This window comes from Exiguobacterium sp. s168 (assembly GCF_018619035.1).
In the GTDB taxonomy this organism is placed as follows: Bacteria; Bacillota; Bacilli; order Exiguobacteriales; family Exiguobacteriaceae; genus Exiguobacterium_A; species Exiguobacterium_A acetylicum.
In genome coordinates this window covers 57,672-113,359 of sequence record NZ_JACSNE010000007.1, presented here as the reverse complement: position 1 = coordinate 113,359, position 55,688 = coordinate 57,672, and the positions used below count along the sequence as shown (strand labels likewise).

The window sequence follows — 55,688 nt, the reverse complement described above, 5'->3', positions numbered from 1 at the left end:
ATCCCCTTGTTGATTTTGACGATTCCAGCCCTTTTTCTCAGCTCCGATTTTCGCTACCAACTAAAAAAACGAAAAATTTTAGACGGCTACATCTCAAAAGCACAGGTCCGTCGGCAATTTTTACTCCGTGTCGGTAGTCACGTCCTACTGTACGTTGTCTTAACGATCGTCATCATCCAGACGATCGAGGGACCGTTCTGGCAGATGCTTGTGGCGATCTTTGCGATTTTAACACCGCTCTATTTCATCAGCGAATGGATCATCCGACGCGATGGGGCGCGTGACCCGGACTATATCAGTGACGGAGAAGTAGCCCGCTTCGTCAGACAGAAAGGAACATCGAAATGGAACACCTATTCGAGCGACAAGCACGTCTAAATTTAATGAAACGTCCAGTGCATGTCATCGCTTATTTCTTTTTGATCCCTGTATTGATTTTTGCGGTATTTGCTTGGTTTGTTTCGGCAATTACATCCGCCTTTCTTCCAATCATGCTCTTTTGTCTTTGCGCGACGGCAGTCGCTCGAGAAATCGTCCGGTTACGGCTCATGAAGTCGTATTTAACACCGACTATCTATCAACAAACTGTCCAAAAAGTAGCTCGTCTGACAATCATCGGTTATGTTGTGGCGGGGCTGATTTACTTTGTCATGCAGTCGATTCCAAGTGCCTCTGGTTATTTATTTGGCATCTTCCTCTTTTGGGTTGGTGGAGTCAGTCTTGGTGTCACTCGACTGAACCGGTTAGTCAAACAAATCGATCCGGCGTACGTGACGATGGGTGAAATCGAACGTGCGTGGTGGAAACGTTAAAGCAAAAAGTCCGGATTAATCAGCGAAAGAAACTGTTTGATGCGGATTTTTGATTATTTTTTTAACAAGAGATAGATGAAGTATGGTGCTCCAATCAAGGCGACGACAATCCCAGCCGGTACACCGTCTGGTCCAGCGACGTTGCGTCCAATCGTATCAGCGAACGCGAGCAACCAGCCGCCGAGTAAGAGGGTAATCGGTAGGAAGAATTGATGCCGTGGTCCAACGAGCGCGCGGGCGATATGCGGCGCCATCAGACCGATGAAGGAAATCCCACCGGTGACGGAGACGGCAGCAGCGGCGAGCGCAACGGCTGTCAACAAGAGTTGGATCCGTTCCTTTTCAATCGCGACGCCGACACCGATTGCGACTGGTTCATTCAAGGCAAGCAGATTGAGCTTATTCGCTTTATAGAACGTCAGCGGAATCAAGACGAGTAACCACGGCAAGAGCGAGTAGACAAAGATCCAGTCCGTCCCCCAGATGTTACCGGCGAGCCACTTGGCGATGAAGTCGACCTTTTCACGACGCGTCGATGAAATCAGGATGACCATGATTCCGGATAACGCCATCGAGAAGCCGACACCCGTCAAAATCAAGCGAATCGGTTGGAGTCCTTGTACACGGTCGTACGAGAACAGGTAGATCGCTGTCGCGGTGACGAGTGCACCGAAGAAGGCAGCGATCGGTAACAAGTAAATGAACGATCCGACATCGGTCGGGAAGTACAGGAAGAACAAGGCGACGGCGACGCCAGCTCCTGTGTTGATACCGATGATACCAGGGTCAGCGAGTTCATTGCGTGTGATCCCTTGTAAGATGGCGCCGGATAGGGCGAGCGCCATTCCTGCCATGACGGTGATGAGCAGTCGGGGCAAGCGGAGCGAATAGAGGACGAATTCCTCTTTGAACGATCCGTTTCCAAGTAACGTCGGCAGTAAACGATCATACGAGAGGGACGCAGGTCCAAGACCGATGCTGACGACGAGTGTTGCGATCAATAGTGCCAGCAACGTCCAAAACGTCAGTTGCTGGCGACGGCGTAAACGAGATTCCATCATGAGAAAGCACGCCCTCCTTTCCGAACGATCAAGAGGAAGAACGGTAGCCCGAGCATCGAGACGATTGCGATGACTGGCGTCTCATACGGTGCGTATAGTGTCCGTCCAATTGTGTCAGCAAGCAACATGAATGTCGCACCAAAAATCGCGGTCATCGGCAGGATGAACCGATAGTCCGTCCCGACGATCGCACGGACGATATGCGGAATCATCAGCCCGATGAATGCCATGTTGCCGACGAGGGCAACAGCAGCACCGGCAAGCAGGATGACGACGACGTAAAGCACCGCCTTGATTCGCTGGATGTTCTGTCCGAGTCCGAGCGCGACTTCTTCCGATAGACTGAGAATCGTCAATTGTCGTGAGAAGATGAACGCGATCACGATTCCAATTGCGATGACCGGAGCAATGATTTGCAGTTGTCCCCATGTCGATCCGACGAGTCCACCAGACGTCCATTGTGAGACATCTTGGGCAATCTTGAAGTAGATCCCGATTCCTTCTGCAATCGCGTATAGAAAAGCTGAGATCGCGGAACCGGCAAGGACGATCCGGAGCGGTGAGAAGCCGCCTTTTTTCGAAGCCCCGATTCCAAAGACAAGTGCTGCCCCGAGTGCTGCTCCGACGAAACACGCGATCATGATTCCGAAGTAGTCAATTTTCGGGAACAGGACGATGACGAGCGCCAGTGCTGCATTCGCACCCGCCGTCAAACCGAGCAGACCGGGATCGGCGAGAGGATTGCGTGTCATTGCTTGCATGATGGCACCTGAGACACCGAGTGCTGCTCCGACGAGGATCGCTGCCAGTTCCCGTGGCAAGCGGATTTCCTGGACGATTTTTGCTTTTTCATTCAACGGTCCGAACGTCAAAGCGTTCCAGACTTCGCGCGTCGTCGTATCGGCGGCACCGAACGTCATTGCGATCCAGAACATCCCGAAAAAGAGGACGAGACCGAGTGTGATTTTAATGCCGAACGGAATTCGACCAGCTGACATGAATGTCGCCTCCATTTCTGATTCAGTGAGTGAGACACAAAAAAAGGGGAGGAATCCCGCAGGTTCCCTCCCTTATTCATTATGCGCCAAGGAAACTTTTCTTGAAGAACTCGAGTTGACGTTCGAGTGTGAGCGGATCGTTGAAGTAGAATTCCTTCGAATCGACTTCGAAGACACGATCGTTTTTGACGGCTGGAATGTTCTTGAACGTATCCGTTTTCGTGAATGAGTTGTCCGCTTCCGCACTCTTACTGAAGACGAGGTAGTCGCCTGCGTATTCAGGAAGGACTTCTGGTGACAATGCATAGTATCCGTCTTTTAATGCCATCTTCGTGACTTTATCCGGCATTTTCAATTTCATTTCCTGGTAGAGAATCTCTGTTCCACGACCCCAGTTATCGCCGAAGACGTAGAGTTGTTTATCGAAGCTTTCGATGACAGAAACAGTAGCATCTTCACCGATTTTTGCTTTGATGTCTTTACCGGCAGCAGCAGCGCGTGTTTTGAAGTCTTTGACCCAGTCGCGTGCTTCTTGCTCTTTGTTGAGCAATTTACCGATTTCGATATGTTGCGTCAAGTAGTCGACTTTTCCGTATGTGTACGTGACCGTCGGAGCAATCTTTTTAATTTTATCGAGGTTTTTCGTTGTTGAGTAGCCGATGATCAAATCGGGTTCGAGTTCGATGATTTTTTCAACGTTCTCTTCCGATACTTCCGTGACATCTTTGAGTTTGTCGAACTTCGGATTCGCTTTTGACCACGAATCGACACCAACGACAGGAACGTCGAGTGCCATGACGTTACCAGCGAACCCAGCGAGGACGACGACACGTTTTGGATTAGCCGGAACTTTGACGTCGCCATTCTCCGATTTATACGTGATCGTCTCGTTTTTCGACCCAGATGCTGCATCGTCCTTCTTCTCTGTATTGCCACACGCTGCGATGACGAGCGTGAGAATGAGTAAAACCGGTAAAAGTAGTTTCTTCATGATTTAATCTCCCTTAATTAAGTTGTAGGTGATACACATCGGCTTGTTCGTACGCGGATCGCGTCCGATTTCAGCATCGATATGGAATACTTCTTGTAAGACGTTTTTTGCGATGACTTCCTCACACGTCCCGGCTTTGACGACTTCGCCGTTTTTCATGGCGATGATATAGTCGGCGAACCGTGCCGCTTGATTCAAATCATGCAGGACCATGACGATCGTCCGTCCTTCGGTCCGGTTGAGATGCTCGAGCAGTTCGAGCACCTCGAGTTGGTGGGCGAGATCAAGATAAGTCGTCGGTTCATCGAGGAAGATGATATCCGTCTCTTGGGCGAGTGCCATTGCAATCCAGACCCGTTGACGTTGACCACCCGACAGCGCATCGACCGGACGGTGTTTGAATGCCATCGTATCCGTTGCTTCGAGTGCCCAATCGATGATCTCGTAATCGTGTTTCGTCAAGCGTCCGAATCCTTTTTGGTACGGGAAACGACCGTATGAGACGAGCTCTGCGACCGTCAGACCACTTGCGCTCTCTGGAGTTTGTGGCAGAATAGCCATTTTCCGGGCAAGTAGCTTCGTGCTTTCCTTGGCGATATCGAGACCATCGAGCAATGCACGTCCTGATTGATGAGGAATGATCCGTGTCATCGCTTTCAATAAAGTCGATTTGCCACATCCGTTCGCCCCAATGATTGTCGTGATTTGTCGATCGGGAATTTGGACGGACAAGTCTTTGACGATGGGACGATCACCGTAGCCGATATTGATTTCTTCTGTTGCTAGACGTACCATACGCGACGACTCCTTCGTTGTTCTCTCCGTTTTCAATGATAATGATTATCACTATCGTCTCATTAACCATACCAGTCCTATAAAAACGCTGTCAACATTTTTTCTTGTGTTCAAGAGATGTTCACGTTATCATGAGGGAGTGAGAATGATAATCAATCGTAATCAAAGATGAGGAGTGAGTGAGATGAGGGAACAGGAGTTGTTCGACGTAACGATCATCGGCGGAGGACCTGCAGGGTTATATTCGACGTTCTATAGTGGTCTTCGGGGCATGAAGACGAAATTGATTGAGTATCAAGCAGAACTCGGAGGAAAATTGCACGTTTATCCGGAAAAGATGATCTGGGACGTCGGCGGACAGCCACCGATCACTGGTGAAAAACTCATGGCTCAACTCGTCGAACAAGGACTGACGTTCCAACCGACTGTTCAATTGAATGAAAAGATCATCTCGATCGCAAAAGACGTCTTCGGCAACTTCGTCTTAGAAGCAGAATCGGGTCGGATCCATTATTCGAAGACAGTCATCGTCGCGGTAGGCGGCGGCATCCTCAATCCACAAAAATTAAAAGTCGAAGGTGCGGAACGCTTTGAAGTGTCGAACTTGAACTATACGGTCAAATCGATTGAACGCTTTAAAGGAAAGACCGTCATCGTCTCAGGTGGTGGAAACTCTGCGATCGACTGGGCGAACGAGCTCGAACCGGTCGCAAAAAAAGTCTACGTCACGTATCGCCGGGATTGTTTCTCGGGGCACGAGGCGCAAGTCGACCAGCTCGTCAAAAGTTCTGCTGTCTGTCTCCTTAATACGACGATTCACAAGCTGATCGCAAGTCCTGATCATCAACGGATCGCATCGGTCGAATTGATCGACTGTCAAACAGAGGAAATCGTTGAGATTCCAATTGATGAAGTCATCATCAATCACGGCTACGAGCAGGACGCGGCACTGCTTGACGCCTGTGATCTCGATATCGCACGGGTCGATGACTTCTATATCGCGGGGAACGCGGCGAGCGAGTCGAGTGTACCGGGACTATATGCTGCCGGAGATATTCTTTCACACGACGGGAAGGTCCATTTGATCTCAGGTGCCTTTCAAGATGCGGCGAATGCCGTCAACCGGGCAAAACGCTTCATTGAGCCGGAAGCGCCAAAAGTGGCGATGGTCTCGTCACATAACGAAGTCTTTAAAAAACGCAATCGTGCGTTGATTGAGGAACGCGTCAATCAACAATCTTGAATAATGTTTAAACGTCCAAAATGCTTGGAAACAAGCGGATTTTGGACGTTTTTTTGTATGAATTTCATTTTTGTACTATAACAGAACGATTTGACAACGTACTGTATTTAGGACAAAATTCTACTTATGTTCCACTACATGTAGGATACAAGTAAGACGGATGTAATAAGGAGGAAGGGTATGACAACTACGAAACGTAAGCCAATTGGCCTTGCCTGGCAAATTTTAATCGGCTTGATTCTCGGGATCACAGTCGGTGGTGTATTTTATGGGAATCCCCATGTCGCGGAGTGGCTTAAGCCAATCGGTGACATCTTTATCCGGATGATGAAAATGATCGTCGTTCCGATCGTCTTTACGACGATCGTTCTCGGTGTCTCATCAGTCGGTAGTCCGAAAAGTCTCGGACGTCTCGGCGTCAAGACACTCGGTTACTTCACGATCGTAACGATGATCGCGATTTTCACGGGGCTGTTCGCAGCCAATCTCGTTGAACCGGGTGCTGGTATTAACATGTCGACACTTGATAAAACGGACATCTCGACGTATGTCGAAACGGAAGAGACGACACAAGATGCAGGACTCGTCGACAAAATCGTCAACATCGTCCCGACGAACATCTTGGACGCGATGGTCCGCGGTGATATGCTTGCCATCATTTTCTTCTCGGTCTTATTCGGACTCGGTGTCGGTTTTGCAGGAGAGAAGGGCCAACCGGTCGTTCGTTTCTTTGAAGGCGTCGCAGCAGCGATGTTCAATCTCGTTAACATCGTCATGAAATTCGCGCCGATCGGTGTCTTCGCCTTGATCGGTGTCACGGTCTCGACGTTCGGAATTGAATCGCTCGGTTCATTGTTTAAACTGATTGCGACATTATACGTCACAGCGCTTCTTTTCATGGTGATCGTCTTCGGTGCCATCATGAAGTGGGTCGGCATTCGTGTTTCTGATTTCACGCGTATCTTCAAGGACGAGTTATTGCTGACGTATTCGACGGCATCGTCTGAGACGGTACTGCCACGGGTCATGGAAAAACTCGAGAAGATGGGTGTTCCGAAATCAATCGTTAGCTTTGTCGTACCGACGGGTTATTCGTTTAACCTTGATGGATCTGCGCTTTATCAAGCGCTCGCAGCCTTGTTCATCGCACAGATGTACGGGATTGATCTCTCGATCGGAACACAGCTGACGCTTGTCTTCGTCTTAATGCTGACATCAAAAGGGATGGCTGCCGTTCCTGGCGTCTCCTTCGTCGTTTTACTCGCAACACTCGGTACGGTCGGTATCCCGGCAGAAGGACTTGCCTTCATCGCGGGGATTGACCGAATCATGGATATGATGCGCTCGGTCGTCAACGTCACAGGAAACACGCTCGCTTCACTCGTCATCGCGAAGTGGGAAGGTGTTCTGGACGAAGACCAACTCGAGACATTCATGTCGACAGAAGGTAAAAAAGACGACGTCCGCAGTGCGTGATTGTCGTAAATACAAGGAAGGACTGAATCGTCAGTCCTTCTTTTTTCGTTCCTGAAAATAGATTAAAGTCGATTATTTTTAAAGAAAATCGCTTATTTTTGATTATAGTTAAAATAATGTTGAATATTATTTATTTTAAAGTTAATATTATTGATATAATCATAAGGGAGAGGCGATAGGATGCAAATGGTAGGAATCGTCATTGGTATTGTCACAGTCTGTATCGTACAATTTTACTTAGCAAGACGCGGAAGAGTCTGGAGCCTCATCATTCCAGCGATCATCATTAGTCTTGGAATTTACTGGTATTTCGGAACAGGATCACACTCAGCGGATCGAAAATCGGTGATTCGGATGGGAACGTTTGCCGGTATATGTTTAATGATCTCAATGGCTGAGATGGGTATCGACTCGCGCCGTAAGCAACTGAAGCGTGAAAAAGAACGAATGGAGATTCAAGATTTGTAAGAGAAGTGAGGGAACACGATGGAACGACAAGACGTGCCCGCTTGGGTACTGGCACTCGAACAGGAGCATCTCGAGTTCATCCGGAAGTTCGTCTTGAGCTCTGGTTCGTTGAAGGATATGGCAACGGCTTATCAAGTATCCTATCCGACCGTCCGGGCGAAGTTGAACCAGTTGATTGAGCGGATTGATTCGGTGCAGCAGGAGGATGTCGAGTTCGTCAATATGATCAAGAACTTGGTCTTAGATGAGCGGTTGAGTCTCGATGTGGCGAAGACGATCATCGATTCCTACCGCAAAGGTCAAGCGAAAGAATAAACCAAAAAACGAGATTCCCGTCTGACGGAAATCTCGTTTTTTTATTGTTTGTCGTTCTTTTTGTCCTGTTCCTTCTTGATCATCTTCTTTGCTGCTGCGCGGAAGCGGAAGATCAAGTAGAGACGGTAGAAGTCGATCGCGGCGAACAATGTCAACAGGATCGTCCAGAAGTTGAAGACCGTTCCTGCCTCGACTGAATTGTTGTAAGCAAGGAACATGAAGAGAATACCGAATATGGCATAGAACACTGCCATGAAGTTCGAGCTTTGACGCATGAAAACACGACCTTTCGTAAATTAAGACATCGCGTAGATGGCGAGTACGACGATTCCGTTGTTAAAGACATGGATGGCGATCGGAGCAATGATCCGGCGCGTCTTGACGAAGACGAGCGAGAAGACAAAACTCATCGCGACATAGATTAAAAATTTGTTGTCTTGGTGAATCAGTCCGAACAAGGCACCCGTCAAGATGAAGCTGAAGAAGAAACCGAGCTTCGAGGAGAGATTGCCGAACAGGATATGCCGGAACAAGAACTCTTCCATGATCGGTCCAAGCAAGACGACCATGACTTGCAGGAGTGGGATGACTTGGATCGCTTGGATGATCTGATCCGTATTTTGCGATTTCGCGACATTTTCGATCCCGCCTGCCATCCAGGCATCAATCAAATTGACGCTGATCAAGAGCGCATACAAGAGCACGATCCCGATTCCGATCCATTTCAACGTATCCATCGGATCGGTTTGACGTCCCTCTGCCTTCCACTTCTGCCAATCGGGGCGCAAGCAGTAGTAGGAGACGATGACAGCGACCGTAAAGCCGATCGCAAGCCACCAACCGGCGACGTCAGCAATGACATTCTTCGGAAGGAAATACTGGAACGAACCCGGAACCAATTGGACGATCAGATAGATGATGATCGGGATGACATGACGCTTTTGCCACTTCTCCGCCATCAGGAAAGGCAGACTGATTGGATTTTTCATCGTACAGGACACAACTCCTTTGTAATGAAGGTACTGTCCCGATTGTAACAAACAAACGGTCTTGGCGCACGATTGACGATGATTCAAAGGTGTCGATTTCGGGAAAACGGATAAAGGTTCAGGCTTGAATTCAGGAGAGAAAGCGTATAAGATAAAAATATGTTAGCACTCAACTAAAGTGAGTGCTAAAAAAACAGTCATTTTCAAGGAGGATGTTTCGCATGTTAAAACCACTTGGTGATCGCATCGTGATCGAAGTCGTTAAAAAAGAAGAAACAACACTCGGAGGAATCGTTCTTCCTGGGTCAGCGAAAGAAAAACCACAAGAGGGTAAAGTCGTCGCTGTCGGTACAGGCCGTGTGACAGAGCAAGGCGTACGTGTACCACTTGAAGTGAGTGTCGGAGATCACGTCATTTATGCACAATATGCCGGTTCGGAAGTCAAAGTCGACGGCAATGAATACTTAATTTTACGCGAAAGCGATATTTTGGCAGTAGCCGAGTAATCTGTTCAATCATTTACAAGGGGGATTTCAGTCATGGCAAAAGACATTTTATTCAGTGAAGAAGCACGTCGGGCAATGCTCCGCGGGGTCGACGCATTAGCGGATGCAGTCAAAGTCACGATCGGACCAAAAGGACGCAACGTCGTTCTTGAGCGGAAGTTCGGTTCACCACTCATCACGAATGATGGTGTAACGATCGCAAAAGAAATCGAACTCGAAGATCACTTCGAGAACATGGGTGCAAAACTCGTTGCAGAAGTTGCCTCGAAAACGAATGAGATCGCAGGGGATGGTACGACAACAGCGACAGTCCTCGCACAAGCGATGATTCGCGAAGGTCTCAAAAACGTCACAGCGGGCGCAAACCCGATGGTCATCCGTAAAGGAATCGAAAAAGCGGTCCGTCGTGCCGTCGAAGAATTGCACACGATCGCTAAACCGATTGAGGGTAAAGAAGCAATCGCCCAAGTCGCAGCGATCTCAGCAGCAGACGAAGAAGTCGGTCAATTGATCGCGGAAGCGATGGAACGTGTTGGTCAAGATGGTGTCATCACGATCGAAGAATCACGTGGCTTCACGACAGAACTCGACGTCGTCGAAGGAATGCAGTTCGACCGTGGTTACGCGTCACCATACATGATCACGGATTCAGACAAGATGGAAGCGGTCCTTGAGAACCCATACATCCTCGTCACGGACAAAAAGATCTCGAACATCCAAGAGATTCTTCCGGTTCTTGAGCAAGTCGTTCAACAAAACAAACCCCTCCTCATCATTGCGGAAGACGTCGAAGGCGAAGCACTTGCGACACTCGTCGTCAACAAACTCCGTGGTACGTTCAACGCGGTAGCAGTTAAAGCACCAGGCTTTGGTGACCGCCGGAAAGCGATGCTTGAGGACATCTCGATCGTCACAGGCGCAGAATTGATCACAGAAGACCTCGGTCTTGATCTCAAGGAAACACAAATCACGCAACTCGGTCGTGCGTCGAAAGTCGTCGTCTCAAAAGACAACACGACGATCGTCGAAGGTCACGGACACGGCGATTCAATCGAAGCACGCGTCGGGACGATCCGTGCGCAAATCGAAGAAACGACAAGTGACTTCGATCGCGAGAAATTACAAGAGCGTTTGGCGAAACTCGCAGGCGGCGTAGCCGTCGTTAAAGTCGGGGCAGCAACGGAGACAGAACTGAAAGAACGTAAGCTCCGAATTGAAGATGCACTCAACGCGACACGCGCAGCAGTCGAAGAAGGCATCGTAGCAGGTGGGGGAACAGCTCTCATTCACGTCACGAAAGCCGTCGAATCGATTCTGTCAGTCTCAACAGGCGACGAAGCAACAGGCGTCAACATCGTTCTTCGCGCACTCGAAGCACCACTTCGTCAAATCGCGGAAAACGCGGGTCAAGAAGGTTCAGTCATCGTCGAGCGTCTCAAGCATGAAGCGCCAGGAATGGGCTACAATGCGGCAACAGACGAGTATGTCGACATGATTGAAACAGGAATCGTCGACCCAGCGAAAGTGACGCGTTCAGCACTTCAAAACGCGGCGTCCGTTTCAGCGATGTTCTTAACGACGGAAGCCGTCATCGCTGATAAACCAGAACCAGCCGGATCTGCTCCTGCAATGCCTGATATGGGCGGCATGGGTGGAATGGGCGGAATGATGTAAGCTATTTCATCTGTAAGTACCGAATCCTAATAAATAGGGTTCGGTACTTTTTATTTACGATAGTATACTTAATAGTTGAAAGAATTACATAAGCACCACTCATCAGTTTAGAGATAAAGATAATGAAAGAGGAGACGTCAAGTGAATGAAATTTTAAAAGGCATAGTAACATCAGGTACGCTTATCGTCGCAATCGGTGCTCAAAACGCTTTTGTCCTTAAACAAGGCTTATTAAGGAATAATATTTTCTGGGTAGCGCTAGTTTGTTTTTTATGCGATGTGTTGTTGATGTGCATGGGCGTACTAGGGATTGGTACCGTCATTAAGAATAATACGTTTGCAAATGTTGGTCTTGCGAGTGTTGGAGGACTATTTCTACTCCTATACGGATTCAAATCTTTTCGTAGTGCATTTTCGTCATCACACACAATGGATGTTTCAACAGCTCCTAAAATCATGACCATTCCCAAAACAATCTTACTCACATTAGCGATTACACTTTTAAATCCACATGTGTATTTAGATACGGTCGTCATCATCGGTGGCATAGCTGGGACTTTGACATTTGATCAAAAAGTTAATTTCTTGATCGGAGCTTTGATTGCCTCCTTTGTCTGGTTTTTTGGTTTAGGATACGGGGCGAGATGGTTAATGCCTGTATTTAAAAAACCGATGGCTTGGAAAGTATTAGATTTTGGAATCGGTTGTTTGATGTTTTGGCTCTCGTATCAATTGATTCAGTTTGCACTAGAAGCAATTTAAAAAGACTTGAAGATTAATAATGAAACACAAATAGACCAACAAGCTTGACTCCTCAAGAGACGTGAAAAAAGTCAGGCTTGTTGGCTTTTTAGAAAATTAGACACGATGCGATTACTTCAGCTCATTCTCTTCAATAATCTTATCCGATATCTTTAATTGTTCGCTCACATCTTTCACCTGATTGCGACAGAACTTCATCTCGGTTTTTTTCTCAGTCGACACGTCATAGCAGGTGCCTTCACCGGAGGCTTTCGTCAAATCCGCTTCATAGTAATAGTCCTTGTAGCGGAACGAACCATCGCGGAAGCCCGTCAGATTCGGTTTGTCGTCGACGAGGGATTGTCCCATCATATAGGACGTCTTGAGATTCAATAAGTCAATGATCGTTGGTGCGATATCAATTTGTCCGCCATTCTCTTTCATGACCCGACCGGTTTGCTGGTCGGGTTTTTTGATGAAGAGCGGGATGCGGCGCTCGAGTTCAAAGGCAGCAACCGGAGACGAGACATCCGCTTTTTTGCGCATCTCACTGTCTTCATTGACGAGTCCGCTATCGTGATCGCCATAAAAGATGACGAGGGATTGATCCCAAAGATCCCGTTGTTTCAATTCGTCAATCATCTTCCCGATACCGGTATCGACGTAATGGACAGTCTGATAATATCGTTTCAGCATTGGATCCTCATAACCGGACAGATCAAGCGTCTGGTCTTCCTTGTCGATCTCATACGGAGTATGACTCGTCAACGCAACTAAAAACGAGAAGAACGGTTCTTGCAGCGTCTCCATGTGATCAATCGATTCGAGGAAGAACTGCTGATCGTTCAGCGCCATTCCGATTTTCTTCTCTTTTGAATAATCCTTTTGGCTGAAGAAGTGCTTAAAACCGATGTTCTTGTAGACATCGTCACGATTCCAAAAACCTTTTTCGTAGGCATGCATCGCTGCCGTATCGTATCCGTTTTTCTCAAGTAATGCAGGGAGCGGCTCGAATTCATTCGTCGGGTATTGCGTATAGACGGAGCCTGATTTTAATGGATAAAGTGAGGTGTTCGTAATGAACTCGGCGTCCGAAGTTCGTCCTTCATGCGTCTGGTGGTAGAGCGACGAGAAGTAGAGCGATTCCTTTTTCAACTGATTCAGGTTCGGCGTCACTTCTTCGCCGTTGATGGTTTGGTCGATGACTGAAGCTTGGAACGACTCGAGCTGCACCAGAATGATATTCGGTGTTTGCTTCGGACCCGTCGGATTCGTCTGTTCCTTTTGATTGATGCGCTGTTGCTCCTGTGCCGTCAGTCCGTCACTCGGTCGTCCGGTCACGCCTTTGAACACATCCCACCCGTGATAACCCCAAAAGCCGAATAGGTAATAGTCACGCATATCGGAGATCGTTGCCGTCGGTTGACGATCTTCCGTTAGCGTCCGGTAGGTCAGCAGTGAGGCAGACAAAATGATGCCACTGACTGCAAGGATTCCAGACGTCCGGCGGCGTGCTTTTGCCGTCGTCACTTCCGGTCGTTTGCGGAAAATAAAGAGCAGTAGGACGAAAATCAAACTATCGGCGAACAAAAGGAAGTCTTGCGGTACGATCAAAGCGGTGAAGCCGCTACTGACGTCACTCATCTGCGTCATCTGTGAGAGGAGCGAGACAGAGAGGAAGTCCTCGAAGTAACGGTAGTACCACATGTCGGAAGCAAGTAGAAAACTGTGCGCCAGCAGTAGACCGAGCCAGACCCAGCGGCGTTTATTCCACGGGATCAGTAACGTCCAGCTCGACAGGATCAGCATACCGGCAAGGTTCATCAGTGTTAAATGGAGCGAAAGGTCAGTTTTTGTAAAATAACTAAACAGCATGAACTTCAGCATGCCGAGTAACAGATAAAGGGTGTAGCGAATTGCCATGGTCAGTACTCCTTACGTGTGTCGTCACACAGTCTTTACCCTAAACATTTGATGGTGGAACGCTCAGATGTGGACAGCCATGTGCGCTCGTTCCATGATGTAGTCGAAAATAGGTCTATATTTTCTCTTGAATTCAAACAATTGACGTTAATTTGCTTGGAAAGCGGGAATAGAAAGCGTGTACGTTCATTGTCCGTCACTGTCTTTTAAAAAAGGAGCGAAGTCATGTCAAACGTGAAACTAGCGGTCATCTATTACAGCGCAACCGGAACGAACCATCAACTTGCCTCATGGGCAAAAGAAGCGGGAGAAGCAGCAGGAGCAGAAGTCCGCCTTGCGAAAATTAAGGAGACAGCACCAGCAGAAGCGATCGCTTCGAACCCGTTGTGGCAAAAGCATGCGGATGCCACACGTGATATTGAAGAAGCGACACCAGATCTACTCGACTGGGCAGATGCAATCATCTTCAGTGTCCCAACACGTTACGGTCATGTTCCGGGTCAATTCCAACAGTTCCTCGACACGACAGGCGGACTGTGGGCACAAGGCAAACTCGTCAATAAAGTCGTCAGTGCGATGTCGTCGGCACAGAATCCGCATGGCGGTCAGGAAGCGACTGTTCTCGCAGTCTATACGACGATGTTCCACTGGGGTGCGATCGTTGCGGCACCAGGTTATTCGGATCCTGTCTTGTTCGCAGCCGGCGGAAATCCATATGGTACATCAGTCACTGTCGACCAAGACGGCAACATGGTCGAATCGGTCGAACCGGCTGTACGCCATCAAGCGAAACGGACGGTTGAAGTGGCAAGCCGTCTCAACTCATAACATTACCTAACTCAAAAAGCGCCGGAATGCTGATTCGCATTCCGGCGCTTTTTCGTATGCATCATGTCGTTTGCGTAAGCGGTAGTTCGACCGTGAATGTCGATCCTTGTCCTTCAATCGATTCGACGTGAATCTCTCCGTCGTGTCCTCGGGCAATTTCGCGACAGATCGAGAGTCCAAGTCCGGTACCACCGATTTGGCGGGTATCCGAGTTGTCGACGCGATAGAATTTTTGGAATAGATTACTCATTGCGGAAGCAGGGATCCCGATTCCGTTATCTTGAATCGCAACCGTGACGCGTGTCTCTTGTCGCGTCAGCTGAATCTGGATCGTCCCACCAGCCGGTGAGTATTTGATTGCATTGTTGATCAAGTTACTGAACAGTTGGCGAATCTTCTTCGCATCTCCTTCGACGATCAACGGTTCGACGTTTCGTGAAATCTGAATCGCGTGTGATGACGACGACAGACTGTGCAACTGTTTCAAATCGCGAATCATCGCAACGATATCGAATGGCGCCATCTCGTATTCCTGACGGTTCGCTTCCATTCGTTGCAAGTCGAGGAAGTCGTTGATCAACAGCGATAAACGTTCTGTTTCCGAGTGGACAGCCTCTAAATACTTCTTCTGGCGTTTCGGAGGTAAATCTCGTTGAATCATCAGTTCAGTAAAGCCATAGATCGACGAGAGCGGTGTCCGGAGTTCATGCGAAATCGTCGAGACGAGTTCGTTTTTGATCCGGTCAATTTCGACTTCGTTCGTCACGTCACGTAAAACGAGCAGAATGCCGCGGAACTGTCCGCCATAATGGATACTCTCTGAGTATGTCTTGATGAAGCGGCGCTCGTGATCAATCGAGAAGGTGATCCCTTCGCCGATTTCCCGCTGAACGAATGTCTTTTTCAAGTAACGTTCGAATTCCGGTAGTTGATCCACGCGATGTTTGAGTTGAACGACAGACGGTGTGATGTTCATCAGTCCGTTCTCATCGATGCTCTCATCAATTGGATGATCAAACAGATCGAGGAGCGGTCGGTTGATCAACTGAATGTCACCGTCTGGTTCGATATACACGATCGATTCACGAATCGAGTTCATCAGTCGCGCCGTTTTCTCTCGTTCGCGTTCAATCTCATCAAACGTCCGCATCCGTAGGAGCGACAATGCCAGTTGTCGCGCAAAGGCAGCTAATTCTTCCTGCTCGTAACGATCAAACGGAGCTTGATCACGAGATAAGAAAATATAGGCGATGATCTCGTTTTGACTCGGATCCAGAACCGGTGTGACGGCACGTGCGACTTCGTGTTCGAATTGTGTATGCGGTCGTTTATCCTGTCGTGCTTCACGTAGTAAAGGTTCGATCGTCGGCATCCAGTCTTCGGTCGCGAGATTCGTCTTTGGATAAAAGACGATGTCGATCACTTTCGTACCATCCTTGAAAATCAAGGCACCTTGCGTCGCATTCGTAATCTCGACCATCTTTTGGATGACCGCAGGGTAAGCGCTGATGCTATCACGTGATGCGAGTGTTTCCGTCAATTGGTTCCGTAGACGCAAGTGGGATTCGTTCCGTTGCGTCAATTTCAAGGCATCTTCCAAATTGACGTTCGTTGACATCAATTGGTGTTTGTTTTCGATCAACGCGGTCGCCATTTGATGGAATGATTTACTCAGTTCTCCAATTTCATCGGCACGGTTGAGTGGAATCAATGGTAACGTATGTTCACCACTCGCAAGCAGTTTACTTTCCTTGCTGAGGAGATGAATTTGTCGCGTCGTCCGTTCGATGAACGGGCGGACGATCAACAAGATGACAAGGAACAGAACGAGTAGATTGACGAGCCAGATCCACTCCGCATACTTCGTCTGCGTGACGAGTTGCTCTTTCGCACCGAGTTCTTTCGCGCGGAGACTACTTCGGTAGCTTGTGAATGTACTCTCCATCGTGTTGACGCTTTTACGCATCGTCTCACTGTTCGAGGCATTCATCTTGAATTTCCGATTGGGATCGCGTGGTGCTTCAGGCATCATCGCCTTCAGACTCGGCATCTGCAAAAACGTTTCGTCGATCGTCCCAGCTTGTTTCGCTTGGACGTATTTAATCAAGCTTGGCATCACGAAGTTCGCGTAGGAATTATAGAGCGACCGAATATCCGACGCATAGACTTCATCGGCTTTGTACAGACGATTTTTCTCGAACCAAGCGGTCTGTTGTTCAAGTGACGCTTTTTTCTCATCGATGACGTCAAGTACCGCGTCATCTCCGAAGACGATATAACCGCGCATTTCGTACTGGAGGGACTGCCAATCATCCCAAAGTTTTGTCGCCCGGTCTTCGCGCACACTAATCGCATCGAGTTCTTGTTTCGCCTGTGCGACCTGATGATTCGTATAAAAATAGGCGGTGATGGATGAGATGGATAGGGCAATGAGAATCAGGTAAAACGAAGACATGATCTGTCGGCTGATCTTTTGATTGAACCATTTTCGCATATGGATTATGGATGCTCCTTTGTGTATGTGTGGAAAGCGTCGATTAGATGTATTACGTTGGAATATTTGTTACCGTAATCGTACATTTTTTAGACGGATAAATATAGTCATAATGCTTAAAATATCTTCAAAGTAAGAGATTCATGTTCACAAAGAACGACAAAAAACAGGATGGGAGTCTAGTCCCGTCCTGTTTTAATTCATTTAATGATGTTCGACGACGATTTTCCCAATCGTTTTTCCGCTCTCGACGAGACGATGTGCTTCTTTTAGATTTTCGGCGTTCATGCCGATCAATGTCTGTGTCACAGTCGTCTCGAGCGTATGCTCTTCAATCCAAGCTGCGACTTGTGTTAGGATTTCATGTTGACGAATCATGTCCTCTGTCTTAAACAGCGGACGGGTGAACATGAACTCCCAGACGAACGTTGCACTCTTTTGTTGAAGTGCACTCAAATCGAGTTTTTGGTCTGTCTCGACGATGCTGCAGATTTTCCCTTGCGGTGCAATCACATCGACCATCGTCTCGAAATGTTGGTCTGTCGCATTCAAGCAGAAAATGTAGTCGACGTACTGATAACCGAGTGCTTCGAGCTGTGGACGGAATGCCTCATGGTGATTGATCGTATGATGTGCACCGTGTTCTTTCGCCCAATCAATCGTCTCGTCGCGTGACGCCGTTCCGATGACGGTCAATCCAGCATGATTCGCGAGTTGCGTCGCGATTGAACCGACACCCCCAGCGGCTCCGATAATGAGGATCGTCTTCTCGAGGTTCGACTTAGCATCAAACGTCAATCCGAGACGATCAGTCAATGCTTCATAGGCAGTCAGCGTCGTTAATGGCAGAGCAGCTGCTTCGCTAAAGGTCAACCGTTCCGGTTTTTTAGCGACGATGCGTTCATCGACGAGTTGGAAGTCACTGTTTGAACCGGGGCGCTGGATTGCACCGGCGTAATAAACTTCATCACCGACTTGGAAGAGGGAGGCATCATCGCCGACTTCAACGACGACTCCGGCTGCATCGTAACCGATAACCTTCGGGGCGTCTTCGTCTTTCCCGTGAGCACGGACTTTCGTATCGACCGGGTTGACGGAGACAGCTTTGATCTCAACTAAGAGATCGTGTCCCGTTGCTTCCGGGCGTGGTAGTTCCAGGTCAATCAGACTTTCGTGTTCCGTCAGTGGTAAGTGTCGGTGGAAACCGACGGCGGACATATTCGACATCGACAATCATCCTTTCCAGATAGGAATCGTTTCTCTCCATCTGTTCCACGCCTATTCAGTCTTAAAACCAGTTGCGAAACTTTGAAAACGGATTCCCCTTCTGTCGTCAACGAAAGAATGCTGGATAGATATGGTAGCATATGAGAGTAGCTATCAATTTCGAGAAGGAGCGATTTTGTATGTATGACGTCATCTCTCTACCGGCAGGACCGACTCAAGTCACGATTGAACGTTACCTCGTCCATGCCCACCCGCACCCCCGTCCGTATAGACCCGCGCGTTTGATTGCCTTACGTCAAAGTGGTGGCGTCATGCATCGACTGTATCGCACGGAGCGGGAAATCGTGCTCTCTCCGCACGAGGCACTCGCCCCACAAGTCCAGCGGCTCTCGTTCTCGCAACAGGAGCGTGTCCTAGCGTATATCGAAGAACGTCGCGCGAGCTTCGGTTTTGATGAAGGGGAGGAATACAAATTTTACTTACTCGAAGTGGCATACGAGCTCCGTCATCTGCCACGAACGGATCGACCGATTCGGGCGCATACGTACTATCAACTGGATGAGCTGTTGTCGGGTCGACCGCTCGTTTTGCGTGCTAGAAGTCAAGAGCGCTCCACATGAGACAGAAAAACGGAACATGAAAAAGCAGTCCGCCTTTCCTTACGTTCATCGCGAGGAGGGCGGACTGTTTATTAAAGTGCTGGCGTTGGCGTCGGTGTGACACCGGTCTTTTTATAAGCTTGATCGATGGCAGTCCGGATTTTCTTGACGGAGCTACCTTTTTGATAAGCGACAATTGACTGTGCTGCGATATCGAGACACGTGCCGCACGTGATGCCGTGCGTCGTCCAGGTCGTGGAACTAGCAGTCTGCTCTTCGATGAAGCAGTCATAGTTGCTTGTATGACCAGCAGATTCACCGCAACCACAATAACAAGGCATCTTCTTCAAGAGATCAGGATGTTTAGCGACGGAGCGGTAAATCGTCTGGATCGACTCATCCTGTTCGTTCAGAAAAGCGGGTAACGTGTCTGGTCCCGCGGTCTTCTCGAGTTGATCACCAACACCGTGGCTGGCATGGTCAGCATGATCTCCGTGATTCGTTTGTTCTGTCTTCGGAGCACCCGTTTGATCAGCTGTTCCGCATGCAGCGAGCAACAGGCTGATACTGAGGGGAAAGGCGTAACGATATAGTCGTGTTTGCATAATGTGCCTCTCTTTCATCGTCTTGCCTTCATTATAAGGAAAGACGTATCCAGAAGGCGTGACGATTTGTTGACGCTTACTTGGCGAGTGCTTCCGTGATCGTCTCGATGTTTGCTTGCATCATGCTGTAGTAGGTGTCGCCATCCTTACCCGGTGCACCGAGTGAGTCAGTGAAGAGAGTACCACCGATCGGAACACCAGTCTCCCTTGAGACGGTTTCCATGCTCCGCCGATCGACGCTCGTTTCGACGAACAGGACAGGGATATCTTGCTCCTTGATCGTATCGACGATCCGGCGGACTTGAGCCGGAGTCCCTTGATTATCTGAGTTGATCTCCCAAATATAATCCGCTTTGACGTCATAGGCAGTTCCGAAGTATTTGAAGGCTCCTTCGCTCGTGACGAGATGACGTTCTGCTTTCGGAATAGCGGCAAACTGCTTTTTCGCTTCCTGATCAAGCGTCTGCAATTTTTTGATATAGGCATCGGCATTTTTTTCGTAGTCGGCTTTGTGCTTCGGATCTTCCTTGATTAATGCCTGCTTGACGTTTTCGACGTAGCGAATCCCATTGCTTATATCGAGCCACGCATGCGGATCAGTCTCCGATTCTTTGCCCTTCGTCGTCAGGTATTTCGGTTCGACGCCTTTGCTTAAACGATAGACTGGCGCGTCAGACGCGTCTTTGCCAGTCGTTGCCCGGAGTTTATCGAACCACGCACCGCCGGCTTCCAGGTTCAACCCGTTGTAGAAGACGACGTCAGCATCTGCCATCGCTTGTACGTCTGCCGGAAGTGGATCATACTCGTGCGGGTTTGCCCCGATCTTGACCATGCTGTGGACATCGACATGTTCACCACCGACCTCACGTGCGAGGTCAGCGAGAATCGAATACGTCGCAACGACCTTCAGCTTCCCGTTATCTTCTGCTGGTGTCGAACAAGCAGCAAGTAAGACCGTGCTGAGGAGGACGAACAGAAAAAGTTTTACTTTCATACAGTAGACTCCTTTCGTTTCCGGTGACGCATCAGACCGTGACGTGGTGAGAAGACGAAGACGAGTGCGAACAACGTCGTCGCGACGAGGACGATCGACGCACCGGAAGATAGATTATAGGTGAAGCTGAAATACAGTCCGACGATGGCGGACAGCGTACCGAATCCTGCCGCTAGGAACAGCATCCGTGAGAGGCGGTTCGTCAGTAAATACGCGGTCGCTGCTGGTGTGATCAGCATCGCGACGACGAGGATGATGCCGACGGTCTGAAGTGAAGCGACGGTGACGAGTGTTAGTAACGTCATCAGTCCGTAATGAATCCAACGCGTCGATAGTCCATAGGCTTGCGCCATCGTCGGATCAAACGAGCTGATCAGCAACTCTTTGTAGAACAAGAAGATTCCACCGAGGACGATCAATCCGATGATGACGGTCATCCACATGTCGCTCGGACGGACCGCGAGGACGTTACCAAACAGAATGTGATAGAGATCACTACTGCTACGCAAGAACGAGATCAGGATGATCCCGAGGGCGAAGGCGGATGTGAACATGATTCCGATTGCCGTATCGTTCTTGATGCGACTGTTCTGGCTAACGAAACCGATTCCGAGCGCTGTCACGAGACCCGTCACGACAGCACCGATCAGGAAGTTGATCCCGAGTAGGTAGGAAATCGCAACACCGGGTAAAACGGCGTGCGAGATTGCATCCCCCATCAACGACATCCCGCGAAGGATGATGAAACAGCCGATCACACCACAGATGATGCCGACCATGATGGCGGTGATCATCGCTTTTTGTAAGAACTCATACTGAAGTAATGCCTCGATGAACGTCATCCTTGTCCCTCCTTGCGTCGTTCGAATAGGGGTAAGCCATACGCTGGTTCGAGCCATTCCGGCGTCAAGATATCAGCCGGTGGACCGACAGCGATCAATTGTTTGTTCAACAGCATCAATGTGTCGAAGTAGTCCTCTGCTTTATGCAAATCATGGTGGACGACGACGATCGTCCGTCCTTCGGCTCGGAGGGTCCGTAAGAGTTCGATGATCATCTGCTCACTCGCAACATCGATGCCGACGAACGGTTCGTCCAGCAATAGTAGCTCTGCTTCTTGGGCAAGGGCACGCGCCAGAAAGACCCGTTGTTGCTGTCCGCCTGACAGTTCACCGATTTGGCGTTCGGCATGATCAGACATACCGACGCGCTCGAGACACTCCATGGCGAACACTTTTTGTGCTTTCGATGGTCGTTTGAATAAGCTGAGCTTCGGATAACAGCCCATCAGCACGACGTCCTGCACACGAACCGGGAAGTCCCAATCAATTGCACTTCGTTGCGGTACGTAAGCGACGCGTGACCGAACGTCTTCGAGTGATTGGTCAAGCACGCGTAACTGCTCGATGCGAGCCGGGATCAAACCGAGGACGGCTTTTAAGAATGTGGATTTACCAGCGCCGTTCGGTCCGATGATGCCAATCAACGAAGCGACCGGGAGACGAACGGACACTCCGTCGAGTGCATGGGTATCAAAATAAGAGACAGTGAGACGATCAACGTCAAGGGCGTACATGAATAATCACTCCTTTGATTTTGTGGTATATAGAAGGAAAGTTTCCTTAGGGCAAAAAATAAGATAAAAATTTTAACTCCAATCACTGGAAAAGATTCGGTCTACAAATAATGTTTCCTTAAGGCAAACTTTAAAGCCATAGGAAACAGATGTCAACTGTTTTTCGATATCGATCGCGAATCAACTCGTGCTAAGATGAAAAGGCAGAATACAGGGGGTGAGGAGATTGCGTCAGACAGCAGAACAACAATGGAAGTGGCTATTGCTCGATGCTCTCGCGAAAGAAAAACGGGAGCAAGCACAGCAAATCATCGAAGAGGTCTATCCGTATGATATCGCGCAAGTGTATGAAGAGTTGGGCGAAGACGATCAGGCACGACTCCTCGACTATCTGGATCACGAGCGATTGGCGGATGTACTTGAGGAGCTCGAAGGGGAGCAACGTCTCGCCGTCTTACGTCGTTTAGACGTCGAGCGTGCCGGGCACGTCCTCGATTTAATGGAGAACGATGATGTCGCGGATGTACTTGAGGAACTGGGACCGGAAGAGACCGACCGCTTGCTTGGCAGCATGCGGACGGACGAGGCTCTGATCGTCCGCAATCTCTTGACGTATCCACCGGAAACGGCAGGGCGCTTGATGACGAACCGGTTCATCTGGGTCGGAGAAGATTTCACGGTCGGTGAGACGGTCGAGAAGATGCGCGACTACATCGAATACTCGGAGACGATCAACTACGTCTACGTCGTCAATCAACTCAGTGAACTCGTTGGTGTCATCTCATACCGGGATGTCATCTTAGCTGAAAATACGGAACGGATCAGTGACGTCATGGAGACGAAGGTGATTCGGGTCGCGGCGGAGACCGATCAGGAAGAAGTCGCGCAACTGTTCGAACGCTATGATCTTGTCTCGTTACCCGTCGTCGAGGGCGACATTCTCGTCGGACTGATCACGGTCGATGATGCGCTTGACGTCTTACGGGAAGAAGCGAACGAAGACATCGAGAAACTCTCGGCGTCCGGTAAATCAATTGATTTCGAGACGAAGCCGTGGATTGCTGCGACCCGTCGTTTACCGTGGCTCGTCTTGCTACTGTTCATCGGGCTCGTCTCCGGATCAATCATCAGTCAGTTCGAAGAGACGCTCTCAAAAGTCGTCGCGCTCGCCTTCTTCATGCCGATGATTGCTGGTATGACCGGAAATACCGGTACCCAATCGCTCGCGGTCGTCGTCCGCGGATTGATCACGCGTGAAGTCGATAAGCGGGTCGCGACTCGGTTGATCCTACGGGAGCTCTGGGTTGGTTTAATCATTGGTGTCATTTGTGGTATCTTGATCGCCATCATTGCCTACGTCTGGCAAGGGAGTGCCGTCTTGGGTCTTGTCGTCGGCAGTTCGCTCGTCATCACGTTGATCTTCGGGACACTTGCTGGAACGATCATTCCGCTCATCTTACATCGCCTAAAGATTGACCCAGCAATCGCATCCGGACCATTGATCACGACGTTGAACGATATCTTATCGCTCCTCGTTTACTTCGGGATTGCAACGGCATTCATTAGCCGCTTGATGTAAAAAAACCGAACCGATTCATCTTCGTCAAGAGGAAGGGAATCGGTTCGGTTTTTTCATGTGTGATCATTCGTCGTGCGAATCCAGATCGCGAGTGGACCAACGTCGTCAAAGCCGGCTTCAAGCGCTGTGATCAGGTGATCGCCATACTCGTAACCGACGAGCGATTGACCGGGAAAATGTGCTGAACTCAAACGTGCGATATCATCCCATAAGCGTTCGTCGAGGTAATCGGAATTGACGTACGTCAGTCCGGTCGTCACTTGATTCGAGTAGGCGATGCAACTTGCTTGTTGCGCCTCCGAATAGAAGAATCGGACAGCGGGATGTTGCCATAACGTTGTGGGCAACTCCGGTGTTGCCTGGATAGCCTGGAAGCGAGCGAACTGATCGAGATCCGTCACGACGGACCAATCGACGGGAAGAGCACGGCGATCGAGTATGGCAGGGCGGGTCATCCATTCCGCTGTGAACAGATGACTGAGACCGGCACTCGAGAAATCATAGCTTGCCGTGCAGTCCTTGATACTGTAGACATCCGTGACACCAATTCGCTGATGGGGAAGCCGAACCATAAGTTCCGGATAATAGCTTGGTACGTTTCCTTGAGCGTGCCAGGTCGAATCAGTTTCTGTCACCCGGCAACCGGCTGACTCACAGACGAGGCGACACCAATCGAAATTATTTTGGATGGCAGCTTGGCGCATGGATCATTCCCCCTTATTCATCCTCCGGTTGTTTAATCAGGACATACGATAACGTGGCAATCAGTGTTAAGAACAGCCCGCAGCCAATCGTGATGTATGCCATCGTAAAGACCTTACCGAGCGTCGTCGTCGGAACGAACGTTGGATGCCCGACTGTACTTAATGTCGTGATACAAAAGTAAAGTGCATCCACCATCGACAGGTTTTCTTCCGTGCTATAGAAGATCGTACCGGAGACGAGCGTCAACAGGCAGAGAATCAATAGACCACGAAAGTAAGATAAGTGAAAGGCGCGGCGCAATCCCTTGAATAAACGTGAAAAAATCGTCAGTACAGAAATCATGGAATCTCTCCTTTAGGATCGTTGCGTCGAGTCCATCGTATCATGAATGAAATAATCGTTCTTTCCGGCATGTTTGACACGATACATCGCTTGGTCAGCATGCTGAATCAGCGTGTCGAGATCGACGCCATGATTGGGTGAGTAGCTAAGTCCGATACTCGTTCGGATTTCAATGGTTTCTTCAGCGAATCGGTAAGGGTTGTCTTGCAAGTACGTCAACAGATTCGAAGCATAGGTATGGAGCGTAGCGACAGACGGATGACGATAGAGTAAGAAGAATTCGTCGCCACCGACACGGGCGGCGAATCCATTCTGTTCCGCGTGGTGTTCAAGTAGACGAGCGATATGAATCAAGAAGGCGTCACCGATTTGATGCCCATACGTATCGTTGATCGCTTTGAAACCGTCGAGGTCGACGACGATGATCGCCGCGTGATCAAGTTCGAGTAACTCTTGCGCCGCACGTTCGTAAAAGCTCCGGCGATTCGCAATCTTCGTCAACGGATCATGATAGGCGAAGAAACGAATCGTCTGCTCCGCTTCCTTGAAGGACTGGATATCACGAATCAATAACATCCCGTGCAGTTCCTGTTCGATGAAGACGAAATCGGCATCCATGACGACGTAGCGTTCTTGCTGTCGCGCTGTCAAAATCTTCGTTTCGAATTCGTTGAACTTACGTTGCGATAAAAAGTGTGTCATATAATGCAGCGACCAATCGGCTTGTTTTTTATCCGGTAAGTAGGTCGAAAACGTACATACCGTTAAGTCATTGGTCTCGAACAGACGATGAGCAGCTGGGTTGGCACTCTCAATTCGTCCGTCCCGGTCGAGCAGCAGGATTGCCGAAGGATTCAAATTGTAGAGCGTCGCGAAACGCTTCTGATAGGACGCGAGATAATCGAATCGGCGCATTGCGATCGCCAGTGCTCCTGCCCAGAACAAACCGCCATACATATAGGCATACGGTGGCATGATGCCGTAGAACGACCAGTAGCCGAAGACGATATCCCACGCGAGAACGAGAATCGCGACACTCAATAAGACACTGATGATGCCACGACGTGCATCTTTCAAGTGTGTCCGTGCGTACACGAGCAGACCGATGACAAGGAGATGAAAGATGTTCCCGACCGTCATCGTCACTAGATATTGTGTGTTGAATTCAGGGTAAATGAACTGTCCGACCTGTGTGAATTGCTGACTGTTGATGACGTTCGTCTGGAATACGTATGTCGTCAGCACGACGCCCATCGGAAGATAGAAGATCCATGGGTACAATAAACGTGGCATTCGTTTCCACAAATTCGAGACGCGAAAGATGAAGTGAAGCGATGTACTGAAGACGATCAGACCAGCGTTTCCGAACCAGTAGGTCACGAATGCCGGACTAAATTCGATCGGAGAAGCATTCCGGAAAAATTCACCGAGGAATAACATCCCGTAAGCGAACGTAAATAAGCTAAGCAGTCGGTGTTGTGGACGTGATGGATTGCGTAAAAATATATCAATCGACATGTAGAACATGATGAAGGTCGGAATCAGATAGACGATTGTAAAAAGAAACAAGGATGGCATGGCGTTCCGCCCTTCTAGATAATTTTTAGGTAGATAGTCTCAGTATAGTGGGCGAAGATTGCTGAGGCGGATTGAAATTTCAAAAAAAGGGGAATCAGTCAAGATTTAATGTCAGCCGTCGTATTTTAGCGATCCCTTCGAGACCTGACGGATCATGATGTGTCTTATGGGCGACGAAATGTTCATCGGCTTCCGTCGTCCGGATTCGTAACGGACGTTCGTCACGGTGGACGACCTCGAAGATCACCTCAGCCAGAGCTTCTGCCGATTGGCGATCGGCATGTCGTGTCCGATACGTCTGCAAATAAGCCGTGATGATCGGTTTGAAGTCGTCTTCGTGTAAGCCACCCGTCCGTTCAAGTTGATCGAGAACATTTGCGGTAAAGTTCGTCTCGACGGCGGCTGGTTCAATCAGGGTGACGTCGATGTTGAAGTATGGTTTATAGTAGGTCGCAAGACTTTCGAACAGCCCTTCGATCGCGAACTTACTGGCACAATACAGTTCATTCATCGGTTGACCGACGAGACCACTGACGCTTGAAGTCGCGAGTAAGTGACTACCATCCGGTGTTTGTTTGAGTAGGGGAAGGCAGGCTTCGATCGTCCGGATGACACCGAAGACGTTCGTTTCGAAGAGTTGCTTGATTTCATAACTCGTCGCTTGACCGAGTGCGCGCAGTAAACCATGACCGGCATTGCAGAACACGACGTCGAGATGATCGACCTCCTGTTCAATTTGACGAACGGCTGCTTTCACGCTTGTTTCATCCGTGACATCGAGCGGCAAGAAGGTGAGCGTCGGCAACGACACGGTCATTTCGTCTGGACTCCGGACACCAGCGTAGACGAACCATCCGGCTTCTGCAAATCGCCGCGCCGTCGCAAGACCGATACCGGAAGAAGCACCCGTGATCAAGATCGTTTGCATATCAATTCCTCCGTTCTGAAAGTAGTTGTCTTCTATTATTTACCCGAATTACCGTTGAACTATTTGCATTAAAATTGCATATTGTAATGAAAAAACTTAATATAAAGAAAAAGGAGGCGGGAATCGATGGGGCAAATTGAACGGCTGCAACAGATGCGGGAATGGATCAAGACGAGTCCTGAAATTTCGCTGGATCAACTGATGCAGGAGTATCAGATTTCACGAGATACCGCACGTCGTGACGTCATCGTCCTCGAACAAGAAGGGGAAATCATTCGCGTTAAAAATGGATTAGTCCGTGCTGGCGGAACACTTGCGTATGAGCAACGGACAGAGAAACCGGAAAAACGACGGATCGGACAACGTGCAGCGCGTCACGTCCAAGCGAACGATCGCTTATTGCTCGACGCTGCGACGACGGTATCTGAGATGGCACGAGCACTTCCGCCTTATCCACTACAAGTCATCACGAACTCCCTCGACATCGCAGACTATGTCGGAGCTCGTACGGATATTGAGCTGTACGTCACGGGAGGACGTTTCGACCGGCATGCGCGAAGCTTGAGTGGGATCAAGACGGCAGACGACATCCTGAATTATCAAGTCGATTGTGTTTTTCTTGGAGCATGTGGATTGACGGAAGAAGGACTTTTTGCGGAACAACTCGAAGAAGCGGTCGTAAAGAAAGCGATGATTCGAAGTGCGACCCGTGTCATCGTCCTCGCAGACCATACGAAATTCAATAAGCGTTTTTTGCATAAGGTCTGTGACTGGGAGCAAATCGATGTGCTCGTTACGGATCAAGTACCAGATGCAACGTGGCAAGAGCGACTAGATCATTATCATGTCGATCTCGACGTGACAGAGGAGGAAACAACATGAACCCGATTCAAACGACGCTCGTCGGATTCGGTTTTTCAGCGGTGACGTTCCACGTTCCGTTCTTACAGGCATTACCGGCATTTGAAGTGACGCAAGTCGTCTCGAGTCGACCGGAGCAGGTGGCACAACATTTCAGTAATGCGGCTGTCGTCGCGACACTTGCTGAAGCCTTGCAGGATGAGAACACGGAACTCGTCATCATCACGACACCAACGGCACTGCATTTCGAAATGGCAAAACAAGCGATTGAAGCAAAGAAGCACGTCTTACTCGAAAAGCCAGCCGTCGTGACGATCGAAGAAGCACTAGCGCTGCAAACGTTAGCGAAACAACACGGGGTGCAGGTCGCCATCTATCAAAACCGTCGCTTCGACGGGGACTTCCTGACACTTGAACAATTGATGGAAATGAACGAGATCGGCGACTGGCAAGTCATCGAATCACGCTTTGATCGCTATCGTCCGGTCGTTCGGGAACGCTGGCGGGAACAAGCGGGAAGTGGCGCCGGCATCCTGTTTGATCTCGGCTCACACTTACTCGATCAATCACTTGCCTTGTTCGGAGAACCGGATGCACTCACGGGCGACGTCTACCTGCAACGTGACGGTGCTGTCGTCGACGATGGTTTCCATGTCACGCTACATTACGGTACGCGTCGTGTCATTCTCCGTTCGACGTCCTTCATTCAAGGACCAACACCTCGTTTCGAGTTTCATGCGACACGCGGTAGTTACGTCAAATATGGAATGGATCCGCAAGAAGGACGGCTTGCGAAAGGTCATCCGGTGGACGAACAGCTCGGTGAAGATGAAGTAGATTCCTACGGCTACCTTCAAATCGCTGATCAGCCAGTCGAGCGTCTCGCGACACTTCCAGGCAGTTATGCGACGTTTTATGAACAGTTGGCGGAAGGACTTCGCGGGGGACGAGTACCTGTCGATTTACGCGACGCTGAAAAAACGATGCGTTTGATTGAAGCAGTGCGCATCAGCAGTGATGAAGGACGACGCCTCTTACGAAAGGAATGGGATGCATGGAAGAATTGAAGGTGTTGCTAGCGGAAGAGGACGAACTCGTCTTGACGTCCCTGACGAATACGGAAGCGATCGGGATGGGACATGAATTGATCGGACGGGCGATGAAAGAGAACTTATCGATCGCCGTTGAAATCAAACGGAATGGACAGCGTTTATATTACGCGGCGCTCGATGGTACGGCACCGGATCAGGAAGAATGGATTCGCCGGAAATCGAACGTCGTCTTGCGGCATGGCTATAGCTCGCTGTACATGCGCCGGTATAATGAAAGTAAACATCGCTCATATCATACGATGTATGCTGTTTCACCAGCCGATTATGCTGATGCGGGTGGGGCGTTCCCGATTCGGATCGAGGGAGTCGGTGTCGTCGGTACGATCACCGTTTCCGGTCTATCTCAGGAAGCCGATCATCGTCTCGCGACGGAAGCGTTGCGCTTACTTAAGAGACAACAGCTGGGGCAATAAGGTATTTATAAAACACAAGTGTTGATTCTCGTGCAAGACTTCGCTTTCCGCGGGCGGAAGGCGAGCCTCCTCGCCGCATTCGCGCCTACGGGGTCTCACCCATTCCGCTTTTCCCGCAGGAGTATTCGTCTTGCACGTTCATCAACGGATCGTTCGACACGAAAAAACCGAAATGCTGAAGTAGATCCACTTCAGCATTTCGGTTTTTTTATGTTCTATTTGATAGATCATGAGAAACAGTCGGACTCACGTTGTTCACGCGACTCCTACAGGAAAAAGCGCAAGATATTGCGCTGTCAGAGACAAACAAGACCCGTGTCGGCTGTCACTGACAGCCGAGACTGGCTTGTGTCTCGCCTGAGGAAAGCGCGTGAACGAATCGTGAGGACAATCGTCACGATGCCATTGAATCAGATGAAGCGGACACGTCTTTGCGTGTGTTCCCGCGATAGACGAAGTAAAGCGCAGCCAGCATCGCAAGCAGACCAAGCAGAAGTTTTCCATCGAGCGGCACGACGACGCCACCGAATGCACCGATGTGGTCGATGACCATCCCTGCTGCGAGTTGACCGATGACAGTCGCGATACTAGCTGCCGTGACACCGATTTGCGGAACAGCAAGAATCGTCAGGAATAGATAACTGACCCCAAACAGGACGGCACTGAGTTGCCAACGTGGTGCTTCGAGCAAGAGCAAGACGTTTCCTTGACCAAAGAACAGGATGGCGAGTGCGAGAATCAGCATCCCGGTGAAGAAAGTCAGGAACGTACTTTCTAGAGCCCCTGCCTTTTGACTGAAGGCACCGTTGATCGATGACTGCGCACTCAGCATTACGCCGCCGAGTAATGTAAAACCGAGTAATAGAATATTCACGAGCGAACCTCCTTAAAAGATAAGAAATAGAGCGACGAGCATCAAAGCAGAAGCTGTCAGCTTGTCACGATTGATTGGACGTTTCGGACTACCGAGCCAGCCGTAATGTTCAATGACCATGCTGGCAATCATTTGTCCAATAATGACACTGATCATGGCGAGACCGACACCGACGAGCGGGATGCTGATGATCAAGATCGTCAAGTAGATACTACCGAGTAGACCACCGAGCAAGGTCCATTTCGGTGCGCGGAATGTATAGCCGAGTGAACCTTTTCCGAAGAAGAGGACGATCAGTCCGATGATGATCGTACCGGCGAAGAAATTATAAAAGCTACTTTCGAGTTTTCCGACGAAGTTCCCGAGCTCACCATAGATGGCCCCTTCGACACTGAGTGCGATACCCGCAAGTAACGCGAGTACGTAATACACGATTTTCAACAGAATTCATCCTTTCACGAATCTAAATATCGGGAAATGTCGATATGTAAGGCGAGGAGAACGGATCAAAGTTCTCCTTTGAGGTACGCTGCGAGCTCCTGGATTTTTTCTTCATTTCGCCGGTAATACGTCCATTTGCCGTGACGTTCGGATTCGAGCAATCCGACTTTTTGCAACATCGCAAGATATTGGGAGACGGTCGATTGAGATAAGTTCGCCTTCTCTTGGATATCTCCGACGCAAATGCCTCCCTTGTCCGACAGATTCGTCGCGAGATGGGCCGTCGGCTTATTGAAATGAGTCTCGGGATCCTTGAGCCAGCGTAAGATATCAAGACGTACCTCGTTCGATAATGCCTTGAATAGATCCACTTGATTTGTCATACGCTTAAACTAATCGATGATTCTCGATATGTCAATCCAAGACACTTAAGGTTGAACGAATGCATGCTTTAAAAGTCGATGTGTCACTTTGGTTACCGTATACGGCTCAAAACCGAAGCGTTCATAAAATGTACTGGCATCGTCCGTATAGAGCCAGAGCTCGGAATACGTCAACAGCGCTTCTGGGATGATTTTCTCAAGCAGTTGCGTACCGACACCGTGATGTCGCATTTCCGGTAAGACATAGACATGACGAATTCGACCGACGTCGTTCGTGTCGGTTTGTTTCATATAACCCCCGCACGCAATGACGTGTCCGGACAGAGATAAGGCAACGAACAATGCCTCACCGTCCTCTTGGAACGTCTCGTTTCGTCGTTCACGTAGCATCCGTTCGATGAAGGGATAGCCTTCCTGTGTACTCTTTGATAAGATTGGTAACCATTTGAAGTCATCAAAATCGTTGACCCGTTCGATTGTCATCTCCATCTGTCATTCCTCCTTCTTCTCCATCTGTCATTCCTCCTTCTTCTCCCTTGGATATTCCTTTTTCGGGAGTAGGAAAAACACGAATCGAGAATCAATTCGAGCTTTTTTTAAATAGAGACTGGATTTTTAAAAGCCGTTTTGCGTATAATGAGAAGTAATGGATTGAACGCAAATGAAAGGAAGTGGCCGTCACAATGAGCCTCAGCCGTTTAAGTAAAGAAGAGATTACTGATCTTTCGCTGATCGAATTCGTCAACGAAATGTTGCAAGAAGCTGGCGAACAGCCAATCACGTTCGATGACATCACGTCAGAAATCGAAAAGTACCATACGTTTACAGATGAAGAAGACAAGTTCGAGAAACTTGCTCAACTCTATACAGACATGAACATCGACGGAAACTTCGTCAACGTCGGAGCAAACCGTTGGTCACTCCGCGCTTGGTATCCGTTCGATAAGTCGGATGAGGATCTCGTCATCGAAGCGCGTCAACGTGGAGAACTCGATGAGTTTGAAGAAGAGTTCAACTATGATGCAGAAGAAGACGAGTTCGAGACGATCGAAGACGATCTCGATACATTCGCGAAAACAGCGGACTATGATTCAGCTGACGACAGCGAAGACGATGATACGTTCAAAAAAGTCGCAGCCATCGATGATCTCGATGATGATCTCGACGAAGAAGACTTAGAAGACTTCGAAGAAGAAGAGGAAGTCTAAGCACGATCAACCACAACTGTACAGCTGCTATTTCCCTATAGAAATGGCAGTTTTTTCGTTGACGGCTGACGAACGAGCACGGAAATTTTTCTTTGAAAAATTAGGCTTGACGAAGTTTTCCGAATGACGTAAGTTAGTCATGGGCTTCTTTAAGCAACGTGCTTATTTCAGCAAAAGTGTCTCCTATTCCAATGGGGGCACTTTTGCTTTTTTGTTTTTACCACCTCTGTATTGTTGAGATGTGAATTAGGGAAGGGAGTAATATTTAACATGACAAAGTATATTTTCGTAACAGGTGGCGTCGTATCGTCACTCGGTAAAGGGATCACCGCTGCATCGCTCGCTCGTCTCTTGAAAAACCGTGGCCTCAACGTCACGATCCAAAAATTCGACCCGTACATCAACATCGATCCGGGTACGATGAGCCCGTACCAACACGGGGAAGTATTCGTCACGGATGATGGCGCAGAGACGGACCTTGACCTTGGTCACTACGAGCGTTTCATCGACATCAACTTGAGCCAGAACGCGAACGTCACGTCTGGACGTATCTACTCGACGATCCTCAAGAAGGAACGCCGTGGCGACTACAACGGTGGAACGGTTCAAGTCATTCCGCACATCACGAACGAAATCAAGGATCGCGTCTTCCGTGCTGGAAAAGAAACGGGCGCTGACGTCGTCATCACGGAGATTGGTGGAACAGTAGGGGATATCGAATCGCTTCCGTTCATCGAAGCCATTCGTCAGGTGAAAAACGATATCGGGAAAGAAAACGTCATGTACGTTCACTGTACGCTCGTTCCGTATCTTGCAGCGGCAGGTGAGCTCAAGACGAAACCGACACAACACAGTGTCAAAGAACTACGTAGCTACGGTATCCAGCCAGACATCATCGTCTTACGTGCGGAGCACCCAGTCCCACAAGAGATGAAAGATAAAATTGCTCTCTTCTGTGACACACGTCCGGAAGCAGTCATCGAAGCACAAGATGCATCGACACTCTATGAAGTACCACTCAACTTGCAACGTCAAGGCATGGACCAACTCGTCTGTGACTACTTCAAGTTCGATACACCAGCTGCTGACATGACGGCTTGGAAACAACTCGTTCACACAGTGACGCACCTCGAGAAGACGACGAAGATCGCACTCGTCGGGAAATACGTCGAATTGCGTGATGCGTACATCTCGGTCGCAGAAGCATTGAAACACGCTGGATTTGCCTTCAACAGTGACATCGAAATCGACTGGATCAACGCAGAAGACGTGACGCGTGAAAACGTCAACGAATTGCTCGGTTCAGCAGACGGAATTCTCGTTCCTGGTGGATTTGGAGAACGCGGAATCGAAGGGAAAATCGAAGCGACACGTTTTGCACGTGAAAACAACGTACCGTTCTTCGGTATCTGTCTCGGTATGCAACTCGCGACAGTTGAATTCGCACGTAACGTACTCAATCTTGAAGGCGCACACTCAGCGGAAATCGACCCAGCGACACCATACCCAATCATTGACTTGTTGCCAGAACAAAAAGACATCGAGGATCTCGGTGGTACACTCCGTCTCGGACTTTACCCATGTAAACTCGAAGATGGAACGAAAGCACGTGCCGCGTATTCAAGCGAGCTCGTCTACGAACGTCACCGTCACCGTTATGAGTTCGGTAACGAATTCCGTGAGCAGTTCGAAGCGAACGGCATGGTCTTCTCAGGTACGAGCCCAGACGGTCGTCTCGTTGAGATCATCGAGATTCCAGAACACAAATGGTTCGTCGCGTGTCAATTCCACCCAGAATTGATCTCACGTCCAGAACGCCCACAAGCGCTCTTCCATGACTTCATCCAAGCTTCACTTGGTGAATGAAAAGAAAGATAATCAAAGACGCGGTAACCTTCAGCATTATTGAAGGTTACCGCGTCTTTTTGATTGATTAGATTAAGAACTACATATTATAGAAGAAAAGTGTTAATCCCACTCTTCCGTCATCTCTTGTAGTTGTGTCAAGATATGTGTCAAGAGGAACGCGCAAAGGGCAAGACTCGGCAGTCCGTGACGTGAACCGTCCTCTGCCGGAAGTAGTCCTTTATTAAACTTCAATGCGAGCGGTGCAATCGAACGCTCGAGCGTTTCTGTCACGTCACTGAGTGTGACGATCGCATAAGGCGTATGCCATGCGTCATAGCGGGCAAGAGAAGCGAGAAGGTCGGAGCGTTCCGTATCTGGCGTGAAGATCAAGACACGATCGACAGCATGCAAGGTCTTTCGATCCTTGATTTTCGTAACCCGTTTCATCTGGTCCGGTCCTTCTGAGAGCATCGGATAGAGTCCTTCACATTCGCCGTAGGCATCGACGTAGACCGTGCCTTCTCCGACGAGCGCTTGTGCGAGCAGACGGACGACATCGAATAGTTCGTCTTCCTGTTTTGCGAGCGTTTGCAATTTTCCGTTGAATTGTGTAGCTAAGATTTTCATCATTTTTCTTCACCCTTTCTGTATTTCTCTCAAGGACAGTATAAAGCAAGTTTTGCTTTAGTGTAGAATGGAAATAACTAGAGGGGGAGTGGCAGAGATGAAAGGCAGATTGTTGATCGTCGAGGATGAGCCGGGAATCCGGAACTTACTTGCACAATTGTTCCGGGCAGAAGGGTATGAAACGGACGTCGCCGTCGATGGAGAGGAAGCGATCGTCTATTTACAAGAAACGGCATATGATTTGCTGTTGATGGATGTCAACATGCCGGGGCGGACCGGGATCGAGGTTTTACGTCATCAGGACCGGATCGGACGACGTGTCCGGACGATTTTAATGACGGCACTCGATGAAAAAGAAGCGATGGAAGAAGCGAAACGATTAGGGGTCGTCGCCTTCTTCGGGAAGCCATTTGACATCTTCGAATTAAAAAAAGAAGTGACTGTGCAAATTTCTCACGATGTAAGCGGTTAATCCTTCACGTCGCCGTCACAAACCAAAAAACCAAGCGAAATGCTGTACGTTCCGATGAATCAGTATGTTATAATCAGTCTGAAATTGCACGAGTTCGTGTAAGCAGCGATCAAAACAGAGGAGGATGTCATTATGCCATTAGTATCTATGACAGACATGTTAAACAAAGCTCTCGAAGGTAAGTATGCAGTAGGTCAATTCAACATCAACAACCTCGAGTGGACACAAGCGATTCTCGGTGCGGCTCAAGAAGAGCAGTCACCAGTTATCCTTGGAGTATCTGAAGGTGCAGCACGCCACATGGGCGGATTCTACACTGTCGTGAAAATGGTTGAAGGTCTCGTACACGACATGAAAGTAACAGTTCCAGTCGCAATCCACCTCGACCACGGTTCGAGCGTTGAAAAATGTAAAGAAGCGATCGACGCTGGATTTACATCTGTCATGATCGATGATTCGCACAGCCCGATTGACACAAACATCGAAACAACTAAAGCAGTCGTTGAATACGCTCACGCTAAAGGCGTTTCAGTTGAAGCGGAAGTTGGTACAGTTGGTGGACAAGAAGACGACGTCATCGGTGATGTCATGTACGCGAAACTTGACGAGTGTGTACGCATCGTTAAAGAAACTGGAATCGACACGCTTGCTCCTGCACTCGGTTCTGTTCACGGACCATACAAAGGTGAACCAAACCTCGGATTCAAAGAGATGGAAGAAATCCGTGACGCTACAAACCTCCCACTCGTTCTTCACGGTGGAACTGGAATTCCGACACACGATATCGAAAAAGCGATCTCACTCGGAACTTCAAAAATCAACGTTAACACAGAGAACCAAATCGCATTCGCGAAAGTCGTTCGTGAAGTGTTGGCTGAGAAACCAGAAGCATATGACCCACGCGTATTCATCGCACCAGGTCGTGAAGCAATCAAACAAACTGTCATCGGTAAGATGCGTGAGTTCGGTTCAAGCAACAAAGCTTAATCGACTCCTCTTTAAAGTGCGGTAGACTTCGGTCTACCGTGCTTTTTTCATATCATATGAACGTGTATTCGATGGAAAACAGTAGGACTTCTCGTGAAAAAAACCTATAATAGAGTCGTAAGCGATTTCAGGGGATGAAAGGGGAACGAGAAAGATGAGATTTTTCATTGACACAGCAAACGTAGAGGACATCAAGAAAGCACATAAAATGGGGATTTTAGATGGTGTCACGACGAATCCATCGCTCGTCGCTAAGGAAGGCGTCGATTTCCATACAAGACTTCGTGAAATCTGTGAAATCGTCGGAGATGTCTCTGTCAGCGCTGAAGTCATCGCGCTTGATGCAGAAGGAATGATTCGCGAAGGGAAGGAACTTGCCCAGATCGCACCGAACATTACGGTTAAGGTTCCAATGACTCCGGCCGGACTCGAAGCGGTCGCAGCACTTTCAAAAGAGAAGATCACGACGAACGTCACATTGATCTTCAATCCGAACCAAGCATTACTCGCAGCCCGTGCTGGTGCGACATACGTATCACCATTCCTCGGTCGTCTAGATGACATCGGTCAAGATGGAATGGGCCTCGTCGAGACGATTGCTCAAATTTTCGTCGTACATGATATTCCGACACAAATCATTGCGGCATCGGTCCGGAACCCGGTTCACGTGACGAACGCTGCTCTTGCGGGCGCAGACATCGCGACGATTCCATTCTCGGTCATCGAGTCACTCACACACCACCCACTCACGACGCAAGGAATTGAAAAGTTCCTCGCGGACTGGGAAAAAACGCAGCAATAATCGTAGCGAAGAGAAAGGTTGATGGAACGTGGACATTTTGCATATCGTAGGGCAACAACGCCTAGAAGGAACCGTATCAATCAGTGGTTCGAAGCAAAGCGCCATTCCGTGTCTTGCTGCAGCTCTACTGACGGATCAGATGGTCGTTCTAGAAGGCGTGCCGGAAATTGGCGACGTCGCGACAATGATCGAGATTTTGGAGACGCTCGGCGCGGTCGTGACACGTCAAGGCGATATGGTGACGATTGATCCAAGTCGGGTTGAATCGATGCCGTTAACTGGTGCGGAGACGCGCAAGTTACGCGGATCGATCTACCTTATGAGCGTTCTGGCGGCCAGATTCAAACAAGGAGTCGTCGGTCTGCCTGGGGGTTATGCCATCGGACCACGACCGATTGATTTACACATCAAAGCACTGGAGCGTCTCGGTGTTTCCGTACGTAACGAGCAGGGCGTCCATTACATGCGCGTTGACCGTCTCGTCGGAAACCGAATCTATCTCGATCTTCCGTCATTCGGAGCGACGATCAGTGCTTTACTCGTCGCTGTCTTCGCTGAAGGAACGACTGTCATCGAAAACGCTGCCTATGATCCAGAAGTCATCGACGTCAGTACGATGCTGACGAACATGGGAGCAAATGTCAAAGGGGCAGGAACGGATGAGATTCGAATCAAAGGTGTCTCACGCCTGAGTGGTTGCCGGCATACCTTGATTCCAGACCGGATGGAAGCAGGAACGTTTTTGACGATGGGCGCTGCACTTGGGCGCGTCACCGTCGATAACGTCATTCCGCTTCATCTCGAGAGCGTTATCCAAAAACTCGAGCGGTATGGTGCGTTGATCGAAGTGACAGATGATTCCGTCACGGCGACATTCCAGGAGGCGAAGCCGGTCGATATTCGTGTCTTCCACTACGGTGGATTCCCAAGCGATCTACAACCTGTCATCTCGGCAGCGTTGTTGCAAGCGAAAGGAGCGAGTATCGTTGTCGATAAGTTGTACCCGCAACGTTTCCGACATGTACAGGAGTTGCGGCGCTTAAACGCCCGGATCACGCATGAAGACGCTTCGATCATCATTCGTGGTGGCGAATCCTTACTCGGTACGGAAATCGAGGCACCAGATCCACGCGGTGGCGCAGCACTTGTCTTGGCGGGACTTCTCGCTTCAGGGGAGACGACATTGCACCACGCGGAAGTGCTTGACCAGAGTTACGAACGATATGATCAGAAGTTGAAGGAACTAGGCGCCCTCGTATGGCGTGAAACGATTTGACCGATTTGTAACAAGGGAGAGGGGACATACACATGGAGAGAAGTCTATCAATGGAACTTGTACGCGTCACGGAGGCGGCAGCACTTGCCTCTGCACGCTGGATGGGAAAAGGATTGAAGAATGAAGCGGATGATGCGGCAACAAGCGCGATGCGTGATGTCTTCGATACGATTCCGATGAAAGGAACCGTCGTCATCGGGGAAGGCGAGATGGATGAAGCACCGATGCTTTACATTGGAGAAAAGCTAGGAAATGGGTATGGACCACGACTTGACGTCGCTGTCGATCCGCTCGAAGGAACGAATATCGTCGCAAAAGGAACATGGGGCGCACTTGCTGTCCTCGCTGTTGCGGATGCGGGAGATTTACTCCATGCACCGGACATGTACATGGATAAGATTGCAGTTGGTCCGGAAGCAGCAGGACACATCAGTCTGGATGCGACGATTGAAGAAAACATCGCAGCCGTCGCAAAGGCGAAGAACAAGGAAATCGAAGACGTCGTCGTCTCGATCCTTGATCGCGAACGTCATGAAGAAATCATTCAACGGATTCGGGCAACAGGGGCACGGATTCGCTTGATTGGTGACGGTGACGTTGCTGGTGCGATCAATACGGCGTTCCCGCATACAGGGATTGATATCTTGCTCGGTTCAGGTGGCGCACCGGAAGGCGTTCTTGCTGCCGTTGCCTTGAAGTGTCTCGGTGGAGAGCTCCAAGGGCGCTTGTTACCAGCAGACGATGCCGAGATCGAACGTTGTAAGAAGATGGGCATCGAAGATCCATCGAAGATTCTCATGATGGACGATCTCGTCGCAGGAGACGACTGTATCTTTGCTGCGACAGGGGTCACGGACAGTGAGTTGATGAAAGGTGTCCAGTTCACGGCACAAGGCGGTCAGACACACTCTGTCGTCATGCGTGCGAAATCCGGAACGGTTCGTTTCGTTGAAGGCATTCACTCGTTTAAGAAAAAACCGAAGCTTGTCATTAAGTAAAAGAGACGGACTCATACGTGAGGACTTGATCGATAAAAAAGAGTTGGTGTTTCGGATAATTTCCGAAACACCAACTCTTTTTGCTATGTTTCTAGGAATCAAGACGTTCATCCTCAACTCCTAGAGGAAAAGGAAACGTGCTAACGTTTTCCGCTTCGTTAAATCGTATGGGAAGATTGCAGTGCCTCCAAATCGCTCGACATGAAATTTCGTTTTGAAGAGCATTGTCTCACGTTTGACGAGCAGGACGTGATTTCATTATCGTACAGATAAGCGAATTCACGACTAAGACCTCTTGAAGCACCTGTGATGAAGACATGCATCCTATTTCCTTCTTATGAATTGAATAAGATGAAAAAAAGCGATTGAGCCAATGCTCAACCGCTTTGAGATGATGAATTAAAGGTAAGATCCTGCGCCGACAAGGCGTGAACCCCAGTACCCTGATTTGAAGCTTGAGTATTTAACGCCACCTGTTTCTGAGTTAACCATGCTTGACTTGCTTGTTGCGATCCCGACGTGTTGAATGCCGCTACCGTGTGAGAAGAAGACAAGATCTCCTGGTTGTACGCTTGAAACGCGGACTTTCTTAGAAGAAGAATATTGTGAAGAAGACGTACGTGGCAATGTTTTACCAGCCGCTTTCTTGTAAACGTAGCTTGTGAAACCAGAGCAGTCGAATCCACGAGTCGTTGTTCCGCCCCATACGTATGGTGTACCTTTATGTTTTGCTGCTTCGTTCAGGATTTTCGTCCGTTTAGAAGATGTGCTTGTTGATTTTTTAGCGCTTGAAGATGATTTGTATGTCTTTGTGTATTGTGAGAAGACATAACGTGTTTTACCGCCGTATGAGATTTTTGTCCAGCTGCCTGATTTGCCTTTGTATGTAAAGACTTGACCAGCGTTGACTTTCCCGACGATGCTTGCTTTCGTAGAAGGAGCTGTCCGAACACGAAGACCGTTGTCCGTGATCTTGACTTTCGTGACTGTTGCTGCTTCAACTTTACCTGTACCCACTGATGTAAAACCTGAAACCACTAAGGCTGCTGTCGCGATCGATGCTAGAAAACGTTTCATGTTAAGAATTCCTCCGTTTTAATGTACTGTGTTGCGTCCGTAAGTTATATGATGAAATCATTAAGTGTGTAATTAAGCAGTGAACCTTACAACTGTGTAAGAATTTTGTCTGCAGGAATATCTTAGCATGTGCGCCCTTAAAAACGTTTTTTCAGTTAGAAGACAAAATAGATGCTTTTGTAACATAACTGAAATAATATCCTTGAATATTACAAAGTAAGAAACGCAAAGGATTGTTGACGACGAATTTAAAAAAATATGATACCTTTAGTTCACGAAAGAAATTACATACCTCCTGATGTATGTATGGAAGTATGCTGAATGCAGTTGAATTTATAAAGAATAGGTGAAAAACATGCCAACAACTGATAAAAAAGATAAACCTGAACGTTCCTATACTTTGGCTCAATTGAGCCAGCTGACATTAAAAGAATTATATGAAATCGCAAAGACGAAGAATGTCCCGCAATATCGGGAAGCCCGTAAGCGTGAGTTGATGTTCAAGATTCTAAAAGCACAGGCGGAATCAACAGGTCTTTATTTCCTCGAAGGGGTACTTGAAGTCATCCCTGGTAATCCACAAATGCAAAACGATGGTGGCTTCGGCTTCCTTCGCCCTATCAATTATTCCCAATCCTCTGAAGATATCTATATCGCCGCTTCTCAAATCCGACGCTTCAATCTACGTAATGGTGATGTCGTCACAGGTAAAGTACGCCCACCGAAGGAAAACGAACGTTTCCAAGGGTTACTTAGTGTGGAAGCCGTCAACGGCGAAGCACCGGATACAGCGCGTAACCGTTTGTTCTTCCCGGCGCTGACACCGATCTATCCGGATCGTTTAATGCGTCTTGAGACAGAGCCGCGTCATTTATCGGTTCGTGTCATGGATATGATTGCACCAGTTGGGTTTGGACAACGCGGTTTGATCGTCGCACCACCAAAAGCAGGGAAGACGTCACTCCTCAAAGAAATCGCAAACTCGATTCAAGAGAATCATCCGGATGTCGAGCTGATCATTCTATTGATCGATGAGCGACCAGAGGAAGTAACTGACATCGAGCGTTCAGTTCCGGGAGCAGACGTCGTCAGTTCAACGTTCGACGAAACACCGGACAACCATGTGCGGATTTCTGAACTTGTCCTTGAACGGGCGATGCGACTTGTCGAACATAAAAAAGATGTCGTCATCTTGATGGATTCGATCACGCGTTTGACTCGTGCGTATAACTTAACAGTGCCGCAAAGCGGACGGACGCTTTCAGGGGGGATTGACCCAGCAGCGTTCCACAAACCAAAACGGTTCTTTGGTGCGGCGCGAAACATCGAACATGGTGGCAGTTTGACAATTCTTGCGACGGCACTCGTCGAGACGGGATCCCGCATGGATGACGTCATCTATGAGGAATTCAAAGGAACAGGAAACATGGAGCTACATCTCGATCGTAAGCTGTCGGAACGCCGAATCTTCCCAGCAATCGACATTCGCAAATCAGGTACGCGGAAGGAAGAACTCTTGCTTCCGAAAGAGCAACTCGATGCGCTCTGGACGATTCGTCGGACGATGAACGAGTCGAACGAGTTCGTCGATACGTTCCTGCGTAAGATTCGCGACACGAAAAATAATGAAGAATTTTTTGCTGAACTTGAGAAAGAAAAGAAGAAGACGGTCCGACGTGCACCTGCTAAACCGCGTACCGTCAAGAAGGAAGCAACGACGGAAAAATAACTATTGCGACGCGTAAAAAAATCGTTTAGTATAGGAAGGTAACTTACTCTGGCTCAGCAAATGGACCAGGGCGGAAGGAGAGAAATCAACCATGAAACAAGGAATTCACCCTAACTACAACAAAGTAGTATTTATGGATTCAACGACTGAGTACAAATTCTTAAGCGGTTCTACTCGTTCTTCGAACGAAACGATCACTTGGGAAGATGGTAACGAGTACCCACTCATCCGTGTGGATGTGTCTTCAGACTCGCACCCATTCTACACAGGTCGTCAAAAGTTCAACGCGGCAGATGGTCGTGTCGATCGCTTCAACAAAAAATACGGCCGCAAGTAATTACTTGCCGGTTCTTAAAAAACAGCCTGCCTCCATTACGGAAGCAGGCTGTTTTTGTATAGGCTGAATTGCGAACGGTACGTAAGGTACGTCTTTAAGACGAACGAGAAAGCAATCCCGCCGACGATCCCGATCAAGTACGGCATGGCATCTGGATGTGCCAAGATGTAGTCGACGACTTTATGGAACGAGATATGACGACCAACAAAGTAGCCGGCGCCCAAGAACACACTGACCCAAATCAAAGCACCTGTATACGCGTAACTCGCAAAAATGCGAAACGGCATTTTTGAAACACCTGCAAAAAAAGCAGAGAGTTGGCGAAGACCAGGTATGTAGTAACCGATGATCAAGACCGATTTGCCGTAACGACGAAATCCGGCTTCAGCGGAGAGAATGTGTTTTTCTGAGATGCGCATCTTTGGTCCGACGCGATGCAACAGGGGCATGCCGAGTTTTAAGCCCAGCACGTAGCTAATCGTCATTCCGATGCAACTGCCAGCGTAAGCGGCAAGAATCGTACCGAACAGCGGTAGATTGCCTTGATGCATCCAAAAACCGGACAGGACGAGCAAGGTCTCATCAGGAACCGGCAATCCCACGATACCACCTGCGAGAAGGACGGAAAGACCAAGGGCGCCATATTGGTGCAGAATGTCATGTAAGAGATGATGAATCGGGGACACCTTCTTTCGCGAGAATCTTCTTCTTTAGTGTACAGGAAATGGATGAAGGTTGGAATGAAAGGACAAAAATTCTAGGTAAAGAAAAAATGAATTTTGATTTCCGGAAGTCAACCCTTTTTCTCAATACCGTTTCGAGCTATACTCGTTAAAGTGACTATTTTTAGAGGACGGTGTCGGACGATGATGCATGTAATAAATCAGTACGGCTGGATCGAAGTAATTTGTGGTAGTATGTTTTCCGGGAAATCGGAAGAGTTGATTCGTCGTGTCAGACGGGCACAGTACGGCAAACTGCCCGTTCAAGTATTCAAGCCGGCAATCGACGACCGGTACCATGAAGAGCATGTCGTCTCTCACATCGGAAATTCCGTCGTGGCGATTCCAATGGCGACGAGTCGTGATCTCTATGCAGCAGTAGCGGAAGAAACACAAATTGTCGGAATTGATGAAGTTCAATTCTTTGATGATGAGATCGTTCAAGTCATCGAAGCACTTGCGCAAGACGGAAAACGCGTCATTTGTGCAGGACTCGATCAGGATTTCCGGGCAGAGCCGTTTGGCAAGATGCCGGAATTACTGGCGCGCGCAGAATTTGTGACGAAACTTCAGGCGATCTGTCTCTCATGTGGCGATCCGGCTTCCCGGACACAACGTTTGATTGATGGAAAACCAGCGAACTATGATGATCCGATCATTTTAGTCGGCGCTTCAGAATCGTATGAGCCACGGTGCCGCCACTGCCATGAAGTGCCAGGAAAGCCGAAGCCGCTCCAAACGATGCAACACCAAAAAGGATAAACAAAAAAGACGAACCGATGATGGTCGTCCTTTGATGTAACAGCTGTTCGCTTCTAAGTGAAGACGAATAGCTGTTTTTTTTTATCCCGTTTCCTGTGAGAAACGACTCGAGCGTTCGATGAAACGAATCGTCTCACGCACGATCAAATCCTGATCATGATCGAGGGTCGCGACGTGGTACGAGTTGAGGAGACAGTAGATTCGTTTATCATTCGTCCCGATGTGCTGGTGCAGATAATCCGAGCTCGACGGCGGAACGACGTGATCGGTCGCCGAGTAGAGAATCAATGTCGGCAGGAGAATGGATCCGAGGCGTCCTTTTGTCTCATCCATTAGACGGACGAGTTCGAACGCACAACGGCTCGGAACGAGGTCATAAATGATTTCGAAGGCTGCTCGCTTAATGTCCGGTGCCCCTTCCGGTAAGTACTGTGGACCGTCCTCGAACGAAAGTGCTTCATAGGATGGAACGGAGAGTGCGGCATTGATCGTAATGATGCCGGCAAACGGAATGCCGTCAGCAGCGAGCGACAACGCAAGCGTCGCACCCATCGATTGACCGATGACGAAGACTTGATCGCATGTTTCTTGTAAACGTTCATAGCCGTCTTGCAGGCTTTGCTTCCAACATCGAGCAGTCGATTGTTCAAACTCGCGGACGTTCGTTCCATGTCCACGTAAGCGCGGGGCATAGACGGTAAAACCTTCGGCAGCAAATGCCTCACCGACGTCCCGGACACTCTGCGGAGTGGCGTTAAAACCATGACAGATTAGAATGCCGATCGGTCCACCTTGAAGATAAAATGCTTCAGCACCAGTCAATACAGGATAGTTCATCATTACTATTTTTCCTCCATTCATGAAAAAAACTCGTCGACGTCACTGCTTGGACGCCCACGAGTTTTTCACCGTATCATCCAAAGCCGCGCTTTGCTGGTCGGAGCACCTTACAGATTGCAGGTTGCCGTGAAGTCATAGAGCCAGGTCTCTCGTTCACTCTTGATAAATATCATATTGGAATTGTCGGATTAATCATTGAAACGATGGTAGCACGACCGAAAATGACTTGTCAAATCGTTCTTGACGAATCATGATCCGTTCAGTAAGCTAACTCATAACTTGTTCATCCATCGATATGCGCCAAATGGATTATTTTTGAAAAGTTGGTTGACTTTTAAAGGTTCGACCCGTAATGTAAAAATTAGTTTTACGACATAAGCAACAACACAACAACACACATACGAATTTCATACCGCAATACTTATCCAGAGAGGTGGAGGGACTGGCCCTACGAAACCTCGGCAACAGACTCATTATGAGCACTGTGCCAATTCCATCAGACAGATGTCTGAGAGATGAGTGGAGTGGATTCTGCCACTGTGCGGATCCAGGTCTCTTCTTGTTTCTCAAGAAGGGACCTTTTTTGTTGAATGAAGGGGGAAAACGGAATGATTGCATTTCATCAAGTCAAAAAAACGTACGTCACGAAAGATCAGACGATTGCAGCGCTCGACGGTGTCGACCTGACGATCGAAAAAGGTGAAATCTTTGGGGTCATCGGTTTTAGCGGTGCCGGAAAAAGTTCACTGCTCCGCTGCGTCAATCTGTTAGAACGACCGACGTCAGGAACGGTGACGGTCGATGGGGAAGATTTAACGCAACTGTCTCCGAAAAAGTTACGCCAAGCAAAACAACGGATCGGGATGATCTTTCAGCACTTCAATCTGTTGAATGCGAACACGGTCTTTACGAATGTCGCGAAACCACTCGTTCTCGCAGGCGTCAAGAAAGACGAAATTCGCCGCCGGGTGACGGAGTTACTCGAATTCGTCGATCTCGCGGACAAAGCAGATCATTATCCGGATCAATTGTCGGGTGGGCAGAAACAGCGCGTTGGTATCGCCCGGGCACTCGCGACGCAACCTTCCGTCCTTTTATGTGACGAAGCGACGTCAGCACTTGATCCCCAGACGACACATCATATTCTTCAGTTATTAAAACGGATCAATGCCGAGTACGGGATCACGATTCTCTTGATCACCCACGAGATGGGCGTCATCCGGGAGATTTGCGACCGGGTCGCCGTCATTGAAGCTGGAAAGTTGATCGAGTCAGGAACGGTCTTTGATGTCTTTTCAAACCCGCAGACTGAGACAGCGAAAAATTTCGTTCGCTCCGTCATGCATGACGAGATTCCAGCGTCGATTCGTCAGTTGATCGAGTCCCGGAATGCGAATCCAATCTATAAGATTCACTTCCTTGGACATCACACCGGACAACCACTCTTATCGCAAGTCGCAAAACGCTTCGACGTCGATGTCAATATCCTGCACGGTAGCATCACGGAGTTGCAGGATACGCCGTTCGGCACATTACTCGTTGAACTGATCGGTGAGACGACAGAAGTGAAACGAGCGTTACACTACATCGATCAGGCGCAGGTAACCGTTGAGGAGGTGCTCGCTGATGCTAGTTAACTACAGTGATATCTGGACAGCATTCTTGCAGACGATGACGATGGTATCCGTTTCGCTCTTGTTCTCGACCTTGATCGGCTTACCACTCGGTATCCTGCTTGTCGTCACGCGAAAAGGAGCGTTACTTGAAAATGTTCCGTTGTTCACGTTCTTCAACAGTATCGTCAATATTTTCCGCTCGATTCCGTTCATCATCTTACTCGTCGCGATCATCCCGTTGACGCGCTTGATCGTTCAGACATCGATCGGAACAGAAGCCGCAATCGTTCCGCTCGTCTTTTACGCTGCACCGTACATGGCGCGTCTGATCGAGAGTTCTTTACTCGAAGTCGATAAAGGCGTTCTTGAAGCAGCAGAAGCGATGGGCGCGACACCGTTTCAAACGATTTTCCGCTTCCTCCTACCGGAAGCACTCGGTTCACTCATCCTGAACTTAACGATCGCGACGGTCGGCTTGATCGGGGCGTCGGCGATGGCAGGCGCCATCGGTGGTGGCGGTTTGGGTGACTTAGCAATTACTTACGGCTATCAACGGTTTGATACGAAAGTCATGATCATCACGGTCGGGATTCTCGTCATCTTAGTCCAAGGCTTACAGACGACAGGCAACATCGTCGCACGAAAAATCAGAAGACATTAATCAAGGGAGCGATTCAGCCATGAAAAAAGCAGTAGCAATTGGAGCAACACTCACGACGATTTTATTTGCCGGGTGCGCAGCATCAGGAGAAGACGAAAAGACGATCAAGCTCGGTGTCAGCGGTTCAGACACACAAGTTTGGGATTATGTCGCGAAAAAAGCAGAGAAGGAAGGCATCAAAATCGAACTCGTCAAGTTCTCCGATTATGTCCAGCCGAACATGGCACTGGCTGAGGGTGAGATCGACGCCAATGCCTTCCAGACGATTTCCTACTTCAACGCTTTCAAGAAAGAACATAACTTGAAGCTATCGCCGATTGCGACGACTGTCATCGCACCGATGGGGATCTACTCGGATAAATACAAGGATGTCAAAGACATTCCAACTGGCGGAAAAATCGCTGTTCCGAACGAAGCGACGAACATGGGACGCGCCCTCTTGTTACTGCAAGAAGCAGGTCTGATCAAGCTACCGGACGACTTCGATGGCAACGGTTCGGTCGATAAGATCGTCGAGAATCCGAAAAAGCTGAAAATCGTTCCGATCGTCGCTGGACAAACGCCACGCGTCTTACCGGACGTCGCGGCATCAATCATCAACAATGGCATCGCCGTTGACGCTGGCTTCAACCCGATCAAGGACTCAATCGTTCATGAGAACGAGACAGCAAAACCATACATCAACATCATCGCAACACGAACAGAAGACAAGAACAAAAAAGAACTGAAAAAAATCGCATCGCTGTATCAACAAAAAGATGTCGCGGCCTTCATCAAAAAAGAATACAAAGGCAGTACGATCCCGACGTTCGTTCCACTGAGCGATATCGGCGAATAATTTCAAAAGGAGAGTGGACAGTATGACGACACCAGTACGCACGACATGGGTAGAGACGATTGAACAGGACATCGAACAAAAACGAGAATCGTATCTTGAGACAAGTCACCGAATTCATGCAACGCCGGAAATCGGGAACGAGGAATTCTTTGCTTCGCGGCTCCATGCGGAGCGTCTAACAGCGGAAGGTTTTACAGTAGAACTCGGCGTCGCGGGGCACGATACCGCGTTCTTCGCGAAGAAATCGAGCGACCGACCAGGCGCAACGATTGCCTTTCTTGCTGAATACGATGCGTTGCCGGGTATTGGTCACGCGTGCGGTCATAATATCATCGGCACGACGAGCGTCGCAGCGGCGATCGCGCTCAGTAAAGTGCTCGATGAAGTCGGCGGGAGTGTCGTTGTCCTTGGAACACCAGCCGAGGAAGGTGGACCGAACGGTAGTGCGAAAGGCAGTTTCGTCAAACATCAGTTACTGGAAGGGATCGATGCGGCCTTGATGGTCCACCCGTCGGGACAAACACGGATCACGGGTTCTTCCCTTGCGGTCGATCCACTCGACTTTGCCTTTACGGGTCGTCCGGCACACGCAGCGGCGTCACCGGAAGAAGGCATCAACGCCCTCGACGCTGTCATTCAACTCTTCAACGGAATCAATGCCTTACGTCAGCAGTTACCAGACGATGTCCGGATCCACGGGATCATCACGCATGGAGGCGATGCGCCGAACATCATCCCGGAATACGCAAGAGCACGTTTCTTCATCCGGGCAACGACACGGGAACGATTAAATGCCGTCACGGAAAAAGTCAAAGCCGTCGCCCAAGGCGCGGCACTCGCGACTGGGGCGACGCTTGACGTCATCGCGTTCCAAAATGAAGTCGATAACCTCGTCTTCAACCGGACGTTCGACCGTCTGTTCCAAGAAGAAGCAGAAGCGCTTGGCGAAATCGTTCACTTGGACGAACGACCGGGTCTTGGCTCAACGGACGCCGGTAACATCAGTCAAGTCATCCCGACGATCCATCCGTATATCAAGATTGGTCCGGACGATCTCGTCGCGCATACGGAAGCATTCAAAGAAGCGGCTCGTTCAGAAGCTGGAGATGAAGCATTGATCACGGGGGCGAAAATCCTCGCTCGGACAGCGCTTCGCGTCCTCGCTGATGAACGGACGCGCGGGGCGATCGCTCAAGAATTCCACGATCGGAAGAACGGATATTTATAAGCGGAAAACGACGACTGGATGCACTGCTATCAAGTGCTCCGGTCGTTTTTGAGATGCGATCGATCACGAATTGGTGATGAGTGACAGAACTGGAGCGAAATCAAAAAAGAGACAAGACAGAAGCATTTGCGCTTTGTTTTCTTGAAAAAGATATGCTAGGCTAAAATTGTATAACTCAATAATCCAGTTCTTCGGGGTAGGGTGAAAATCCCAACCGGCGGTGATGCGATCAATCGATCGACGAGCCCGCGACCTGTGATGTACGCATCATGGCTGACTTGGTGAGATTCCAGGGCCGACGGTAAAGTCCGGATGGGAGAAGAACGAAACGACGCGATTCAAGCTGTTTTCTGAAAAAATGTTTTCAGGAGACGGTCTCTTTCTGCATGAAAAAATGCAGGAAGCGAACCGTGTATTTCGTGAACCCTTCTATACAGACGCCCCTTTTTCAAGGGGCGTCTTTTTTCATTTGAAAGGAGTGAACGCGATGTCACAGATGATGAGTTATGCCATGCAATTAGCACAAATGTTACACGGACAAACAAGTCCGAATCCAAGTGTCGGCTGTGTCATCGTCAAACAAGGACGCATCATCGGCTTCGGTGCACACCGGTTTGCCGGTGGGCCGCACGCAGAAGTCGAAGCCTTACGGATGGCAGGAGAAGCCGCCCATGGTGCCGATCTCTACGTGACGCTCGAGCCATGCAATCATCACGGCAAGACGCCACCATGCACGGAAGCGATTCTACAAGCAGGAATCAAACGAGTTTTCGTCGCAACAGAAGACAAACATGTAATCGTCGCTGGTTCCGGAATTAAACGGCTACAGGACGCGGGAATCGAAGTCGAGGTCGGCTTGTTACGGCATGAGGCAGAAGCCCTCTACACGGCATTCTGGAAGACGATCGAACGAAAACGCCCGACCGTGACCGTCAAAATTGCGCAGACGATGAACGGGATCGCGGCGACAGGTGAACAGCGCTGGATCACGTCAGAAGAAGCACGCGCGAACGGTCGCGCCCTGCGTGGACGCCACGATGCCATCCTCGTCGGAAGTGAGACGGTGCTCGTCGATGATCCGGCACTGACGTTACGCGCGTCGTCAGGCATCGAGCCGATTCGAGTAATCGTTGATCGCCGGGGGCGGATTCCGGAGACGGCGCAAGTCTTCCGCGATGGTAAAAATCCAACCTACTGGCTGACGAGTGTTCCTCGGATTAGTCACGATCAGGTGACGGTCCTCGTTGGTGAATATGAGACGCCGGAAGCGATTTTGAAACGCTTATACGAACAAGACATCCGTAGTGTCTTGATTGAAGGCGGACCAACGATTCAAGCCGCTTTTCTTGAGGCAGATCTCGTTGACCGAATCGAAGTCTACCAAGCCCCATCGATTTTTGAAGGCGATGCGTGGAATAGTCAACACGATATCGAAAATCGTTTTCAAATCGACCAGGTTGAGACGGTCGGACCGGATCTCCATCTGACGTACATCCGAAAGGAGGAGACGACATGTTCACCGGATTGATTGAAGAAGTCGGAACCTTAAAACGAAAGATCCCGCGACCGAACGGGTTAGCGCTTGAAATTGAGGCGCACCGGGTACTCGAAGGAACGAAGATCGGTGATAGCATCGCCGTCGACGGGATTTGTTTGACTGTCACGTCGATGAGTCCGACCGGTTTCACGGCAGATGCCGTCCATGACACGATCCGGTCAACAGCCCTCGGCACGTACCGCGTCGGAAGCCTATTGCAACTCGAACGGGCGATGCCGGCAGACGGTCGTTTCGGCGGTCATTTCGTCAGTGGACATATCGACGGAACAGCGCGGCTGATCAGTCGGCGACCGGATGGAGAAGCGATGGTCTATACGTTTGATGTCGGATCGTGGCAAAAGTATTGTATTCCGAAAGGCTCGATCGCAATCAACGGTACGAGCCTGACGTTGCAACGCGTCACGCCGGAAACGATCTCGATTTCATTGATTCCGCACTCCCGTCAAGTGACGACGTTTGATCGATTGGCAAGTGGTGCAGTCGTCAATATCGAGTGTGACATGATGGCGAAACATCTCTATCATTTCACGCAGCATGAGAAGCAAACGGACTGGGCAGCATTCTTAGGAGGCGACATGTAATGAACGGATTCGACTTGATTGAAGACGCAATAGAAGATTTGAAAAACGGACGACCGATCATCGTCTGTGATGACGAGGATCGTGAGAATGAAGGCGATCTCGTCATGCTCGCAGAACACGCGACAGCAGAAAACATCAACTTCATGATCACATACGGAAAAGGACTCGTCTGTGTACCAGTCAGTCCGCGGATCGCACAGCGACTCGAACTTGCTCCGATGACAGCGAATAATACAGATCCGCATGGAACGGCATTCACGCTCAGCATTGATCATGAAGAAGCGAAGACCGGCATCAGTGCCGAAGAGCGTTCGCTGACGATCCAGCGGATGCTGACGGATGGACCGGAGCGCTTCAAACGACCGGGTCACATCTTCCCGTTGATCGCAAAAGAGGGCGGTGTCCGGGAACGACGCGGACATACGGAAGCAGGTGTTGACCTTGCCCGTCTTGCCGGTAGCGATGAGATTGCCGTCATTTGTGAAATCATCAAGGAAGATGGCACGATGGCACGGGTGGATGATTTGCTTCTCTATAAGGAAGAACACGACTTAAAACTGATCACGATCGAGGCACTCGTCGCGTATCTCGAGCGTCCATTGACGCGGGAAGCGGAAGTGTTGCTTCCGACGACATTCGGAGCTTTCCGGATGGTCGGCTATACGACGCAAGATAAGAAAGAACATGTCGCCGTCTTATCCGGTGAAGCGCACGATGGGATGCTCGTCCGTCTGCACTCGGAATGTCTGACAGGGGATGTCTTCGGTTCGAAACGTTGCGATTGTGGTCCACAACTCGATTCTGCACTTGAGCGAATCGAACGAGAAGGTGGAGCCGTCTTGTATCTACGTCAGGAAGGACGCGGCATCGGTCTGATGGCGAAGTTGAAAGCGTACGAGTTGCAGGAACAAGGACTCGATACAGTCGAAGCGAACCATGCACTCGGTTATCCGACAGACATGCGTGATTATACGGTCGCGGCCAACATGTTGCGTGATCTTGGCGTGACGAAGATTCGCTTGATGACGAACAATCCAGACAAACAACGGGTGCTCGAGCAAGAGGGGATTGAAGTCATCGAACGTGTTCCCCATCAAGTACCCGTTGAACCGGAAAATCAGCGTTATCTGAAAACAAAACAAACGAAACTCGGGCACTGGCTCGATATCCAAGGAGGACACACATCATGATTTACGAAGGTTTCTTAACAGGAGAAGGACTACGCGTCGCAATCGTCGCAGCACGTTTTAATGAATTGATCACATCAAAACTCGTCGGAGGAGCAAACGACGCGTTCCGTCGTCACGGTGTTGCTGCGGATGCTGTGGATACAGCATGGGTTCCTGGAGCATTTGAAATTCCACTCGTTGCGGAAAAGTTAGCGAAAAGCGGTAAGTATGATGCGGTCATCACACTGGGTGCCGTCATCCGCGGAGCAACATCACACTATGACTATGTCTGTAACGAAGTCGCGAAAGGTGTCGCGAGTGCGTCGCGTGATACAGGCGTACCTATCATCTTCGGTGTCCTGACGACGGATTCGATCGAGCAAGCGGTCGAACGTGCCGGTACGAAAGCTGGAAATAAAGGCTACGAAGCTGCCGTTTCCGCGATTGAGATGGCAAATCTTTTACGCACGATCTAACGAAATAAGGATAGGGTGACGGAAGTTTCCGTCATCCTATTTTTTTTGTGGACATTTTGCAGGTGATAAATCAAATTTCAAAAAAAGAATAGTAGATTTGAAATATGAGGATTTGTTTTGAAGAAGAACGGTAATGAGGTAATAAAGAAACTTTGAAACATTTTCCAATATTTTTCGTAAATCAGGGTAACGCGTATAAAGGAGGAAATGAATATGAAGAAAACAAGGTGGGTAGCAGCTGGGATCGTCGCAGCATCGATTGGACTAGCTGGATGTCAAGATGGGCAGACAGATTCGGGTAGTGGCAGTGGGTCTGGTTCGACGAAGTCGGGGGAACTCTCGAATACGGAATTACTGAATAAAGCGACAGCCGCTCAAAAAGATATTAAATCGTTCCACATGGAGGGGACAGTCAATTCAAAAGCAGGTGAGATGGCAGTAGATCAGAAGGTATCAGCCGATATCATCCAGAAGCCGCTTACGATGCATCAGACGATGACGATGAAAAATCCACAGGACGGTAAGGACATGTCGATCGAGAGCTATATCGTCGACGATAAGATGTATCTATCGCAAAACGGACAATGGCTCGTTCAAGATGTCTCGGAGCTAGGTGATATGGTTGAGGCGATGGAGTCATCGGCATCGACGGATCAAAATCTCAAGCTACTGAAAAAGTACAAAGACAACTGGACCGCCAAAAAAGAGGGTGACGTTTATCAAATCGACGTCAAACTAAAAGGGGACGACCTCAAAGCATTCATGAAGGATTCGCTCGAGCAGACAGGACAGATGGCACAGATGAAAGATGCGATGGACAGCATCGATTACAAGAAAATGAACTACACGATGACGTATGATGCGAAAACATTCTATCCGAAATCACTCGATATGGATATGGTCTTCGCGGTCGAGAAAAATACCGATTTCACGATGAAAAACCAATCGACGTTCTCGAAATTCAATGAGATCAACGAAATCAAATTACCTGCGGAAGCAAAAGATGCACAACCGCTCACAGGTGCAGCACAATAAACATCGAAGTCCCCTCTCTTCCATGAAGATGAGGGGACTTTTTTGAGACTTGGAACTGACGAAGAACTTCTTTTAGTGCTTCCGTCTGTTTTTGACTGACGGAAATCTGTTCGTGCATATCGCGGAATGCTTGAGCGTCATCCTAGTATTGAATCGAGATAGCTTCGAATAAATCATTGTCATTGACGACTTTCGTATCGATGAAGGACAGCACCCCACCGGACGCGGCATTCAAATGTTCGATCGTCTTGAGTGGCAAGTTCGTAGGTTTTGCCTGCAGTTGGCGAAGAGGACCGAAGATCGATTATAAAATCAAAATAATAAAGATTACACTGAACACTCCGATGACAACGATCGTAGTGAATTATTGAAATGAAGAAGTATCAAAATAGTTTCATAAAAAAATAGTTTGACAATTATCAGTAAATTCTGAAAAAATGGTAAAGAACTACATATTTCATAAAGGGAGGTAACACGAATGGGAAATTCATTTAGTGACTGGATCAGTACGGTGTCCAATCTTGTTTGGGGACCACCGTTACTTATTCTGTTGGTCGGTACGGGGATTTACTTGACGATTCGCTTAGGATTCATTCAAATTACCAAGCTACCGTATGCGCTGAAGCTCGCGTTTTCAAAGCATCAGGACGATAAGTCGGAAGGCGACATCAGTCACTTTCAAGCATTGATGACGGCACTGGCTGCGACCGTCGGTACGGGGAATATCGTTGGTGTCGCAACCGCCGTCGTCCTCGGTGGACCGGGTGCGATCGTTTGGATGTGGTTGTCCGGTCTATTCGGGATGGCGACGAAGTATGCGGAAGCAATCCTTGCCGTCAAGTACCGTGTCGTTGATGAAAATGGACAGATGGCAGGGGGGCCAATGTATTATCTCGAGCGTGGGCTGAAGCAGAAATGGCTGGGTGTCTTGTTTGCCGCATTCGCTTCAATCGCTGCGTTCGGGATCGGGAATGGGGTCCAGACGAATTCGGTCGCCCTCGCGATGAAATCAACGTTCGATGTGCCACTTTACGTGACGGGGATCGTATTGATGGTACTGACAGGCGTCGTCATTCTTGGTGGGGTCAAATCAATCGGAAAAGTTGTCAGTTTGTTTGTTCCGTTTATGATTTTCTTCTATGTTGGAAGTGGATTACTGATTCTCGTCATGAACTATGACTTGATTCCAGGTGCGATTTCGACGATCTTCAGCAGCACGTTCTCAAGCGAAGCAATTACGGGTGGCGCGATCGGGGCGGCGATTCGTTATGGTGTCGCGCGTGGTGTCTTCTCAAATGAAGCGGGTCTTG

General features: G+C 49.1%; 60 protein-coding genes and 3 riboswitches (2 of these 63 cut by a window edge). Of the genes, 35 read left to right on the top strand and 25 right to left on the bottom strand.

The window, feature by feature from the left end; translation table 11 throughout:
• Together KNQ15_RS06665 and KNQ15_RS06660 are read left to right on the top strand one after the other, a co-directional pair.
• Positions 1-378: the 3' portion of a hypothetical protein gene (locus KNQ15_RS06665; RefSeq protein ID WP_214728439.1), read on the top strand. 132 nt of this gene lie to the left of the window's left edge; only the last 378 of its 510 coding nucleotides appear in the window; its start codon lies beyond the left edge, outside the window; the stop codon is at positions 376-378.
• On the top strand, positions 345-812 hold the full coding sequence (locus tag KNQ15_RS06660; protein ID WP_214728437.1) for a hypothetical protein: 468 nt from the start codon (positions 345-347) through the stop codon (positions 810-812). The genes KNQ15_RS06665 and KNQ15_RS06660 overlap by 34 nt, the downstream gene beginning before the upstream one ends.
• A gap of 53 nt (positions 813-865) precedes the next feature.
• On the opposite strand, the gene KNQ15_RS06655 is transcribed toward KNQ15_RS06660, so the two are convergent.
• The 4 genes from KNQ15_RS06655 to KNQ15_RS06640 all read right to left on the bottom strand — a co-directional run bounded on the left by KNQ15_RS06655 (position 866) and on the right by KNQ15_RS06640 (position 4,657).
• The gene (locus KNQ15_RS06655; protein ID WP_251137617.1) at positions 866-1,873 is read right to left on the bottom strand and encodes a FecCD family ABC transporter permease; all 1,008 of its coding nucleotides are present in this window, start codon (positions 1,871-1,873) and stop codon (positions 866-868) included.
• Positions 1,870-2,871 (bottom strand): FecCD family ABC transporter permease, encoded by a 1,002-nt coding sequence (locus KNQ15_RS06650; RefSeq protein WP_214728435.1) that lies wholly within the window; start codon positions 2,869-2,871, stop codon positions 1,870-1,872. Before KNQ15_RS06650 ends, KNQ15_RS06655 begins: the two co-directional genes overlap by 4 nt.
• A 79-nt stretch (positions 2,872-2,950) precedes the next feature.
• Positions 2,951-3,862, bottom strand: a complete 912-nt coding sequence (locus KNQ15_RS06645) for an iron-hydroxamate ABC transporter substrate-binding protein (RefSeq protein ID WP_029342816.1) — start codon at positions 3,860-3,862, stop codon at positions 2,951-2,953.
• Positions 3,863-3,865: 3 nt separating this feature from the next.
• Positions 3,866-4,657 (bottom strand): ABC transporter ATP-binding protein, encoded by a 792-nt coding sequence (locus tag KNQ15_RS06640; protein WP_029342815.1) that lies wholly within the window; start codon positions 4,655-4,657, stop codon positions 3,866-3,868.
• 184 nt (positions 4,658-4,841) lie between these two features.
• On the opposite strand from KNQ15_RS06640, the gene KNQ15_RS06635 reads away from it, so the two are divergent.
• The 4 genes from KNQ15_RS06635 to KNQ15_RS06620 all read left to right on the top strand — a co-directional run bounded on the left by KNQ15_RS06635 (position 4,842) and on the right by KNQ15_RS06620 (position 8,159).
• Positions 4,842-5,900 carry an NAD(P)/FAD-dependent oxidoreductase gene (locus tag KNQ15_RS06635; protein ID WP_023469593.1) on the top strand — a complete coding sequence of 353 codons (1,059 nt, stop codon included), beginning with the start codon at positions 4,842-4,844 and terminating at the stop codon, positions 5,898-5,900.
• A 180-nt stretch (positions 5,901-6,080) separates the two neighbouring features.
• Positions 6,081-7,376: a cation:dicarboxylate symporter family transporter gene (locus KNQ15_RS06630; protein WP_214728433.1), complete on the top strand. Its 1,296-nt coding sequence runs from the start codon at positions 6,081-6,083 to the stop codon at positions 7,374-7,376.
• A 180-nt stretch (positions 7,377-7,556) separates the two neighbouring features.
• A complete protein-coding gene (locus tag KNQ15_RS06625) occupies positions 7,557-7,844 on the top strand; it encodes a hypothetical protein (RefSeq protein ID WP_214728431.1) in 288 nt (95 codons plus the stop codon).
• Positions 7,845-7,862: 18 nt separating this feature from the next.
• A complete protein-coding gene (locus KNQ15_RS06620) occupies positions 7,863-8,159 on the top strand; it encodes a DUF2089 family protein (RefSeq protein WP_023469590.1) in 297 nt (98 codons plus the stop codon).
• A 41-nt stretch (positions 8,160-8,200) separates the two neighbouring features.
• Here KNQ15_RS06620 and KNQ15_RS06615 read toward each other — a convergent pair whose 3' ends face one another.
• Positions 8,201-8,434 carry a DUF4305 domain-containing protein gene (locus KNQ15_RS06615; RefSeq protein WP_023469589.1) on the bottom strand — a complete coding sequence of 78 codons (234 nt, stop codon included), beginning with the start codon at positions 8,432-8,434 and terminating at the stop codon, positions 8,201-8,203.
• A gap of 21 nt (positions 8,435-8,455) precedes the next feature.
• A complete protein-coding gene (locus KNQ15_RS06610; RefSeq protein WP_029342812.1) occupies positions 8,456-9,148 on the bottom strand; it encodes a CPBP family intramembrane glutamic endopeptidase in 693 nt (230 codons plus the stop codon).
• Positions 9,149-9,369: 221 nt separating this feature from the next.
• Here KNQ15_RS06610 and groES point away from each other — a divergent pair, with 221 nt between their 5' ends.
• From groES to KNQ15_RS06595, 3 genes are all read left to right on the top strand, one after another.
• Entirely contained in the window at positions 9,370-9,654 is a 285-nt protein-coding gene (gene groES, locus KNQ15_RS06605; protein WP_023469587.1) for a co-chaperone GroES, read from the top strand.
• A gap of 33 nt (positions 9,655-9,687) precedes the next feature.
• Positions 9,688-11,328, top strand: a complete 1,641-nt coding sequence (groL, locus tag KNQ15_RS06600) for a chaperonin GroEL (RefSeq protein ID WP_023469586.1) — start codon at positions 9,688-9,690, stop codon at positions 11,326-11,328.
• 141 nt (positions 11,329-11,469) lie between these two features.
• Positions 11,470-12,090 (top strand): LysE/ArgO family amino acid transporter, encoded by a 621-nt coding sequence (locus KNQ15_RS06595; protein WP_214728429.1) that lies wholly within the window; start codon positions 11,470-11,472, stop codon positions 12,088-12,090.
• Between the two features lie 111 nt (positions 12,091-12,201).
• Here the strand turns inward: KNQ15_RS06595 and KNQ15_RS06590 are convergent, their stop codons facing one another.
• Positions 12,202-13,992 carry an LTA synthase family protein gene (locus KNQ15_RS06590; RefSeq protein WP_214728427.1) on the bottom strand — a complete coding sequence of 597 codons (1,791 nt, stop codon included), beginning with the start codon at positions 13,990-13,992 and terminating at the stop codon, positions 12,202-12,204.
• Between the two features lie 225 nt (positions 13,993-14,217).
• Between KNQ15_RS06590 and wrbA the strand changes: the two genes are divergently transcribed.
• Complete coding sequence (wrbA, locus tag KNQ15_RS06585) at positions 14,218-14,820, top strand: NAD(P)H:quinone oxidoreductase (protein WP_023469582.1); 603 nt, start codon at positions 14,218-14,220, stop codon at positions 14,818-14,820.
• A 61-nt stretch (positions 14,821-14,881) separates the two neighbouring features.
• Here wrbA and KNQ15_RS06580 read toward each other — a convergent pair whose 3' ends face one another.
• Together KNQ15_RS06580 and KNQ15_RS06575 are read right to left on the bottom strand one after the other, a co-directional pair.
• Entirely contained in the window at positions 14,882-17,314 is a 2,433-nt protein-coding gene (locus KNQ15_RS06580) for a HAMP domain-containing sensor histidine kinase (protein WP_214728425.1), read from the bottom strand.
• Between the two features lie 204 nt (positions 17,315-17,518).
• On the bottom strand, positions 17,519-18,541 hold the full coding sequence (locus tag KNQ15_RS06575) for a zinc-binding alcohol dehydrogenase family protein (protein WP_029342807.1): 1,023 nt from the start codon (positions 18,539-18,541) through the stop codon (positions 17,519-17,521).
• A gap of 179 nt (positions 18,542-18,720) precedes the next feature.
• Between KNQ15_RS06575 and KNQ15_RS06570 the strand changes: the two genes are divergently transcribed.
• On the top strand, positions 18,721-19,161 hold the full coding sequence (locus KNQ15_RS06570; protein WP_023469579.1) for a hypothetical protein: 441 nt from the start codon (positions 18,721-18,723) through the stop codon (positions 19,159-19,161).
• A gap of 71 nt (positions 19,162-19,232) precedes the next feature.
• Here KNQ15_RS06570 and KNQ15_RS06565 read toward each other — a convergent pair whose 3' ends face one another.
• From KNQ15_RS06565 to KNQ15_RS06550, 4 genes are all read right to left on the bottom strand, one after another.
• Positions 19,233-19,745 (bottom strand): PCYCGC motif-containing (lipo)protein, encoded by a 513-nt coding sequence (locus KNQ15_RS06565; RefSeq protein WP_029342806.1) that lies wholly within the window; start codon positions 19,743-19,745, stop codon positions 19,233-19,235.
• 76 nt (positions 19,746-19,821) lie between these two features.
• The gene (locus KNQ15_RS06560) at positions 19,822-20,739 is read right to left on the bottom strand and encodes a metal ABC transporter substrate-binding protein (protein WP_029342805.1); all 918 of its coding nucleotides are present in this window, start codon (positions 20,737-20,739) and stop codon (positions 19,822-19,824) included.
• Positions 20,736-21,581: a metal ABC transporter permease gene (locus KNQ15_RS06555; protein ID WP_029342804.1), complete on the bottom strand. Its 846-nt coding sequence runs from the start codon at positions 21,579-21,581 to the stop codon at positions 20,736-20,738. Before KNQ15_RS06555 ends, KNQ15_RS06560 begins: the two co-directional genes overlap by 4 nt.
• Positions 21,578-22,315 (bottom strand): metal ABC transporter ATP-binding protein, encoded by a 738-nt coding sequence (locus tag KNQ15_RS06550; protein ID WP_029342803.1) that lies wholly within the window; start codon positions 22,313-22,315, stop codon positions 21,578-21,580. Before KNQ15_RS06550 ends, KNQ15_RS06555 begins: the two co-directional genes overlap by 4 nt.
• 226 nt (positions 22,316-22,541) lie before the next feature.
• Here KNQ15_RS06550 and mgtE point away from each other — a divergent pair, with 226 nt between their 5' ends.
• Positions 22,542-23,894, top strand: coding sequence for a magnesium transporter (gene mgtE / locus KNQ15_RS06545; protein ID WP_029342802.1), 1,353 nt, complete (start codon positions 22,542-22,544; stop codon positions 23,892-23,894).
• Between the two features lie 53 nt (positions 23,895-23,947).
• Here the strand turns inward: mgtE and KNQ15_RS06540 are convergent, their stop codons facing one another.
• The 4 genes from KNQ15_RS06540 to KNQ15_RS06525 form a co-directional block, all read right to left on the bottom strand.
• On the bottom strand, positions 23,948-24,598 hold the full coding sequence (locus KNQ15_RS06540) for a hypothetical protein (protein ID WP_050678853.1): 651 nt from the start codon (positions 24,596-24,598) through the stop codon (positions 23,948-23,950).
• A gap of 13 nt (positions 24,599-24,611) precedes the next feature.
• Positions 24,612-24,941, bottom strand: a complete 330-nt coding sequence (locus KNQ15_RS06535) for a potassium channel family protein (RefSeq protein ID WP_047394390.1) — start codon at positions 24,939-24,941, stop codon at positions 24,612-24,614.
• Between the two features lie 12 nt (positions 24,942-24,953).
• Positions 24,954-26,519 carry a sensor domain-containing diguanylate cyclase gene (locus KNQ15_RS06530; protein WP_214728423.1) on the bottom strand — a complete coding sequence of 522 codons (1,566 nt, stop codon included), beginning with the start codon at positions 26,517-26,519 and terminating at the stop codon, positions 24,954-24,956.
• Between the two features lie 94 nt (positions 26,520-26,613).
• A complete protein-coding gene (locus KNQ15_RS06525; RefSeq protein ID WP_069940058.1) occupies positions 26,614-27,447 on the bottom strand; it encodes an SDR family oxidoreductase in 834 nt (277 codons plus the stop codon).
• Between the two features lie 126 nt (positions 27,448-27,573).
• Here KNQ15_RS06525 and KNQ15_RS06520 point away from each other — a divergent pair, with 126 nt between their 5' ends.
• The 3 genes from KNQ15_RS06520 to KNQ15_RS06510 are packed head-to-tail and all read left to right on the top strand — an operon-like array spanning position 27,574 to position 29,833.
• Entirely contained in the window at positions 27,574-28,329 is a 756-nt protein-coding gene (locus KNQ15_RS06520; RefSeq protein ID WP_069940057.1) for a DeoR/GlpR family DNA-binding transcription regulator, read from the top strand.
• Positions 28,326-29,375, top strand: a complete 1,050-nt coding sequence (locus tag KNQ15_RS06515) for a Gfo/Idh/MocA family oxidoreductase (RefSeq protein ID WP_069940056.1) — start codon at positions 28,326-28,328, stop codon at positions 29,373-29,375. The genes KNQ15_RS06520 and KNQ15_RS06515 overlap by 4 nt, the downstream gene beginning before the upstream one ends.
• On the top strand, positions 29,363-29,833 hold the full coding sequence (locus KNQ15_RS06510; RefSeq protein WP_214728414.1) for a heme-degrading domain-containing protein: 471 nt from the start codon (positions 29,363-29,365) through the stop codon (positions 29,831-29,833). Before KNQ15_RS06515 ends, KNQ15_RS06510 begins: the two co-directional genes overlap by 13 nt.
• A gap of 394 nt (positions 29,834-30,227) precedes the next feature.
• Here the strand turns inward: KNQ15_RS06510 and KNQ15_RS06505 are convergent, their stop codons facing one another.
• The 4 genes from KNQ15_RS06505 to KNQ15_RS06490 form a co-directional block, all read right to left on the bottom strand.
• Complete coding sequence (locus tag KNQ15_RS06505; RefSeq protein WP_214728413.1) at positions 30,228-30,707, bottom strand: DMT family transporter; 480 nt, start codon at positions 30,705-30,707, stop codon at positions 30,228-30,230.
• 12 nt (positions 30,708-30,719) lie between these two features.
• Positions 30,720-31,148 carry a DMT family transporter gene (locus KNQ15_RS06500; RefSeq protein WP_023469565.1) on the bottom strand — a complete coding sequence of 143 codons (429 nt, stop codon included), beginning with the start codon at positions 31,146-31,148 and terminating at the stop codon, positions 30,720-30,722.
• A gap of 65 nt (positions 31,149-31,213) precedes the next feature.
• A complete protein-coding gene (locus tag KNQ15_RS06495; RefSeq protein ID WP_023469564.1) occupies positions 31,214-31,531 on the bottom strand; it encodes an ArsR/SmtB family transcription factor in 318 nt (105 codons plus the stop codon).
• A 45-nt stretch (positions 31,532-31,576) separates the two neighbouring features.
• Positions 31,577-32,020 carry a GNAT family N-acetyltransferase gene (locus KNQ15_RS06490; protein WP_214728411.1) on the bottom strand — a complete coding sequence of 148 codons (444 nt, stop codon included), beginning with the start codon at positions 32,018-32,020 and terminating at the stop codon, positions 31,577-31,579.
• Between the two features lie 194 nt (positions 32,021-32,214).
• Between KNQ15_RS06490 and rpoE the strand changes: the two genes are divergently transcribed.
• Together rpoE and KNQ15_RS06480 are read left to right on the top strand one after the other, a co-directional pair.
• Positions 32,215-32,739 carry a DNA-directed RNA polymerase subunit delta gene (gene rpoE, locus KNQ15_RS06485; protein WP_023469562.1) on the top strand — a complete coding sequence of 175 codons (525 nt, stop codon included), beginning with the start codon at positions 32,215-32,217 and terminating at the stop codon, positions 32,737-32,739.
• 270 nt (positions 32,740-33,009) lie between these two features.
• Positions 33,010-34,605: a CTP synthase gene (locus KNQ15_RS06480; RefSeq protein ID WP_023469561.1), complete on the top strand. Its 1,596-nt coding sequence runs from the start codon at positions 33,010-33,012 to the stop codon at positions 34,603-34,605.
• 102 nt (positions 34,606-34,707) lie between these two features.
• Here the strand turns inward: KNQ15_RS06480 and KNQ15_RS06475 are convergent, their stop codons facing one another.
• Positions 34,708-35,217 (bottom strand): DUF2529 family protein, encoded by a 510-nt coding sequence (locus KNQ15_RS06475; protein ID WP_035395788.1) that lies wholly within the window; start codon positions 35,215-35,217, stop codon positions 34,708-34,710.
• A 94-nt stretch (positions 35,218-35,311) separates the two neighbouring features.
• Here KNQ15_RS06475 and KNQ15_RS06470 point away from each other — a divergent pair, with 94 nt between their 5' ends.
• From KNQ15_RS06470 to glpX, 5 genes are all read left to right on the top strand, one after another.
• Positions 35,312-35,686, top strand: coding sequence for a response regulator (locus KNQ15_RS06470; protein WP_214728409.1), 375 nt, complete (start codon positions 35,312-35,314; stop codon positions 35,684-35,686).
• A gap of 132 nt (positions 35,687-35,818) precedes the next feature.
• Positions 35,819-36,673, top strand: a complete 855-nt coding sequence (fba, locus tag KNQ15_RS06465) for a class II fructose-1,6-bisphosphate aldolase (protein WP_214728407.1) — start codon at positions 35,819-35,821, stop codon at positions 36,671-36,673.
• Between the two features lie 154 nt (positions 36,674-36,827).
• Positions 36,828-37,475: a fructose-6-phosphate aldolase gene (gene fsa / locus KNQ15_RS06460; protein ID WP_023469552.1), complete on the top strand. Its 648-nt coding sequence runs from the start codon at positions 36,828-36,830 to the stop codon at positions 37,473-37,475.
• A 28-nt stretch (positions 37,476-37,503) separates the two neighbouring features.
• Positions 37,504-38,751, top strand: a complete 1,248-nt coding sequence (gene murA / locus KNQ15_RS06455) for a UDP-N-acetylglucosamine 1-carboxyvinyltransferase (protein ID WP_214728405.1) — start codon at positions 37,504-37,506, stop codon at positions 38,749-38,751.
• 32 nt (positions 38,752-38,783) lie between these two features.
• The gene (glpX, locus tag KNQ15_RS06450; protein ID WP_035410722.1) at positions 38,784-39,749 is read left to right on the top strand and encodes a class II fructose-bisphosphatase; all 966 of its coding nucleotides are present in this window, start codon (positions 38,784-38,786) and stop codon (positions 39,747-39,749) included.
• A gap of 399 nt (positions 39,750-40,148) precedes the next feature.
• Here glpX and KNQ15_RS06445 read toward each other — a convergent pair whose 3' ends face one another.
• Positions 40,149-40,826, bottom strand: a complete 678-nt coding sequence (locus KNQ15_RS06445; protein WP_214728403.1) for a C40 family peptidase — start codon at positions 40,824-40,826, stop codon at positions 40,149-40,151.
• A gap of 355 nt (positions 40,827-41,181) precedes the next feature.
• On the opposite strand from KNQ15_RS06445, the gene rho reads away from it, so the two are divergent.
• Both rho and KNQ15_RS06435 read left to right on the top strand, forming a co-directional pair.
• Positions 41,182-42,555, top strand: a complete 1,374-nt coding sequence (gene rho, locus KNQ15_RS06440) for a transcription termination factor Rho (protein WP_056064138.1) — start codon at positions 41,182-41,184, stop codon at positions 42,553-42,555.
• A gap of 91 nt (positions 42,556-42,646) precedes the next feature.
• Complete coding sequence (locus KNQ15_RS06435; protein WP_023469546.1) at positions 42,647-42,892, top strand: type B 50S ribosomal protein L31; 246 nt, start codon at positions 42,647-42,649, stop codon at positions 42,890-42,892.
• 35 nt (positions 42,893-42,927) lie between these two features.
• Here the strand turns inward: KNQ15_RS06435 and KNQ15_RS06430 are convergent, their stop codons facing one another.
• Complete coding sequence (locus tag KNQ15_RS06430) at positions 42,928-43,578, bottom strand: DedA family protein (protein ID WP_052019115.1); 651 nt, start codon at positions 43,576-43,578, stop codon at positions 42,928-42,930.
• A 183-nt stretch (positions 43,579-43,761) separates the two neighbouring features.
• Between KNQ15_RS06430 and KNQ15_RS06425 the strand changes: the two genes are divergently transcribed.
• Positions 43,762-44,376, top strand: a complete 615-nt coding sequence (locus KNQ15_RS06425) for a thymidine kinase (protein ID WP_035410895.1) — start codon at positions 43,762-43,764, stop codon at positions 44,374-44,376.
• Between the two features lie 81 nt (positions 44,377-44,457).
• Here the strand turns inward: KNQ15_RS06425 and KNQ15_RS06420 are convergent, their stop codons facing one another.
• Positions 44,458-45,216 carry an alpha/beta hydrolase gene (locus KNQ15_RS06420; RefSeq protein ID WP_251137616.1) on the bottom strand — a complete coding sequence of 253 codons (759 nt, stop codon included), beginning with the start codon at positions 45,214-45,216 and terminating at the stop codon, positions 44,458-44,460.
• A gap of 67 nt (positions 45,217-45,283) precedes the next feature.
• Positions 45,284-45,385: riboswitch (SAM riboswitch) on the bottom strand.
• A gap of 249 nt (positions 45,386-45,634) precedes the next feature.
• Positions 45,635-45,738: riboswitch (SAM riboswitch) on the top strand.
• 86 nt (positions 45,739-45,824) lie between these two features.
• On the opposite strand from KNQ15_RS06420, the gene KNQ15_RS06415 reads away from it, so the two are divergent.
• The 10 genes from KNQ15_RS06415 to KNQ15_RS06370 all read left to right on the top strand — a co-directional run.
• Positions 45,825-46,853, top strand: a complete 1,029-nt coding sequence (locus KNQ15_RS06415; RefSeq protein ID WP_214728401.1) for a methionine ABC transporter ATP-binding protein — start codon at positions 45,825-45,827, stop codon at positions 46,851-46,853.
• Entirely contained in the window at positions 46,843-47,493 is a 651-nt protein-coding gene (locus tag KNQ15_RS06410) for a methionine ABC transporter permease (RefSeq protein ID WP_023469541.1), read from the top strand. Before KNQ15_RS06415 ends, KNQ15_RS06410 begins: the two co-directional genes overlap by 11 nt.
• 19 nt (positions 47,494-47,512) lie before the next feature.
• Entirely contained in the window at positions 47,513-48,331 is an 819-nt protein-coding gene (locus tag KNQ15_RS06405; protein ID WP_029342773.1) for a MetQ/NlpA family ABC transporter substrate-binding protein, read from the top strand.
• Between the two features lie 22 nt (positions 48,332-48,353).
• A complete protein-coding gene (locus KNQ15_RS06400; protein WP_214728399.1) occupies positions 48,354-49,559 on the top strand; it encodes a M20 family metallopeptidase in 1,206 nt (401 codons plus the stop codon).
• Between the two features lie 183 nt (positions 49,560-49,742).
• A riboswitch (FMN riboswitch) is annotated at positions 49,743-49,887 on the top strand.
• 159 nt (positions 49,888-50,046) lie between these two features.
• Positions 50,047-51,087, top strand: a complete 1,041-nt coding sequence (gene ribD, locus KNQ15_RS06395; protein WP_214728397.1) for a bifunctional diaminohydroxyphosphoribosylaminopyrimidine deaminase/5-amino-6-(5-phosphoribosylamino)uracil reductase RibD — start codon at positions 50,047-50,049, stop codon at positions 51,085-51,087.
• Positions 51,072-51,698, top strand: coding sequence for a riboflavin synthase (gene ribE / locus KNQ15_RS06390; RefSeq protein ID WP_214728395.1), 627 nt, complete (start codon positions 51,072-51,074; stop codon positions 51,696-51,698). Before ribD ends, ribE begins: the two co-directional genes overlap by 16 nt.
• Complete coding sequence (gene ribA, locus KNQ15_RS06385) at positions 51,698-52,888, top strand: GTP cyclohydrolase II (RefSeq protein ID WP_214728393.1); 1,191 nt, start codon at positions 51,698-51,700, stop codon at positions 52,886-52,888. The genes ribE and ribA overlap by 1 nt, the downstream gene beginning before the upstream one ends.
• On the top strand, positions 52,885-53,343 hold the full coding sequence (gene ribH / locus KNQ15_RS06380) for a 6,7-dimethyl-8-ribityllumazine synthase (protein WP_035395821.1): 459 nt from the start codon (positions 52,885-52,887) through the stop codon (positions 53,341-53,343). Before ribA ends, ribH begins: the two co-directional genes overlap by 4 nt.
• A gap of 213 nt (positions 53,344-53,556) precedes the next feature.
• Complete coding sequence (locus tag KNQ15_RS06375) at positions 53,557-54,378, top strand: DUF6612 family protein (RefSeq protein WP_214728391.1); 822 nt, start codon at positions 53,557-53,559, stop codon at positions 54,376-54,378.
• A gap of 478 nt (positions 54,379-54,856) precedes the next feature.
• Positions 54,857-55,688, top strand: partial view of an alanine/glycine:cation symporter family protein gene (locus KNQ15_RS06370; RefSeq protein ID WP_056064159.1) — the 5' portion only. The gene runs 527 nt beyond the window's last position; the window shows 832 of its 1,359 coding nt (coding positions 1-832); it begins with the start codon at positions 54,857-54,859; the stop codon falls past the right edge of the window.

What these genes read in the sequence shown, in the direction of transcription:
- KNQ15_RS06660 (WP_214728437.1), top strand. Translation starts at nt 345, where the DNA reads ATGGAACACCTATTCGAGCGACAAGCACGTCTAAATTTAATGAAACGT.
- KNQ15_RS06655 (WP_251137617.1), bottom strand. Translation starts at nt 1,873, where the DNA reads ATGATGGAATCTCGTTTACGCCGTCGCCAGCAACTGACGTTTTGGACG.
- KNQ15_RS06650 (WP_214728435.1), bottom strand. Translation starts at nt 2,871, where the DNA reads ATGTCAGCTGGTCGAATTCCGTTCGGCATTAAAATCACACTCGGTCTC.
- KNQ15_RS06645 (WP_029342816.1), bottom strand. Translation starts at nt 3,862, where the DNA reads ATGAAGAAACTACTTTTACCGGTTTTACTCATTCTCACGCTCGTCATC.
- KNQ15_RS06640 (WP_029342815.1), bottom strand. Translation starts at nt 4,657, where the DNA reads ATGGTACGTCTAGCAACAGAAGAAATCAATATCGGCTACGGTGATCGT.
- KNQ15_RS06635 (WP_023469593.1), top strand. Translation starts at nt 4,842, where the DNA reads ATGAGGGAACAGGAGTTGTTCGACGTAACGATCATCGGCGGAGGACCT.
- KNQ15_RS06630 (WP_214728433.1), top strand. Translation starts at nt 6,081, where the DNA reads ATGACAACTACGAAACGTAAGCCAATTGGCCTTGCCTGGCAAATTTTA.
- KNQ15_RS06625 (WP_214728431.1), top strand. Translation starts at nt 7,557, where the DNA reads ATGCAAATGGTAGGAATCGTCATTGGTATTGTCACAGTCTGTATCGTA.
- KNQ15_RS06620 (WP_023469590.1), top strand. Translation starts at nt 7,863, where the DNA reads ATGGAACGACAAGACGTGCCCGCTTGGGTACTGGCACTCGAACAGGAG.
- KNQ15_RS06615 (WP_023469589.1), bottom strand. Translation starts at nt 8,434, where the DNA reads ATGCGTCAAAGCTCGAACTTCATGGCAGTGTTCTATGCCATATTCGGT.
- KNQ15_RS06610 (WP_029342812.1), bottom strand. Translation starts at nt 9,148, where the DNA reads ATGAAAAATCCAATCAGTCTGCCTTTCCTGATGGCGGAGAAGTGGCAA.
- groES (WP_023469587.1), top strand. Translation starts at nt 9,370, where the DNA reads ATGTTAAAACCACTTGGTGATCGCATCGTGATCGAAGTCGTTAAAAAA.
- groL (WP_023469586.1), top strand. Translation starts at nt 9,688, where the DNA reads ATGGCAAAAGACATTTTATTCAGTGAAGAAGCACGTCGGGCAATGCTC.
- KNQ15_RS06590 (WP_214728427.1), bottom strand. Translation starts at nt 13,992, where the DNA reads ATGGCAATTCGCTACACCCTTTATCTGTTACTCGGCATGCTGAAGTTC.
- wrbA (WP_023469582.1), top strand. Translation starts at nt 14,218, where the DNA reads ATGTCAAACGTGAAACTAGCGGTCATCTATTACAGCGCAACCGGAACG.
- KNQ15_RS06580 (WP_214728425.1), bottom strand. Translation starts at nt 17,314, where the DNA reads ATGCGAAAATGGTTCAATCAAAAGATCAGCCGACAGATCATGTCTTCG.
- KNQ15_RS06575 (WP_029342807.1), bottom strand. Translation starts at nt 18,541, where the DNA reads ATGTCGAATATGTCCGCCGTCGGTTTCCACCGACACTTACCACTGACG.
- KNQ15_RS06570 (WP_023469579.1), top strand. Translation starts at nt 18,721, where the DNA reads ATGTATGACGTCATCTCTCTACCGGCAGGACCGACTCAAGTCACGATT.
- KNQ15_RS06565 (WP_029342806.1), bottom strand. Translation starts at nt 19,745, where the DNA reads ATGCAAACACGACTATATCGTTACGCCTTTCCCCTCAGTATCAGCCTG.
- KNQ15_RS06560 (WP_029342805.1), bottom strand. Translation starts at nt 20,739, where the DNA reads ATGAAAGTAAAACTTTTTCTGTTCGTCCTCCTCAGCACGGTCTTACTT.
- KNQ15_RS06555 (WP_029342804.1), bottom strand. Translation starts at nt 21,581, where the DNA reads ATGACGTTCATCGAGGCATTACTTCAGTATGAGTTCTTACAAAAAGCG.
- KNQ15_RS06550 (WP_029342803.1), bottom strand. Translation starts at nt 22,315, where the DNA reads ATGTACGCCCTTGACGTTGATCGTCTCACTGTCTCTTATTTTGATACC.
- KNQ15_RS06540 (WP_050678853.1), bottom strand. Translation starts at nt 24,598, where the DNA reads ATGCGCCAAGCTGCCATCCAAAATAATTTCGATTGGTGTCGCCTCGTC.
- KNQ15_RS06535 (WP_047394390.1), bottom strand. Translation starts at nt 24,941, where the DNA reads ATGATTTCTGTACTGACGATTTTTTCACGTTTATTCAAGGGATTGCGC.
- KNQ15_RS06530 (WP_214728423.1), bottom strand. Translation starts at nt 26,519, where the DNA reads ATGCCATCCTTGTTTCTTTTTACAATCGTCTATCTGATTCCGACCTTC.
- KNQ15_RS06525 (WP_069940058.1), bottom strand. Translation starts at nt 27,447, where the DNA reads ATGCAAACGATCTTGATCACGGGTGCTTCTTCCGGTATCGGTCTTGCG.
- KNQ15_RS06520 (WP_069940057.1), top strand. Translation starts at nt 27,574, where the DNA reads ATGGGGCAAATTGAACGGCTGCAACAGATGCGGGAATGGATCAAGACG.
- KNQ15_RS06515 (WP_069940056.1), top strand. Translation starts at nt 28,326, where the DNA reads ATGAACCCGATTCAAACGACGCTCGTCGGATTCGGTTTTTCAGCGGTG.
- KNQ15_RS06510 (WP_214728414.1), top strand. Translation starts at nt 29,363, where the DNA reads ATGGAAGAATTGAAGGTGTTGCTAGCGGAAGAGGACGAACTCGTCTTG.
- KNQ15_RS06495 (WP_023469564.1), bottom strand. Translation starts at nt 31,531, where the DNA reads ATGACAAATCAAGTGGATCTATTCAAGGCATTATCGAACGAGGTACGT.
- KNQ15_RS06490 (WP_214728411.1), bottom strand. Translation starts at nt 32,020, where the DNA reads ATGGAGATGACAATCGAACGGGTCAACGATTTTGATGACTTCAAATGG.
- rpoE (WP_023469562.1), top strand. Translation starts at nt 32,215, where the DNA reads ATGAGCCTCAGCCGTTTAAGTAAAGAAGAGATTACTGATCTTTCGCTG.
- KNQ15_RS06480 (WP_023469561.1), top strand. Translation starts at nt 33,010, where the DNA reads ATGACAAAGTATATTTTCGTAACAGGTGGCGTCGTATCGTCACTCGGT.
- KNQ15_RS06475 (WP_035395788.1), bottom strand. Translation starts at nt 35,217, where the DNA reads ATGATGAAAATCTTAGCTACACAATTCAACGGAAAATTGCAAACGCTC.
- KNQ15_RS06470 (WP_214728409.1), top strand. Translation starts at nt 35,312, where the DNA reads ATGAAAGGCAGATTGTTGATCGTCGAGGATGAGCCGGGAATCCGGAAC.
- fba (WP_214728407.1), top strand. Translation starts at nt 35,819, where the DNA reads ATGCCATTAGTATCTATGACAGACATGTTAAACAAAGCTCTCGAAGGT.
- fsa (WP_023469552.1), top strand. Translation starts at nt 36,828, where the DNA reads ATGAGATTTTTCATTGACACAGCAAACGTAGAGGACATCAAGAAAGCA.
- glpX (WP_035410722.1), top strand. Translation starts at nt 38,784, where the DNA reads ATGGAGAGAAGTCTATCAATGGAACTTGTACGCGTCACGGAGGCGGCA.
- KNQ15_RS06445 (WP_214728403.1), bottom strand. Translation starts at nt 40,826, where the DNA reads ATGAAACGTTTTCTAGCATCGATCGCGACAGCAGCCTTAGTGGTTTCA.
- rho (WP_056064138.1), top strand. Translation starts at nt 41,182, where the DNA reads ATGCCAACAACTGATAAAAAAGATAAACCTGAACGTTCCTATACTTTG.
- KNQ15_RS06435 (WP_023469546.1), top strand. Translation starts at nt 42,647, where the DNA reads ATGAAACAAGGAATTCACCCTAACTACAACAAAGTAGTATTTATGGAT.
- KNQ15_RS06425 (WP_035410895.1), top strand. Translation starts at nt 43,762, where the DNA reads ATGCATGTAATAAATCAGTACGGCTGGATCGAAGTAATTTGTGGTAGT.
- KNQ15_RS06420 (WP_251137616.1), bottom strand. Translation starts at nt 45,216, where the DNA reads ATGATGAACTATCCTGTATTGACTGGTGCTGAAGCATTTTATCTTCAA.
- KNQ15_RS06415 (WP_214728401.1), top strand. Translation starts at nt 45,825, where the DNA reads ATGATTGCATTTCATCAAGTCAAAAAAACGTACGTCACGAAAGATCAG.
- KNQ15_RS06410 (WP_023469541.1), top strand. Translation starts at nt 46,843, where the DNA reads ATGCTAGTTAACTACAGTGATATCTGGACAGCATTCTTGCAGACGATG.
- KNQ15_RS06405 (WP_029342773.1), top strand. Translation starts at nt 47,513, where the DNA reads ATGAAAAAAGCAGTAGCAATTGGAGCAACACTCACGACGATTTTATTT.
- KNQ15_RS06400 (WP_214728399.1), top strand. Translation starts at nt 48,354, where the DNA reads ATGACGACACCAGTACGCACGACATGGGTAGAGACGATTGAACAGGAC.
- ribD (WP_214728397.1), top strand. Translation starts at nt 50,047, where the DNA reads ATGTCACAGATGATGAGTTATGCCATGCAATTAGCACAAATGTTACAC.
- ribE (WP_214728395.1), top strand. Translation starts at nt 51,072, where the DNA reads ATGTTCACCGGATTGATTGAAGAAGTCGGAACCTTAAAACGAAAGATC.
- ribA (WP_214728393.1), top strand. Translation starts at nt 51,698, where the DNA reads ATGAACGGATTCGACTTGATTGAAGACGCAATAGAAGATTTGAAAAAC.
- ribH (WP_035395821.1), top strand. Translation starts at nt 52,885, where the DNA reads ATGATTTACGAAGGTTTCTTAACAGGAGAAGGACTACGCGTCGCAATC.
- KNQ15_RS06375 (WP_214728391.1), top strand. Translation starts at nt 53,557, where the DNA reads ATGAAGAAAACAAGGTGGGTAGCAGCTGGGATCGTCGCAGCATCGATT.